Here is a 53202-nt window from a genome sequence, read left to right on the forward strand (position 1 = left end):
CTTCTTGACCAGCGTGGCGGCGTACGCGGCACGCAGCGACTCCCGGTCGGCCAGCTCGATCACCCGCAGCGCGTTGGCCGCGTCGAGCCCTTCGGCGACCGACACCGGCAGCCCGGCCTCGCGCAGCGCGTGCACGAAGCCGACGTGCCGATCGACCAGCGACGTCGGCTCAGGCATCGGGCAGCCCCAGCTCCTTGACCGCCCGTGCGTGGTCGGAGGCGTGCTTGAGCACCACGCCCAGCGTGCCGGCCACGGTGGCCTCGTCCAGCTCGTCGCGGCCGAGCGCGAGCAGCGTGTTGGCCCAGTCGACGGTCTCGGCCACCGACGGCGCCTTCTTCAGCTCCAGCGCCCGCAGTGTGGCGACCGTCCGCGCGAGCTGCTCGGCCAGGCCGGCGCGCAGGCCCGGCACCTGGGCCAGCACGATGTCGCGCTCGCGCTCGGGCGTCGGGTATTCGATGTGCAGGTAGAGGCAGCGCCGCTTGAGCGCCTCCGACAGCTCGCGGGTGGCATTGGAGGTGAGCACGACGTACGGGCGGCGGGTGGCGGCGATGGTGCCCAGCTCGGGGATCGTCACCTGGAAGTCGGACAGCAGCTCCAGCAGCAGCCCCTCGACCTCGACGTCGGCCTTGTCGGTCTCGTCGATGAGCAGCACGGTCGGCTCCTGCGCCCTGACCGCCTTGAGCAGGGGGCGCTCCAGCAGGAACTCCTCGGTGAAGATGTCGTCGTCGTCGCTGGTGGCCTGGATGCGCAGGAGCTGCTTCTTGTAGTTCCACTCGTACAGGGCTCTGGCCTCGTCGAGGCCCTCGTAGCACTGCAGCCTGATGAGGCCGGCGCCGGTGGCCTGGGCGACGGCCTTGGCGAGCTGCGTCTTGCCCACTCCGGCGGGTCCTTCGACCAGCAGCGGCTTGCCCAGCGCGGCGGCCAGGAACACCGAGGTGGAGATGGCGTCGTCGGAGAGGTAGTCCACGGCGGCGAGCCGCTCCGTCACGTCGGCGGGGGAGTCGAACATCAAGGATCCTGTCTGCCGGAGCCGAAGTACCGAACTTTATTCTAGCGTGTCCTGTCCCGCGGATTCCGATTCGACCAGGATCCCGATCACCGGTATATTCCTTCGTGCCGGGCGCCGCTAGCTCAGTTGGTCAGAGCAGCTGACTCTTAATCAGCGGGTCCGGGGTTCGAGTCCCTGGCGGCGCACCAGATCGGGCACTCACCGCAGTCGCGGTGGGTGCCCGAAGTGGTTTTCACGGGCCCCCAACCCTCATCGGGCCGCCCGGGGGCCGATCCCGTCCAGGCTGAAGGTGCGGTTCCACTCGCGCACCCACGCGGGTCCGAAGCCCTCCGCCCGGTTCAGCGGCGTCGCCCGCGCGTCGAAGCGGCCCGTCGCCGCGTCGAAGCCCGCCTCCGCCGGGGTGGCCAGCTTGGCGTTGAAGGAGTCGAAGCCCGGGTTGAACGTCTTCACGCTCAGCCCGCCGGCGTCGTCGGTGTAGGCGAAGTCGCCGGTCGCGATGCTGACCGACCGCGTCAGCACGTTGTGCGCGGGCACGTACAGCGAGTCCGGGTCGCTCCACACCTGCTCGTCGGTGCACTCCGTGTCGCCGACCGCGGTGCACGGCTCGCCCTGGGCGTCGGACGGCACGTACCAGTCGCGGATGTTCGGGTACTGCTTCGCGTAGTGGCGGTACCACGTCTCGACGTTCTGCCGGGTGTTGGTGAACCCGGTGCCGTCGCCGGCCTTCAGCATGTCGTTGAAGCGCTCGACCACGACCTTGGCGTTGGCCACCGGCAGCCGCTTGCCGCCCTCGTGGTAGAGCTTGTCGTGCCCGATGTACGTCACGTTCGTGAACACGTTGTCGCGCGCCACGTTGCTGTGCCCCGACTGGTAGAACAGCCCGTGCTGGACGTTGTCGAAGACGTTGTGGTGCACGACCATGCCCGACATGCCGTCGTCCATGTAGACGGCCTGGTTGCCGTCCGCGCCGACGTCCTTGAACAGGTTGTACGCCACCACGTTGTTCAGATACGTGTAGTCGCGGCCCGCGTAGATCACGCCCTGGTCGGAGGCGTGCGTGACCAGCCGCTCGAACCTGTTGTGGGTGACCTCCATGTCGTTGCCCATGATCTGGATCGCCATGTGCGGCGCGTCGTGCACGTCGTTGTACCGGAACGTGTTCCCGACCCCGTACATGTAGCCCGCCGGCGTGTACGTCGCCAGCTTCGAGAAGTCGTAGATCTCGTTGTGCTCCACCACGTGGTCGCCGCGCTCCAGGGAGTCGCGGTCGCCGCCCGCGGTGAAGACCCCGCCGCCGCCCAGGTCGTGCAGCCTGCTGTCCACCACCCGGTTGCGGTGGCCGCCCCTGCTCGTGCGGTACTCGGCGATGGCCGTGATCGCGTCGTTGGCCTCGCCGATCTGCACCGCGTCCATGCTGACGTTGAGGATCTCCAGGCCGTCGATCGTGCACGACTCGGCGTCCAGCAGGCGCACGCCCGATCCCGTGGTGCCGTTCAGGCGCAGGTCCTTGAGTGTGACGCCGGTGACGTCCTCCAGCTGGAAGAACGGGGCGTCGAACGAGGTGAGGCTGATCTCCTTGCCCTCGACCGTGCCGCCCGGCGGGTAGTAGTAGAGCGTGTCGTGGTCCTGCCACCGGTCGATGTAGTACTCGCCCTCGGCGTCCAGCTCGCTCAGCACGTTCTGGGCCACGAACGAGGTCCACTTGTCGGTGGCGACGTACATGGTGGGGTAGTGGGTGGTGAGGTCGCCGCCGCCGGCGGTCTCGATGCGGAGCCGGTCGTTGGCGTAGTTGTTGCCGAAATATCCGGACAACCAGCCATCTGTCTCGTACGCGGTCCCGTCCGGAGCGTCGGTCCCCGCCGGCTTCGCCCACTTCTCGTACCTGGCCGCCAGGTCCGCGTCCTTGACCGTGTAGACCGGGCCGGGGAGCTCCAGCATCTCCTCGTACGGCAGCGTCGTGCCGTCGGCCGTCTTGTCGGAGAAGTAGTCGCGCGCCCCCTTCGGAGCCTCCTTGACGGTCAGGTGGTCCCTGGTGAGCTTGGCGTCGCCGTTGGGGTCCTGCGCCAGGGTCTGGGTGGTGTCGTCGGTGATGAGCTCGGGGGCGTAGGGTTGCGGCTTCCAGTTGAAGCCGTTCTTGTGGAGCGTGCCCGTGGGGATGCCCTCGGCGCCGAGGTCGTAGACCCAGACGTTCGGGGCGGTCTCGGCGGGGACGCGGGCCTTCGACGACCACTTCGCGTCGTCCGCGGGCAGGTCGCTCAGCCGGCGGAACCTCTCCGGCGCCAGGGTCGTGACGCCGGCCAGCTCGACCTGCTCGCCCGGGTAGGCGGCATAGGTGACGTACGAGTGCTCGGCACCTTTGACCTCGATCGTCTTCGCGCTCTGGTAGACGCCCTCGCGGATGTGGACGATGCCGGGCTCACGGCGGCTGGTCCTGCCGGCCAGGGCGTCGCGGGCGCGTTCGATGGTGGCGAACGGATCCTTCAGGGTGCCTTTCGCGTCGTCGCTGCCGTTCTTGGCGACGTACACGATGTGCTCGACCGGGGCGGCGGTGGCGGGGGCGGTGGTCGTGGCGGCCGTCAGTAAGGCCGCAAGGAGGGGGATCATCGCTCTGCTGAGCATGGGCAGACCTCAATCGATACAATATTACTAACGGCAAGAAGTCCTTGGAGGTGAACGGTAGCGTCGTGCGGGCCTCAGTTCAATGGTTTGACCACAGCGTGGTCACGAACGCGCCCGCTCAGGAGCTTCAGGAACGGCGGGGGCGGCGCAGGCGCAGGCCGGTGAGCGCGGCCAGCAGGATCACCAGGCCGATGCCCATCAGCGCCCGGCCGTCCGGGCCCGCGAGACCGCCGGCGCCCGTGTCCACGCCGCCCGAGGGGGCCTCTTCCGGCGTCTCCTCGGTTGTGGTCTCCGAGGCGTCCTCTTCGGTCTCCTGATCCGTGGGAGTGGTGCTGTCCGAGTCGTCGGGGGTGGGGGTAGGAGTGGTGTCGTCGTCGTCCTGGCCGGCCGTGCCGACCGTGATGGGGTAATCGGTCCTGCCGCTGGTGTCCTCGATCTCGCACTCGATCAGCGGTTCCGTGGGGCGCAGGCCGAAATTGACGGACGCGGCGTGCACCTGGCCGGTGCCGGTGTTCCTGGGGGTCGTCTTGAGGTCGACCGTCGTCGCGGGCAACGGGATGGGCTCGTCGGGGATGACCGTGCCGATCTCGGCGACGCCGGTGGCCGAGGTGAAGTTCGGGATGCCGCTGATGCCGGCGTAGGCGTACATCTTGATGTCGCCCTCCAACCCGGTGGCGGGGGCGAGCAGCTCGGAGCCGGCGGCGTACGCTCCGGTCCAGCCGATCGTCAGCTCCTCGTTGGGCTGTGCCTGGGCGGGCACGGTGAGCTCCACGTCGATGGAGACGTCCTGCTTGGCGCCGGTGGCGACCACCGTGCACACGTACGGCACCGCTGCGGCGGCCTGGGCGGCCGGTACGGGGAGGCACGAGAACACCACGGCGGCGGATAAGACGACCGGCACGACACGCACGACAGGCTCTCCTTGGGACGGACGAGGCACCCGAGAAAGGACGCGAGCCGGGCATGCTCGGGTGACACGGTCATCCAACCGCAATTGAGATGCGCCGTCATCCCGCCGAATGGTAGGAAAACGCCTATGACAACAGGTGTTCGACTCATCCGCAACGACCAGCTGGCCCAGCAGGTCGAATACGCGTACGCGGCCACCGTGGACGCGCCGCTGCGCGCCATCTGGGTGGCCGGCGCCTGCCCGCTCGACACCGACGGCGCCACGGTGGCCGTCGGCGACTACGCCGGCCAGGCCCACCAGGTGATGCGCAACCTCGTCACCGCGCTCGAAGGCGCCGGCGCCGCGCTGACCGACGTGGTCAAGACGACCGTCTACGTCGCCACCACCTCTCAGAAAGACCTGGTCACGGCCTGGCAGGTCTACAGGGAGCACATGGGCGACCACGAGCCCCCGAGCACGCTGCTCGGCGTCACCGTCCTGGGCTACAGCGACCAGCTCGTGGAGGTCGAGGCGGTGGCGGTGATCGCCGGAGCCGAGTGAGCGGCGCGCCGGGGCGTCGTTAGGGTGCCGGTATGTCGTTCATCGTCACCACCGGCGCCACCGGGCAGCTCGGCGGCAGGATCGCGCGGCTGCTCGCCGCCAGGGGAGCCCGGCAGCGGCTGGTCTCACGGCACGCCGCCGAGCGCGCCCCGGCCTACGAAGGCGCCGTAGCGGTCTCGGCCTCCTACGGCGACCCGGCCGCCATGCGCGGCGCGCTCGACGGGGCCTCGACCGTGCTGTTCGTGTCAGCGGGGGAGAGCGAGGACCGCCCGGCCCAGCACCGCACGTTCGTGGACGCCGCCCGCCACGCCGGCGTGTCCCACCTCGTCTACGTCTCCTTCTACGGCGCCGCCCCCGACGCGACGTTCACGCTGGCCCGCGACCACTGGGCGACCGAGCAGTACATCCGCGACAGCGGCCTGCCCTTCACCTTCCTGCGCGACAGCCTCTACGCCGACTTCCTGCCCGCCCTGGCAGGGGACGACGACGTCATCAGGGGCCCGGCGGGGCAGGGGCGGGTGGCGGCGGTGGCGCAGGACGACATCGCCGAGGCGGCGGTGACCGTGCTGCTGAGCCCGGAGGAGCACGCGGGGGCGACGTACGACCTCACGGGACCCGAGGCGCTCACCCTCGACGAGGTGGCCGCCACGCTGACCAGGGCGACCGGCCGCACGATCACCTACCGCCCGGAGACGGCCGAGGAGGCGTACGCGTCCCGCGCGGTCTACGACGCGCCCGCCTGGCAGGTGGAGGCGTGGGTGTCCACCTACCTCGCGATCGCGACCGGCGAGCTCGAAGGGGTCAGCGGCGACGTACCGGCCCTGACCGGGCATCCGGCCACGAGCCTGGAGGAGCTGCTGGCCCGCCGCTCAATGGGCGCGGGGGAGTGAGACGACCACGATCAGCCCGCCGCCGTCGCGGGGCCGCGCCCGTACGTCCCCGCCGTGCGCCACCGCCACCGACCGGACGATCGACAGCCCCAGCCCGGCGCTCGTCCCCGTCACCGCCCGCTCGTCCCCGAGCCGGTGGAACGGCTTGAACAGCAGCGGCACGTCGTACGGCGGCACGGCGGGCCCCGTGTTGGCGACCTCCACCTCGACCGTCTCCCGGGAGACCGTCCTGCTCGTCACCCGCACCCAGCCGGCGCCGTCGGTCACGTTGTAGCGGACGCCGTTCTCCACCAGGTTGTGCACGAGGCGTTCGAGCAGCAGCGCGTCGCCGGTGGTGGGGGCGGGGCCGGTGGCCTCGTCCAGCTTCACCCCGGCAGCGGCGGCGGCGTCGGCGTTCTGCTCGATCACGTGCGTGACCACGTCCGCCAGGTCCACGGGCGCCCGGTCGGCCAGCTCCTGCTCCGTGCGCGCCAGCAGGAGCAGCCCGCTGATCAGCCGCTCGTGGCGGGCGTTGATCTCCAGCAGGCTCTCGCCCAGCTCCTTGACGTCGGACGACGCCGTACGGCGGTGCATGGCCAGCTCCACCAGCGCCCGGTTGAGCGTCAGCGGCGTGCGCAGCTCGTGCGAGGCGTTGGCGACGAACCTGCGCTGCCCGTCGAACGAGCGGTCGAGCCGCTCCACCATGGTGTCGAACGTGTCGGCCAGGTCCTTCACCTCGTCGTCCGGCCCGCGCAGCGCGATGCGCTCGGACAGGCCGCGCTCGGCCATGGGGGCGGCGGCGATCCTGCGGGCGGTGTCGGTGACCAGGTTCAGCGGGGCCAGCACGCGGCCCGCGACCACCCAGCCGAGCGCCACGGCGGCGGCTCCGACCACCAGCAGCGCGACCACGCCCTGGGTGATGAGCGAGGTGACGGCGGCGTCGCGCACCCCGGTCTGCTGGTCGCGCAGCCACTCCAGGGCCGCCTCGCCCTGGATCGTGACGCCGTTCCTGGTGAGGATGACCTGCTTGTGCCGGCCCGGCTCGGAGGCGTACTGGCTGTCGAAGATGCCCTTGAGCTGCTGGTCGAACAGCAGGTACGTGACCGCGAGCAGGGTCAGCCCGGCCAGCAGGAACAGGGCGCCGTACACGAGCGTGAGCCGCAGCCGCAGTGTGGGCCGCAGTGTGGGCCGCAGCGTGGGCCGCAGTGTGGGCCGCGCTCTGCGCAGCAGGCGGGCGGGCATCAGGAGGCTCAAGGGATGCGGTATCCGACGCCGGGCACGGTCTCCACGACCGGCGGGTCGCCCAGCTTGCGGCGCAGCTTGAGTATCGTCAGGCGGACCGCGCCGGTGAACGGGTCGGCGTTCTCGTCCCACGCCTTCTCCAGGAGCTGCTCGGCCGAGACGACGCAGCCGTCCGCCCGCATCAGCTCGGTCAGCACCGCGAACTCCTTCTTCGACAGCGGCACGAACCGCCCGTTCCTGAACACCTCCCTGCGCGCCGGATCGAGCGTGATCCCGGCCCGCCGCAGCACCGGCGGCACGGCGGGGCGCGAGCGCCGGCCCAGCGCCAGCACCCGGGCGGCCAGCTCCTGGAACGCGAACGGCTTGGTCAGGTAGTCGTCGGCGCCCATCGACAGCCCGCTCACCCGGTCGTCGAGCTGCGCGGCGGCGGTGAGCATCAGCACCCGCGCGGCGCACGCGGCGGCCACCATCTCCCTGCACACCTCGTCCCCGTGCACGCGGGGCAGATCCCGGTCCAGCACGACCACGTCGTAGTCGTTCACCGCGATCCGCTCGAGCGCGGCCGCGCCGTCGTGCGCGAGGTCGACCGCGTGCGTCTCCTCACGCAGCCACTCGGCGATCGCGTCGGCGAGCAGCGGCTCGTCCTCCACCACCAGCACCCGCATGACGTTACTCAGGCCCCTTTCGTTCGCTGACAAAGCCGAGTGTGGCTGATGCGGCGTTCGCTCCAGGTAAGCCGCCGGTGGAAACGCGGAGGAAACAGCCCGGACTGTTGCATCTGGCCTCGTACGACGTTCGTGCCACGAAGGAGAGCTTCATGCGAGGAAGAAGACGCACCGCGCCCGCCGTCGGGGCCGCGCTGCTCATGGCGGCACTGCTGGCGGCGTGCGGTTCGGGCGGTGACGCCGGGTCGGACGTGGCCTCGGTGTCCGGCACCGGCACCAAGGCCACCGCGAGCGCACAGCCGAGCGAGGACAGGAAGGACAAGGCGCTCAAGTTCGCCCAGTGCATGCGCGAGAACGGCATCGACGTGCCCGACCCCGAGGACGGCCGGTTCACGATGCGGTTCGACAAGAACACCCCGCGGGAGAAGGTGGAGGCCGCCCAGGAGGCGTGCAAGCAGTACGCGCCGAGCGGCGAGGCGGGGCGCGGCGGCAACGGCAAGGCCGCCGAGAGCCTGCGCAAGCTCGCCCAGTGCATGCGGGACAACGGCGTCGAGAGCTACCCCGACCCCGAGGGCGGCATGATGCGGATCACCCCGGAGGTCGGCGGCGACCCCGACTTCGAGTCCGCCAGGAAGAAGTGCCAGAAGGAGGCCGGCGAGGCCGGCATGGGAGACTCCTGATGGAGCCGCCCAGGAAGCGGCGGCGGCGCGGCGGGCTGGTGGCCGCGCTGCTGACCGTGGTGGCGGTCGCGGGCGGCGCGCTGGTCGCCGTCAACGGCGCGGGCCTGCTGGAGGGCGGCGCGAGCCCGACCGGCTCGGCGAGCGCCCTGCCACCGGCCACCGCGACCGTCACCAGGCAGACGCTCAACGACACCACGGACGCCGACGGCGAGCTCGGCTACGGCCCGGTCACCACGGCCGTGGCCCGCAGGCCCGGCACGATCACCTGGCTGCCCGGGAGCGGCGCGACGATCACCCGCGGCAAGTCGCTCTACCGCGTGGACGACGAGCCGGTCACCCTCATGTACGGCGGCACCCCCGCCTACCGCGACCTGAAGGCCGGGATGACCGGCAAGGACGTCGAGAGCCTGGAACGCAACCTCGACAAGCTCGGCTACGACGGCTTCACCGTGGACGACGAGTTCACCTGGGACACCGCCCAGGCCGTCATGGAGTGGCAGGACGACCGCGGCCTGCCGGAGACCGGCGTGGTGGAGCTGGGCCGGGTGGTGTTCGCCCCCGGCAAGGTGCGCGTGGAGAGCCTGCAGGCCGAGGAGGGCGGGCCGGCGCAGCCGGGGCAGCAGGTGCTCGCGTACACGGGCACCTCGAAGGTGATCACCGTGCAGCTCGGCTCCGACGACCAGCGGCTGGCGAAGAAGGGCGCGAAGGTCCAGGTCACGCTGCCGGACGGCGAGAGCGTGAAGGGCAAGGTGACCGAGGTGGCCACCGTCATCGTGCCGGCCGAGAGCCAGAACCAGGACCCGGAGACGCGGGTCGAGGCGCTGGTGTCGATCGGCAACGCCAAGGCGGCGCGCGGGCTGGACAAGGCGGCGGTCGACGTCACGTTCACCGCGTCCAAGCGCGAGAACGTGCTCGCCGTGCCGGTCGCGGCGCTCGTCGCGCTCCAGGAGGGCGGGTACGGCCTGGAGGTCGTCGAGGGCGGCAGGTCCCGGTACGTCGCGGTCGAGACCGGCCTGTTCGCCGGGGGCAAGGTCGAGGTGTCCGGCGACGGGCTGGCGGAGGGCATGACCGTGGGGATGCCGAAGTGACGTACGAGATGATCGCTCTCACCGGCGTGTCCAGGACGTATCCCGGAGGGGTGGCGGCGCTGCGGGAGGTGTCGCTGCGGATCGGCCACGGCGAGCTGGTCGCCATCGCCGGCCCGTCGGGGTCGGGCAAGTCGACGATGCTCAACGTCATCGGCACCCTCGACCGGCCCACGACGGGCAGTGTGCACATCGACGGTCACGACGTCTCGGCGCTGACGGACAACCAGCTCTCCGCGCTGCGCGCCACCACGATCGGCTTCGTCTTCCAGTCCTTCCACCTCGCGCCGCGGGTCCCCGCCCTGGACAACGTGGCCGACGGCCTCGTCTACACCGGCATGAGCCGCTCCGAGCGGCGCCGCCGCGCGGCAGAGGCGCTGGAACGGGTCGGGCTCGGACACCGCATGGACCACGAGCCGCACGAGCTGTCCGGCGGCGAGCGGCAGCGGGTGGCGATCGCCAGGGCCGTGGCGGGCGACCCGCCGCTGCTGCTGGCCGACGAGCCGACCGGGGCGCTCGACTCGGTCTCCGGCGCGGGCGTCATGGAGCTGCTGCGCGAGCTGAACGCGGCCGGCACCACCATCGTGATCATCACTCATGACAGGGAGATCGCGGACAGGCTGCCCCGTCAGGTCCGCATGCGCGACGGGGAGATCGTCTCCGACTCGGCGCAGGAACCCGTGCGGCTGTGGAAGGGCGGGGCCTGATGACGCTCATGGAGGTGCGGCCCCGGCCCGTCCCGGCCCGGATGCGGGCCCGCGACGTGCTGCGGGTCGGCGCGATCGGCCTGCGGACCAGGCCGCTGCGGGCGTTCCTGTCCGCGCTCGGCATCGCCATCGGCATCGCCGCCATGGTCGGCGTGGTCGGGCTCTCGTCCTCGTCGGGCGCCGAGCTGGACCGCCAGCTCTCCGCGCTGGGCACGAACCTGCTCACCGTCACTTCGGGCACCACGCTCATGGGGGAGGCCGCGCAGCTGCCGATGGACGCCGAGGCGATGATCGACCGCATCGGCCCCGTACGGGCGGTGTCGTCGGTCGGGAAGGTCTCCGAGGCCAAGGTCTACCGCTCGGAGCGCATCCCGGAGGCGCAGACCGGCGGCCTCAGCACGTACGCCGCCCGCCTCGACCTGCCCGCCACCATCGGCGCCACGCTGAGCGGCGGCACCTGGCTGAACGCGGCCACCGAGCGCTACCCGGCCGCCGTCGTCGGCGCGGATGCCGCGCGGCGGCTCGGCATCGGCGCGCCCGGCCAGGACACCCAGATCGTGGTGGGCGGCGTCAGGTTCACCGTGGTCGGAGTGCTGGAGCCGGTGGCACTGGCCCCCGACCTCGACAGCGGCGTGCTGGTCGGGTGGCCGGTGGCCGAGGGGCGGCTGGGCTTCGACGGGCATCCGACCACCCTCTACACCCGCTCCGACGAGGCGCGGCTGGAGGCCGTACGCGAGGTGCTCGGCGCCACCGCCAACCCGCAGGCGCCCAACGAGGTGGACGTCTCCCGCCCGTCCGACGCGCTCGCCGCCAAGCAGGCGACCAGCCAGGCGTTCGCCGGGCTGCTGCTGGGCGTCGGGGCGGTGGCGCTGCTCGTGGGCGGGGTCGGCGTGGCCAACACGATGGTCATCTCCGTGCTGGAGCGCCGGGCCGAGATCGGGCTGCGCCGCTCGCTCGGCGCGACCAGGGGGCAGGTCCGCACCCAGTTCCTGGCCGAGTCGCTGCTGCTGTCGGCGCTGGGCGGGATCGGCGGCGTGCTGCTCGGGACGGGGGTGACGACGGCGTACGCGCTCTACAGCGGCTGGCCGTCGGTCGTGCCCGCCTGGGCGACGGCGGGCGGGCTGGCCGCGACTCTCGCCATCGGCGCCGCCGCCGGCCTCTACCCGGCCGTACGCGCCTCCCGCCTGTCCCCGACGGAGGCACTGGCGACCCCGTGACGTGCGCCGGGTGCCGGCGGGAGACGTCGGCGAGCCCGTGATGCTCGTCCGGGGCCGGACGGAGGCTTCGGCGCGCGCCTGGCGTCAGCCGGTCGCGTAGCAGACGGTCCTGCCGATCACGCGGACGCCGTCGCCGTCCTCGGGGCGCAGGGTCAGCTCGAACGTCACCTGGGTGCGCGGGTTGCGGAAGACCGCGACGTCCTCGGCGTCGTCACGCAGATCGGCGTCGTCGGCGACGCGGTCGTAGCCCAGCGCGTCCAGGCGGGCGAGCAGCCCGTCGGAGGGGCCGGCGAGGTCGCCCTCGGCGCGGACCGCGTGCCGCACTTGCCCGGGCACACACGTCTCGTCGTCGAGCAGGCGCACCGCCGGCCCGCTGAGGCCGGCGCCGAGGAGGGTGTCGGCGTCGTGGTCGAGCTGCCGCGACGCCTCTTCGAAAGAGGGCAGATCAGAGGCCGCCGTGCAGCCCACGGTGCAGGCCGTCATCGCCGCGGCGCAGATGAGCACCGCGGAAAGGGCGTGACGGCCGGAGCGCACCCTTCGACCATATCGAGGACCTTCGCGGCGATCGAGGGGGTTTCAGCGGTCGAGGAGCTGGGCCGCCAGCGTGTCGTGCACCCACTCCTCGAACCGCTCGTGCGGCCAGCCCCGCGCCCCCGCGAGCAGCAGGTAGAGCTCGGGGCTGAGCAGCCCGTACAGCACGTCGGCGGCCTGCTCGGGCGGCACGTCGGCGCGGGCGCCCGGCTTGGCCATCAGGCTCCGCGCGGCGGCGGTGTGCACGACGTGACGGGGGTCGGTGTCCTGCGTCCACTCCGCCGCGACCTCGGGGTCCATGGTGACGGCGGTGTCGAGCACCTTCATGATCGGCGCGACCCTGGCGAGCACGGCGGACGACCCGTGGACGAGCGCCCGCAGGTGCCCGGCGGCCGTCGGGGCGGCCAGTGCCTCCTTGAACCAGGGCCTGTCCATGGTCGCCACCGGCTCGTCGTCGCCCGCGATCGTGACGTCGACCAGCTCTTTGAGCAGCGTGCGCTTGTTGCCGAAGACGAAGTAGATGGTCTGGACGGCCACCCCCGCCCTGGTGGCGACGTCCTGCAGGTTGGTGGCGCCGTAGCCGTCCTGGACGAACAGCTCGCCGGCGGCCCGCAAGATGCGCGCCCTGGTCTCTCTGGCCTTCTGGGCGCGTTTGCCCGCCCTCTTGACATCGCTCATTCGCTGAAGTTTAACTCTAGTTTAGTCACTAGAAGTCAACTCTAGCGAAGGACTCCAACCATGTCCGTGCTCCGCATCGTCCGCTTCACCGCCGACCCCGCCGACGCCGACCAGATCCTCGCCAGGCGCGCCGACCTCATCAGCGCCGTACGCGCCCGCTTCCCCGGCCTGTCCGAGACTCGGCTCATGCGGCCCGACGAGCGCACCTGGGTCGACTCCTGGGTCTGGGAGTCCCAGGCCGCCCTGGAGGCGGTGGTCGCGGTCGCCCACGACCTGCCCGAGGCCGGACCGGCGTTCGCCCTGGTCAAGGACCCGACGAGTGAGGAGGGAGAGATCATCGACGAGCGCTAAGGACGCCAGCGGCGCAGGTCCGTCTCCTTCTCGTACGCCTGCGGGTCCGGATACGTGACCAGCTCCACCGTCGCACCCCAGGGCGTCCGGCAGTAGACGAACCGGTTGTGCGGGCCCGCCTCGGGACCCGGCAACGGCACCGGCTCCGACAGCGCCGTCCCGCCCGCCTCGGTGACCAGCCGCAGCGCCTCGTCCAGGTCGTCCACGTACACCGCGACGTGCTGCCACCCCAGGTCACACGGCACCACGGGCCCGCCCTGCCGGGGCCCGCTGAACTCGAACAGCTCGATGCCGGGCCCGTCCGGCAGGCGCAGCATGCGGACCGCCACCTCGGCCGTGCCCTGCGGCACGCCGAGGCGCCGCTCGGTCGCCCAGCCGCCCTTGGGTCCCCGCTCGCGCGGAAGGGTGTCGAAGAGCACCTCGGCGCCGAATGCCCGGACGAAGAACGCGGTGGCCGCTTCCAGGTCGGGCACGGTGACCCCGACGTGATCGATGCCGCGGACGGTCATGGCCTACCTCCTGTCGGAACGGGGGGTCGCTCACCTGCGGCTGCGGAACCTCCCGATCAGCCCCAGCTCGTCCACGCAGCGGCCCAGCCCGAGCGCCACGGCCTCCAGCGGGCGGTCCGCGCGGCGTACCGGCATGCACAGGGCCCCGCGCAGGCACCGGCCGAGGCCGCGCAGCAGCGCGCCGCCGCCCACCACGACCGCGCCGCGCACGCCGAGGTCGGCGGCCAGCTCGGCCGGACAGCGCTCGACGGTCTCCACCGCCGTGCGCGCGATCGACTCGAACGACGGCTCGGTGGCCTCGAAGATCTTCTGTACGGGCAGCACGAGGTCGTGCTCGCGCCCGGTCTCCGGGTCCCTGGCCCGCACGGTGACCTCGGGGTTCGTGCCCGAGGACCGGCGCTTGGCCGACTCCGCCTCGTCGTCGTCGAGCAGCAGGCCGTGCTCCCGCTCGACGAACCTGGCGATCGCCCGGTTGACCGCCAGCCCTCCGTACGGGACCGAGCCCGACGCCACCACCGACTCGCCCGACAGCACGGCGATGCGTGCGCTGTCGCGGCCGATGTCGATCACCATGTGCCCCGTGCAGTCCGACAGCTCCAGGCCCGCGCCGAGCGCCGCCGCCACCGCGTGCGGCACCAGCCGGGCGATCCTGGCCTCCGCCTCGTACGCGATGTCGCGCAGCGCCGCCCGGTCGATCGGCGTCGAGTCGCCGGGCAGCGCCATGACGACGCGCGGGCGGGAGTAGGGGTGCCAGTGCACCTTGCGCAGGAAGTGCCGGATCATGCGCCGGGCCAGCTCGGTGTCGGCGGGCAGCCCGCCGCGTACCGGCCAGCACGTACGGCCGCCGCCCCCGAGGGCGGCGGCTTCCGCGCCGTAGCCGATGACCTTCCCGGTGCGGCCGTCGCACATCACCGCCGAGGGCTCATCGAGCACGATGCCCTTGCGCTTGGCGTAGATGCGCGTGCTTGCGGCTCCGAGGTCCATCGCCAAATCACGACCGAAAACACTCATCGCAGGACATATTTCCTGAGCCGCTCCAACGCAACACCAGGAAGAGAACCGGGCATTTTTACCGAATCGGCGTTAGCGCCGCGATACTTGACGCGTGCTCGACTACGACCGGGAGGCCGCCCGCTACGACGAGACGCGCGGCGGCCTGCCCCGCGCGCGGGCGGCCGCGCGGGCGGTGCGCGAGTTGTTGCCCGGCTCGTTGCCCGGCTCGTTGCCCGGCGGCGGCACCCTGCTCGACGTCGCCTGCGGCACCGGGCTGGTGACGCGTGAGCTGGCCGGGGCCGGGCTGCGGGTACTCGGGGTGGACGCCTCCACCGGGATGGCCCGCCTCGCCGCCGGCCGGGTGCCGGTGGTGCTGGGCGACGGCCGCCTGCTGCCCGTACGGGATCGGTCGGTGGCGGCGGTCACCACGATCTGGCTGCTGCACCTGCTCGACGACGCCCGCCCGGTGATCGCCGAGGCCGCCCGCGTCCTCCGCCCCGGCGGCGTGTACGTCACCACCGTCGACAAACGCGCCGCCCATGACGCGAGCATGCCCGTCGACCGGCGGCCCGCCGACGGGGCCGCCACGGTGATCGAGGCGGCGGCCCGGCACGGGCTGCGGCCGTGTGGTGAGACCCGCTTCACCGGCCACGGCCAGAGCACGTCCGAAGCCCCCGACCCGATCTTCCGCCTCCTGGCCTTCACCGCCTGACAACGAGTGGCCGAGGCGGATGACGTCCACGACGGGGGAGAGCGGCAGGTCGCGGGGCAGGTGCCCGCCGAGGACGGTGACGCCGAGCGAGCACGGCCCCTCGCACGACGTGGACCAGGGTGGTGACCAGGCCGCGGCCGGCGTCATGGCCGCCGGGCGCGGCTGGATCAGGTGACGGGACGCCTGAGGTCGGCGAGGGTGTCGTCGGCCCACTGGAGGCCGGTGCGGGCCATGGCGAGGCCGAGGGTGTGGGCGTGGTGGCCGAACTCGCCGGGCCGCAACGACTCCAGCTTCTCCAGCCGCGCCACGTAGCGGGCCCTGATGCGCTCGAGCACGGCGACGGCCTGGTCGCGGTCCACCAGGTGCAGCAGGAACGCCTGGAGCGCGACCTCGCTGCGCACGGTCATCGCGGCGTCGTGCTCCTCCATCCACCCGCCCAGCTCGCGGCGGCCATCGGGCGTGATGCGGTAGATCTTGCGGCCCCTCGCGCCCTCCGACTCGACCTCCACGAGCCCGTCGGCGGTCATCTTCACCAGCTCGGGATAGATCTGCGTGTGCCCGGCCTGCCAGACGTGGTTGAGCGATTGGTCGAACGTCTTGGCCAGGTCGTAGCCGCTGGCCGGGCCCACGGCCGAGAGCAGCCCGAGCAGCGCGATCCGTAGGGACATGGTGGCCAGCATATCGAAGACTTGACATGTCAGAAGTTACATATCACTCTTCACCTGTGAGAGCTGACAAAAAGGGTGACGTCGTCGTCCTGCTCGCCGTGCTCGGCGGCATGTCCCTGGCGATGCTCGACCAGACGATCGTGGGCACCGCGCTGCCGCGCATCGTGGCGGAGCTGGGCGGCGGCCCGCTCTACACGTGGGCGGTGACCGCCTACCTGCTGACCTCCACGGTCACCGTGCCGCTCTACGGGCGGCTGTCCGACCAGCACGGCAGGAAGCCGCTGCTGCTGATCGGCATGGCGGTGTTCCTCATCGGCTCGGCGCTGTCCGGGGCGGCGCAGGACATGACGCAGCTCATCGCCTTCCGTGCCCTCCAGGGGCTCGGCGCGGGCGCGCTGCTGCCGCTGTCGATCGCGCTGGTCATGGAGATGTTCCCGCCCCGCTCGGGCGGGGCCCGCGTGCAGGGGGCGCTCGGGGGCGTGATGGGGCTGTCGTTCCTGGCGGGGCCGTTCCTGGGCGGGCTGTTCACCGACCACGCGAGCTGGCGCTGGGCGTTCTACGTGAACGTGCCGATCGGCCTCGTGCTGATCGCGATCATCGTGCTGCGGCTGCCGCGCCGGCCCGGCACCGGCGGCGGCAGGCCCGACTACGCCGGCATCGCGGTCTTCACCGTGGCCGTCACGTCCCTGCTGCTCGGCCTGACCGAGAAGGGGCTCGACGGTCACACCTGGACCGACGTGGCCGTGGCGGGGCCGATCCTGCTGGCGCTGGTGCTGCTGGCCGTCTTCGTGGCGGTCGAGCGGCGCGCGGCCAGCCCGATCATGCCGATGGAGCTGTTCGCCAACCGGTCGTACACGCTGGTCAACCTCACCTCGTTCGTCACGGCCTTCTGCATGTACGCGGGTGTCGTCTTCCTGCCCCGCTACTTCCAGGAGGCGCTGGGCGTGGCCGCCACCGAGTCGGGGCTGCGGATCTACCCGCTGACGCTGGGCATGGTCGCCGGCAGCGTGCTCATGGGCGCGCTGATGTCGCGGACCGGGCGGTACAAGCCGTGGCTGCTCGTCTCGCCGTTCCTGCTGGTCGCGGGCGCGCTGCTCTGCCTCAACCTGGCGGTGGACAGCCCCGGCCTCGCGGTCGCGCTGTGGATGCTGCCGCTGGGGCTCGGCATGGGGCCGATGCTGTCCGGGCTGACGGTGGCCGCGCAGCAGTCGGTGGAGCCGCGCCACCTCGGCGTCGCCTCGGCGAACCTGGCCTTCTTCCGGCAGATCGGCGGCTCGGTGGCGCTGGCCGTCGGCGGCACGCTCTACACGGCGGAGTTCGCCGCGAGCGTACCCGGGGCGGGTGCCGCAGCCGCGCACGCCTCCGCAGCCGCGCTGGTCGTGCCGTCGCTCGGGGTGGCGGGCGCGGTGATCGCCCTGGTCGCGCTGGTGGCGCTGCCCGACAGGCGGCTCGCGGACCCGGCAGAGCCGGCGGACCGGCCGCCGCGGCGGCCTGAAGACACGGTGGAGGCCGGTTTCGCGTCATGAGCGGGGGCGTGCGAAGCTTTGAGTGTCCCCAACACCATGGAGGTCCTCATGGCGGATACACCGGAGCCGGAAGTCAGCGAAACTCCCGAGGACGAGATGAAGCGCAAGTTCCGCGAAGCGCTGGAGCGCAAGCGCAGCCAGCAGGCGGGCTCGGGCGCGGGTGGCAGGGGCGTCGACCCATCGAAGATTCACGGGGCGCACGGTCCGGCTGCCAATAAGAGATCGTTCAGGCGCAAGAGCGGCGGCTGAGGACTGAATCCTCAGGGGGCACGGCATGCCGTGCCCCCTTTTTGTATGCATTCCCGCTGAAGGTAGATCTTTGTCCGATTCGTGGTGAAACGTTTGCGGGTGTCCGATCCCGTCGTTAGAGTGTTCGCCATTACCAGCCGGTGACCTAGTCCTTACCCAAGACGGACGACCGGCTGGCGCCGAATCCCGAACCCTTCGGGAACCGGGGAACCACCCGCATTCGGGGTGAATCCGGCCCGCGCGGCCGGTAGGGCAACTCCACCGCCCGAACCCGTCAGCTAACCCGGTAGGCGTGATGGAGAGGATCACGTATTACATGTTCCAGCGCGTCGTACCCCCAGACCGCTCTTTGACGGCCGCCCGCTGAGCGGCCCCCTTCCCCAGGCTCGTCATTTGCGCTCCGCGTAGCGCCGCGGGGTCCCCCGCCCCGCCGCGCCCCCATCCCCTCGCGCCCGAGCGCAACTCCCCCGTCCCCTCGTGAAGGGTTTGCTGCTTCATGTCTGCTCGTTTCAGCCTGCGTTCCCTCGCCACGCTGACCGCCTGCTGCGTCGGCATGCTGACCTGCGCCAGTACGGCCGCGCACGCCGACACCCCCGACAAAGACAGGAAGATCCTGCTCAAGGGCTCGACCACGGCCTCGTACTTCTGGGACGACGCCTCCGGCCGGGCCGGTGACACCGGGCTGCCGGCCAGCGGCAAGCCCATGCAGAAGGGTCTGGCGGCCAGCCCGAGCTGGCCGCTGATGACCGAGGGTTACGTGGTCTACAAGGGCAAGAAGGCGCCCTTCTTCGTCGGTGACCGCGGGCCGGGCGAGCCCTCCAACCGCGGCATCATGCTCGACCTCGACGCCAAGACGTTCGCCGAGCTGACCGGCGGCAGTTTCAACTCCAGCACGCTCGGTGTGGACGGCGTCGGCGGCCAGGGCCACATCGAGGTCGAGTACGTCATCACCAAGTGGGGCGACGGCGTGGGCAAGAAGAACCACCCGGTCCCGTTCTCGACCGGCGCCTGGTCCAGGCGTGACAGGAACCCGGCGCCCCCGCCCGCCGACCAGGAGCAGGACTCCCAGGCCGGTGGCATCGCCGTACCGGCCGCCCGCTGACGGCTTTACGCCACGCGTACCAGAATGACATTCTGGCCTGCGTGACGACCCGTGTAGCCGCAAACGGCATTGAGATCGCCTATGACAGCTTCGGCGCACCCACAGGGCGGCCGCTCCTCCTGATCATGGGGCTCGGCGCCCAGCTCATCCAGTGGGACGAAGGGTTCTGCCGGCTCCTCGCGGAGCAGGGACACCACGTCGTACGGTTCGACAACCGCGACGCGGGACTGTCCACGCACATCCACGACGCGGGCGTCCCCCAGCCGGGGGCGCCCGCGCCGTATTCGCTGACGGACATGGCCGCCGACACCGCCGCGTTCATGGACGCCATCGGCTGGCCGTCCGCGCACGTCGTGGGCGCCTCGATGGGCGGCATGATCGCCCAGACATTGGCCATCGAGCACCCCGAGCGGGTGCTGACCCTGACCTCCATCATGTCCACGCCGGGACCCGACGTCGCCCCGCCCACCCCCGAGGCGATGACCGCGCTCATGACGCCGCCGCCGGCCGACCGCGCCGGCGTGCTCGACCAGTCGGTGGTGACCTGGTCGACGATCGGCTCACCGGGCTACGAGCTGGACGAGGAGGCCATCAGGGAACGGGCCGGCCTGGCCTACGACCGCTGCTTCGATCCGGCGGGCACGGCCCGGCAGTTCGCGGCGATCAGGGCGTCGGGCGACCGTACGCAGGCGCTGGCCGGCGTCCGCGCCTCCACGCTGGTGATCCACGGCGAGGCCGACCCGCTGATCCCGGCGGCCGGCGGCCGGGCGACGGCGGAGGCGGTGCCGGGGGCGCGGCTGGTGACGTATCCGGGGATGGGGCATGACCTGCCGAAGGCGCTGTGGCCCGACATCGTCGCCGAGATCACCAAGTTGACCGCGTCCTGAACCCTCCGGCTCTGGTCGGCCCGCTGGGGCCGATCAGAGCCGCGCGTGCTTCTCGCGGCAGCGCATGATCTCGTGGACGTTGTCCTCCGCCCACTCGGCCACCACCGAGATCGGCCCGTGCAGCGAGCGCCCGAGGCCGGTCAGCGTGTACTCGACCCGCGGCGGCACCTCCGCGAACGCCTCGCGCGTCAGCAGCCCGTCCTGCTCCATCGCCCGCAACGTCTGGGTCAGCACCTTGGGTGTGACCCCGCCGATCCGCGCCCTGAGCTGGGTGAACCGCATCGGCCCCCCGATGAGGCAGAGCAGCACGAGGGCCGACCACTTGTCGCCGATCCGGTCGAGGACCACCCGGGTCGGGCAGTCGGGATCGAAGACGTCGCCAGTATCCATGAGGTACTTATAGCACGATGAAGTAACCAGTACCCGATGGATACTCTTGGCCGTATGAAGATCCTTGTCTTTGGCGCGACCGGCATGGTCGGGCAGCGCATCGCCGCCGAGCTCCGTGACCGCGGCCACGAGGTGACCGGCGTCAGCCGCAGCGGCGGCCCCGTCAAGGGCGACGTCCGCGACACCGCCACCCTGGCCCCCGGCCACGACGCCGTCGTCTCCGCCGTCGCCCCGCCGCGCGACGGCACCGAGCCCGAGCCGCCGTTCATCGAGGCCAACACGGCGCTCACCGACGGCCTGCGCGCGGCAGGGGTGCGCCGGCTGATCGTGGTCGGCGGCGCCGGCAGCCTCCAGGTGGCCCCCGGCCAGGACCTCGTGGACACGCCCGAGTTCCCCGAGCTCTACAAGAAGGAGGCGCTGGCCGGGCGGGCCCTGCTGCGCTTCTACCGCGAGGTCGACGACCTCGACTGGACGTTCGTCTCCCCGGCGGCGGAGATCGCGCCGGGGGAGCGCACCGGCGTGTTCAGGGTGGGCGGCGACACCCTGCTCAGCGACGAGCAGGGCCGCAGCTTCATCAGCGCAGAGGACTACGCGGTCGCGATCGCCGACGAGCTGGAGAAGAACGCCAACGTGCGCAAGCGCATCTGCGTGGCCTACTGATCGGGCTTACTGATCGGGCTCACTGATCAGCGTCCTTCGGTAGCAGCGCCCGCTCGTCGGGCTTGTGCACGAGGATGTTGTCCACGTACGAATCCACCGCCTTGGCCAGCCCGACATCGGCGCCGGCCTGCTCCGACAGGTACCACCGGTGGTCCAGGATCTCGTGGAAGAGCTGCGCGGGCTCCAGCTTGCCGCGCAGCTCGGCCGGGATCGCCTCGACCGTCGGCTGGAACACCTCGGCCAGCCACCGGTGCGCCACGATGGCCTCGTCCTCGTGGCGCAGGCCCTTGGCCACCCGGAAGCCGTCGAGGTCGTTGAGCAGCCGCCTGGCCTGGTTCTCCTCGACGTCGAGGCCGGTCAGCCTGAGCAGCCGCCGCTGGTGGTGCCCGGCGTCCACGACCTTGGGACGCACGATGAGCCGGCCTGTGCCGACCTTGCGCCGCACCATCATCTCGGCGACGTCGAAGCCCAGCAGGTTGAGCCGCCTGATGCGCTGCTCCACGCGGTGCCAGTCGACCTCCTCGATGATCTCGCTCTCGTTGATCTCGTTCCAGAGGCGGTGGTAGCGGGCCACGATGTCCTCGGCGGTCTCCATGGGGTCGATCGACGGGTGCAGCAGCCCGCCGGCCTCCAGGTCGAGCATCTCGCCGAAGATGTTGGTGTGCGCGGTGTCGATGTCGCCGAGCCGCTGGCCCTCGCTGATCATCGGGTGCATCTCGCCGGTCTCGGCGTCCACCAGGTACGCCGCGAACGCGCCCGCGTCCCGCCTGAACAGCGTGTTCGACAGCGAGCAGTCACCCCAGTAGAAGCCGTTGAGATGCAGCCGCACCAGCAGCACGGCCAGCGCGTCGAGCAGGCGGGTGAGCGTGTCGGGGCGCAGGGTGCCCGACATGACCGCGCGGTAGGGCAGCGAGAACTGCAGGTGGCGGGTGATGAGCGCGGCGTCGAGGCCGTCCTCGCGGCCGGTGACGTACGCGACGGGTTCGACGGCGGGCGCGTCCAGCCTGGCCAGGTCCCACAGCAGCTGGTACTCCCGCTTGGCGTACCGCTCGCTGATCTCCTTGATCGCGTACACCTTGCCGGAGAGCCGGGCGAAGCGGACCACGTGCCGCGAGATGCCGCGCGGCAGATCGACCAGATGGTGCTGCGGCCAGTCCTGCAGCGGGACTTCCCAGGGGAGGCGGATCAGGTCAGGGTCACCTAGCGCGCCAGTGATCTGGAGGGGCATTTGCTCAGGATATGGTGCACCGGTGGACGAGTTTCTCAAGTGGTACTTCTCCGACCATCCGATCGTCGCCGCCACGCTGGGAGCCGACGGCTACGATCACACACTCGGCGACTGGACCGCTGACGCCTGGCACAACCGCGAGCGCGAGCAGGTCCGCTGGCTCGAACGCCTCTCGGCCCGAGAAGCCTCCACCCTGGACGACGCGATCGACAGGGACCTCGTCCTGTCACAGCTCAGAGGCGCCATCGCGGAGGCCGCCTGGCCCGAGTGGCGCCGCGACCCGAGCGTCTACCTCGGCACGATCTTCACCTCCATGTACGCCCCCTTCCAGCACCGGCTCAAGCCCGAGCCCGAGCTGGTGAGCGCCGCGCTGTCCCGGCTGGCCGAGGTGCCCGGCGTGCTCGCCGCCTGCCGCGCCAACCTCGACCCCGACCTGGCCGCCCCGCTGCTGGTCAAGCGGGGGCTCGGGCAGGCGCGTACCGGCCGGAACTTCCTCACCCGCACGATCCCGTCCATGGTCGAGGACCCCGACCTGCGCGCCCGCCTGGCCGAGGCCGCCGAGCCGGCCGCGCGCGCCTTCGACGAGCTGGTCACCTTTCTCGAGACCTTCGAGTGCGGCGGCACCTGGCGCATGGGGGAGCGGCTCTACACCACGCTGCTGCGCGAGCGCGAGATGCTCGGCTACGGCGCCGCCGAACTGCACGAGAAGGGCAGGGCCGCCTGGGCCGAGCTGGACGCCCGCATGCAGGAGGTCGCGGTCCAGGTCAACGGGAGCCGCGACTGGCGGGCCGCCATGGAGTTCCTCATGGACGACCACCCGGCCACGCTCGACGAGATGCGCGCCGAGTACGAGGCCGAGACCAGGCGCGCCCAGGCGTTCGTCCGCGAGCACGACCTGGTCACCTTCGCCGACGGCGAGGAGTGCCTGGTGCTGCCGTCCGCCGAGTACAACCGCCCGGTGCTGTCCGTGGCCCACTACATGGCGCCGCCGCCGCTCAGCTCCTCGCGGCAGGGCGTCTTCTTCGTGCCGTTCACGCCGGACGACTTCAGCCCCGATCAGGTACGCCAGCGGCTGCGGACCAACGCGCACGCCCAGATGCCGTCGATCGCGGTGCACGAGGCGTACCCGGGGCACCACTGGCACCTGTCGTACATCGCGGAGAACCCGCGTACGGTCAGAAAGGTCTTCAGGACGCCGTACTTCACCGAGGGCTGGGCCCTCTACGTCGAGAAGCTGCTGCAGGAGCACGGCTACTTCGACACCCCGGCCACCCTGCTCGCGCACCTCGACTTCCGGATGTTCCGGGCCGCCCGCATCATCGTGGACACCGCGCTGCACTGCGAGGAGATGTCGATCGAGGAGGCGGAGAGCTTCATGTCGACCAAGTCGTCGCTGTCGCCCGGCACCGCGCAGGGCGAGGTCAACCGCTACTGCGCCTGGCCGACGCAGGCCCCCTCCTACCTGACGGGCGCCATCGAGATCGACCGCATCCGGGAGTCGTTCCGCGGCACCCTGAAGGAGTTCCACGACCGCATCGCGGGCTCGGGCGGGCTCCCGCTCGGCCTCGCCGAGCAGGTCGCGCTGGCGTGACGCCGCTCAGGCCCGGGGGAACTCGGGCGGGTTGAGCGCGCGTTCGACCACGGCGGTGAGCTGCTCGTCCGTCAGGACGGCCGGCTTGCCGACGCCGGACGCGCGCACGTACACCTCGCACAGCCACTCCAGCACCCGCGTGGCCTCGAACGCCTCCTCCAGCGTCGCCCCGATGCTCACCCCGCCGTGGTTGGCCATCAGGGCGGCCCGCCTGCCCTCCAAGGCGGCGCGCACGTTCGCGGCCAGCTCGGGAGTGCCGTACGTGGCGTACGGCGCCACCCTGACCACCCCGCCGAGCAGCAGCGTGTTGTAGTGCACCGGGGGCAGCTCGGTCATGGTCGTGGCCACCACCGTGCCGAAGACCGAGTGCGTGTGCACCACGGCCCGCGCGTCGGTGGTCTCGTAGATGGCCAGGTGCATGGGGGTCTCGCTGGACGGCTGCAGGTCGCCCTCGACGAGCCGGCCCGCCGGGTCCACGATCGGGCACATCTCGGGGGTCAGCCGGTCGAGCGCGACGCCCGACGGGGTCACCGCGATCCGGTCGCCCTCGCGCACGCTGAGGTTCCCGGACGTGCCGATGACCAGGCCCAGCTCTACGGCGCGGCGGCCGTACTCGCACAATTGCTCGCGAAAGGTCATATGCCGGGAATGTAGTCCATCACAGGCGCTCGATCGCGCCCAGCATGATCCGCTCAGCCCGCTCCCGGCTCAACCGCCCGGGATAGAGCAGCAGATGCAAACTCAACCCATCGACCAGCGCCAGCAACTCCTCAGCGAGGTCGTCGAGCTCGTCGGATGTGCTGGGGTCCTTGGGGGCGCTGGGGGCGCTGGGGGCGCTAGGGACGCCGTGGCGCAGCTCGCCGGCCTCATGGGCGCGGTCGAGCAGGGCGCGGACGGCGGCTCGTAGGTCGCTCGCCTCTGCGCGCTGGACCTCGGCCAGCTCTTCGGTGGCGAGGCTGCGGCTCCAGAAGCTGACCTCCAGGCGGGTCTCCTGGGCGCGGTCGGCGTCCAGGGGCAGGTTGTCGAGGAGCAGTTCGCGCAGGGCGGCCAGCGGCCCGGAGGCCCCCTCGACCTTGGCGGTCAGGCGGGCGCGGATGCGCTCGTGCGACTGCCGCAGCGCGGAGAGCAGGATCTCGTCCTTGTCGGCGAAGTAGTGGGCGAGCACCCCGTTGGAGTAGCCCGCCTCCTTGGCGATGGCGCGGGTGGTGGCGGCGTCGATGCCGTCCCTGACGATCACCCGGCGCGCCGCTGACATGACCTCGCGCCTGCGCTCGTCGTGATCGACGATCTTCGGCATCGGCCCCTCCGTTGACTTTTTATTCGGACGTCTGTCTATTTAGACTATGACCGTCGTCACCGTCGGCGTCCACATCGTCGACATCCTCGCCAGGCCCGTCGATCACATCCCCGAGGGCCAGGACACCGTGCTGGTCGACCAGATCCGCCTGACCGCTGCGGGCGCGGCCGCGGGCACCGCGGTCGATCTGGTCAAGCTGGGCAACGACGTGGTCACCATGGGAGCGGTCGGCGACGACGAGCTCGCCGACTTCCTGCTCATGGTGCTGGCCAAGCGCGGCGTCGACACCTCCGCGCTGGCCCGCAGGGCAGGGGAGCGCACGGCGGCCTCGATCCTGCCCATCAGGCCGGACGGCGGCCGCCCCAGCTTCCACGTGCCGGGCGCCAACCTCACCGTCGCCTACGCCGACCTCGACGTGGCCGTGCTGCGCCGCGCCAGGGCCGTGCACCTGGGCGGCATGGACGTCACGTTCGGCCTGGGCGACCCCGCCTTCTTCGCCCTGCTCGACGAGCTGCGCGCGGCCGGCACCATCGTCACGATGGACCTGCTGTCGGAGATGCCCGACCTGCTGGGCATGGCCAGGGCGTTCCTGCCGCACGTGGACTACGTCCTGCCCAACGAGTCGCAGGCCCTGCTCATGACCGGCGAACCCGACGTGACGTCCGCCGCGCGGGCATTGCTCGCGGACGGCCCCCGTGGCGTGCTCGTCACGCAGGGGGAGGCGGGCAGTCTCGTCGTCACGGCGGACGGCGAGGAGCGGGTGCCGGCGCTCAAGACGGAGGTGGCCGACACGACCGGGTGCGGTGACGCGTACTGCGCCGGGTTCCTGACCGGGCTGCTCCACGACCGCGACGTCCTGACCGCCGCCCGCTGGGGCACCGCCGCGGCCGCCCGCGTCGCCACCGGCCTCGGCTCCGACGCCGGGCTGACCGATCTCGACTCCACCCTCGCCCTCCTGTAAAGGGCGTCTCCATCCTTGAGGATTCACTCCATGACCGACGCAGAGCTTCGTCAGCGCGCACTCAAGGTCGTCCCGGGCGGCATGTACGGCCACCTCAACGCCGCCCTGTTCGCCCCCGGCTTCCCGCAGTTCTTCGAGCGCGGCCGGGGCTGCCGCCAGTGGGACGCGAACGGCCGCGAGTACATCGACTTCATGTGCAGCTGGGGCCCGGTCGTGCTGGGCCACCACCACCCGCGCGTCGAGGAGGCCGCCGCCCGGCAGGCCGCGCTCGGCGACTGCCTCAACGGGCCTGGCGCGATCATGGTGGAGCTGGCCGAGCTGCTGGTGGACACCATCCCCAGCGCCGACTGGGCGATGTTCTCCAAGAACGGCACCGACGCCACCACCCAGGCCCTCATGGTCGCGCGGGCCGCGACCGGCAGGACGAAGGTGCTGATGGCGCACGGGGCCTACCACGGGGCCGACCCGTGGTGCACGCCGTCGCCCGCCGGCACCACCCCGAACGAGCGGGCCGACCTCGTCGAGTTCGCCTACAACTCGCTGGAGTCGCTGGAGGCCGCGGCCGCCACCGTCGAGGGCGACGTGGCGGCGATCATCGTCACGCCCTTCAAGCACGACTCGTTCGAGGACCAGGAGCTGGTGGAGCCCGCCTTCGCGCGCGGCGCGCGGGCCCTGGCCGACCGCATCGGCGCGGCGCTGGTCATCGACGACGTCCGCGCCGGGTTCCGCATCGACCTGCGCGGGTCGTGGGAGCCGTACGGCGTGCGTCCCGACCTGACCGCCTGGTCGAAGGCGATGGCCAACGGCTACCCCATCGCCGCCGTCACCGGCACCGACGCGCTGCGCGGCGCGGCCCAGCAGCTCTACTCGACCGGCTCGTTCTGGTTCTCGGCGGTGGCGATGGCGGCGGCCAAGGCCACGATCGAGACCCTGCGCGACACCGACGGCATCGCCGCCATGGAGCGGGCCGGCACCCAGCTCAGGGAGGGCCTGTACGCGCAGGCCAAGTCCCACGGGTTCACGATCAACCAGACCGGCCCCGTGACGATCCCGTGGCTCAGCTTCGACGGCGACGCCGACCTGTCGGTGGCCATGCACTGGACGGACGCCTGCCTGCGGCACGGCGTCTACCTGCACCCCTGGCACAACTGGTTCCTGTCGGCCGCCCACACCGAGGAGGACGTGGCGGCCGCGCTGGAGGGCACCGACCAGGCCTTCGCGGAGACCAGGGCGCACTTCGGCTGACACCACGACGGCGCCTCCGGACGCTCACGGGGGCGCCGCCGTACGGTGGTGCCATGGACATCGAGAGCAAGCTCGCCGGAGTGCCGGCCTGGCAGCGCGTGGGCGAGGAGATCAGGTGTACGGTCACCGCGCCCGACTTCCCGACCGCGATCCGCATCGTGGACGAGATCGCGGTACGGGCCGAGGAGCTCGACCACCACCCCGACATCGACATTCGCTGGCGCACGCTGCACCTGGCGCTCACCACCCACTCGGCGGGCCGCCTGACGGACAAGGACGTCACACTGGCGGCACACATCGACGAGATCGTGGCAAAACATGGTGCTGCAGCGGAATGACGATACGTAGCGGCCCGGTCACTCGTTAGAGTGGGTGCCTCTCGGAGCCCGCGTGCCGGAAGGGCTCGGATTCATGGGGGGTCTCATGCGTGTGTCCGCGTTCCTGCTCAGCCTGGCGGCGACCGCCACTGTGGCGGCTTCCATCACGTCGTGCGCGGGGCCGTCCGCGCCGGTCCAGAACGCCAAGACCGCGCCCGAGGAGACGATCAACCTCAGCGCGGCGGGCGAGTTCTCCAAGGACGACACCGCGGCCATCGTCTACGACCGCAAGCTCGCCCCCCAGGGGGCGCAGGCCAGCGTCACCGTGGAGTCGTCCGGCGGGCAGACCCGCACCTCGCTCGTGGTCGAGGGGCTGCGGCCGCGCCGCACGTACGGCGCCCACCTGCACGCCAAGCCGTGCGGCACCGACCCGGAGGCCGCCGGCCCCCACTACCAGCACCACCCCGGCCAGATCGACCCGGTGAGCGAGGTGTGGCTCGACTTCACCACCAACGAGGAGGGCCAGGGCCGCTCGGCCGCGCGCAACGACTGGGCGCTGGAACGTGCCAAGCTGCCGGGCTCCCTGGTCATCCACTCCAAGGCCACCAAGAAGTCCGGCCCCCAGGTCGGCACCGCCGGCGACCGCGTCGCCTGCCTGACCCTGAAGTAGAGCCGCCCGGACCAGGCGCCCACCCAGACCAGGCGCCCACCCAGACCAGGCGCCCGCCCGGAGCCGGGCGCCTGGCCGCTGGAGGCCCGCAGCGACGCTCGCCCGCAGCGACGCTCGCCCGTGGGGGCGCTCGTCCGAGGCGGGGCGCTCGTCCGGGGCGGGGCGCCCGTCCGGGGCGGGGCGCCCGGCCGTTCTGGGTGCGTCAGGAGCCGTTGGCGAGGGTGAAGGCGCCGCGCGCCACGGCCACCTGGTCGAGCGTCGCCGCCTCGCTGATGGGGGCCTTCCCGTCGGCCCCCATCGCCACCACCACGTACGTCTTCCCGCCGGCCGTCCGCGCGAGGAAGCTCAGGTCCGACAGGCCGGGCTCGGACCCGCCCTTGAACCACACGGTCGGCCACGCCTTCTTGTCCAGCCCGAGCCCGGCGTCGTTGATCGACATGACTTGCCCGACGCGCTCGTCGCCGAGTTTCACCAGCTCGGCGTAGGCGCGGCAGATGTCCTTGGGGGAGGCGAACCACTCCACGGTGTCCAGCTCGCGCGGCGCCGTGTACAGCTCGAACGCCGACAGGTCCTGCCCGGCCACCACCTTCTCCAGGTAGGAGCGCTGCTTCGCGTCGCTCATCGCCAGATACTTCCTGGCGTGGCGCGGATACTTCACGCCCTTGAGCACGAACAGGTCCCTGGTGGTCAGCAGCGGCTCGTTGCGCCGGTCGCGCACGCCCCAGGAGCGCAGCGTCCGCTCGACCGCCTTGCGGCCCACCTTGTGGATCAGCAGGTCGGTGGCCGTGTTGTCGCTGATCGAGATCATCAGCTTGGCCGCCTCAAGCACGGTGACCTTGCTGCCGTCGGGCCGCTCCTGCAGCTCGCCGCCCGGCAGGCTCTTCAGCTCCCGCGTGATCGTCAGCTCGGTGTCCCAGCCGAACCGGCCGCTCTTGATCTGCTGGGCGACCGTGCCGAGCACGTACAGCTTGATCATGGACCCGAGCGGCAGGCGCTTGCCCGCGGCGATGGCGTGCACGGGGCGGCATCCGCCGCCGGCGGTCAGCTCGGCCGCCAGGAAGCCGGTGCGCGGCGCGATCGCGCGCAGCCGCCGGTCCGCCTCGCTCCAGCTGCGCACCTCAGGCGCGCCGAACCGCAGCCCGTCGATCAGCCCGCCGCCGTCGACGGTGAGCGCCAGGTCGATCGGGGTGCGGCCGACCAGCACGCGGGCCACGAGCTGCCGGTCCTGCGTGGACGTCAGCCGCTCCAGCTTCATGCCCTTGAACGTCGCCAGCGCCTGGTTGAGCTGGGCCGGCGGGATGCTCGCGAGGAAACCGGCGGTGAAGTGCGCGCGCAGCTCGGCCTCGGGGAGCGGCGCCCGGGACACCGCCTCCAGCACCCAGCCGAGCTGCTTGCCCGCCGGCGTGTCCGGGATCGCCGGCGCCGCGACGGCGCCCGCCGCGGAGGTGCCTGCGGCCTGGGCGGGTACGGCGGCGCTCCCGTGAGCCGCCGTCGTCGTCAGCGTCGTCGTCAGCGTCGTCGTCACCGTTGTCGTCACCGCCATGGTCGCCGCGAGCGTGGCGGCGGCGAGGAACCGGGCGGGCTTCGATCGGGTGGTCATGCACCCTCCTTCGGGGGTCGGCTACGTGACCACCATTCGATCGCCGTCGCCCGGCCGGGGACCACCGTGTGAGCCACCGTCGTGGCAGGTGCGGGTGGCCGTACAAAATATGCGGATAACCTCATAGACGCCCACCCGCACGCTCGCCACGATGGGAGCCTATGAGTTCGAGGCCGCTGGCCGGGCTGACGGCGCTGACCGCGGCCGCGACCGCCACCACGGGCGCGCTCCTGGAGAGCGGGCTGCCCGCCCCGGCGACGCAGTGGGTCTACGTCGTGATCGCGCTACCGCTGCCCGCGCTGGGCTGGCTGCTGACCGTGCGGCGGCCCGAGCTGCGCTACGGCCCGCTGCTGCTGACCGCCGCGCTGCTGTTCGGGCTGGGCGGGCTCGGCGTCGGCCTGGCCGCGCGCGGCGCACCCGACCTGCTCGTCGTCCCGCTCACCGCCCTCTACGCCCCCTTCTACGCGCTGACCTGGGTCTTCGTGCCGCTGCTCTTCCCCGACGGCCGGCTGCCCTCGCGGCGCTGGCGTCCGGTGGCGTGGATCTCCGCCGCCGCGCTCGTCGTGCACACCGCCGGCACCGTGCTGATGGCCGAGAACCCCTACGGCCCGCCGGGCGGCCCCACGACGCCGCTCGATCTCGCCGTCGGGCTCGTTCAGGCCGCCGGGCAGCTCGTCGTGATCATCATGGCGGTGGTCGTGTTCTGCGGGCTCGTGATGCGCTGGCGGCGCAGCGCGCCAGGGGAGCGCGGCCAGTACGCGTGGATCGTCGGCGGCACCGCCGCCACCCTGGCCGGCGTGGTCGCGCTCTTCTTCGGCCTGGGCGGCTCGCTCGGCGCCCACGAGCAGGCCTGGCCCGTCATCATGGTCGGGATGCTGGCGATCGTCGGGGCCCTGCCCGCCGCGATCACCGTGGCGATCTTCCGGCACCGGCTGCTCGACGTCCGCGTCGGCATCAGGGGCTCGCGCCTGCACCTCGTGTTCGACCTGCGGCCGACCGCGGACGAGGTGCTGTCCGACCTCGGCACCGCGCTCGCCGGCACCTCCGAGCCCGTGGAGCAGCTCGGTCGGCTCGCCGCCGCCATCCGCGCCGGGCTCGACCTCAGGTGGGCGGCCGTCACGCTCGCCGACGGCACCCGCGTGGTCGCCGGCGAGGAGGACGGGCCGGCCGCCCTTGAGCTGCCCGTGCCGGGCGACCTCGGCCGCATCGCCTGCGGGCCCAGGGACGGCGGGCCGCTCACGCGTACCGACCGGCGCCTGCTCGAAGCGCTCGCCGTGCCGGCCGGGCTCGCCATCCAGAGCGCCGGGCTCGTCACCCGCCTGGTCAACGCGCAGGAGGCCGAGCGGCGCCGCATCGAGCGCAACATCCACGACGGCGTGCAGCAGCAGCTCGTCGCCCTCATCGCCGGGCTCGAACTCGCCAGGGCCACGGGCGCGGGCCCCGACATGCTGACCCACCTGCGCGAACAGGCCCGCCAGACGCTCGACGACCTGCGCGAGCTGGCCGCCGGCATCCACCCGTCATCGCTCAGCCAGGGCGGGCTGGTCGAGGCCGTGGAGGAGCGCTGCTCGCGGCTGCCCGTCCGTACGACGGTGAGCGCGCCGCCGCCGCCGCTGCGCGCCCGCCGCTTCACCGACGAGGTCGAGGGCGCCATGTACTTCACGGTCAGCGAGGGCGTGGCCAACGCACTCAAACACGCTGAACCCGGCCACATCGACGTGCGCCTGTCACAGGACGACGGACGCCTGCGCGCCATCGTGGCCGACGACGGCGCGGGTTTCGACCCGCGTACGGCGGCTCGCAGAGGGCTCGCCACCCTCGCCGACCGCCTCGACGCGCTCGGCGGCGGGCTGACCGTGGACAGCGAACCGGGGAAGGGGACTCGGATGGACGCATGGGTGCCCGTCGATGGCTGAGCAGATCCGCACGGTGGTGGCCGACGACCACTACCTCGTCCGCGAGGGCACCAGGCGGCTGCTCGAGCTGTCGGGCGAGGTGAGCGTCGTCGGCGCGGTCGGTGACGCCGACGAACTGCTCGACGCCGTACGCCGCCTGCGCCCCCACGTCGTCGTCACCGACATCAGGATGCCCGGCGGGCAGTGGCGGCAGGGCTTCGAGGGCATCGACGCCGCCCACCGCATCCGCGCCGCGCACCCCGAGGTGGGCGTGGTGGTGCTGTCGCAGTTCTCGGACGCCCTGTTCGCGTTCGAGCTGTTCAAGCACGGCACCGAGGGGTACGCGTACCTGCTCAAGGACCGCGTCGGCGACCTGGACGAGCTGCTCGGCGCGATCCAGGCGGTGGCCGCGGGCGGCTCCGTCATCGACCCCAAGGTGGTGGAGGGCCTGCTGGCCAGGCGCGACGTGCGCGGCCAGCAGGAGGAGCTGACCGCGCGGGAGCGGGACGTGCTGCGCGAGATGGCCCACGGCCGGACGAACGCCGCCATCGCCCGCGCCCTGCACCTGTCGATCTCGTCGGTGGAGAAGAACGTCAACGCCATCTTCACCAAGCTCGGCCTGGAGAACAGCGGCGACGTGCATCGGCGGGTGGCCGCGGTGCTGGCCTACCTCGGCCCGGAGCCCTGACGGCTCAGCGGTAGGCCAGGCGCCGCAGCAGCAGCTCGGCCGGGCCCCGGTGACCGGCCCGCCGCATCACGTCGGCCAGCAGCAGCGACAGCGCCCAGGTGGCCGCGCCGACCAGCGTGGCGCCCGTCCTGCCCAGGTCGTCCTGGAGGCCCAGCGCGTACGGGGCGAAGAGCAGGACGAACGCGACCGACTGGAACAGGTACATGCTCATCGACCGCTGGCCGAGCGACTCGACCATGGTGGTGAACCGGCCGCGCCGCTTCGCCGCCCTGATCGCGATGAGGGCGACGATCGCCGCCATGCCGATGCCGCCGGCGTACCCGGTGAGCGGCTGGGCCAGGACCGCCGCCCACAGTGCCGCACCGGACGGATCGGTCCACACGCCGGCGTGCATGAGCGCGGCGGGCAGTGAGCCGGCGATCGACACGACGGTGGTGAGCACGGCCACGCGCACCAGGAACGGGCGGTGCCGCTCCGGCTCGTCGAGGAAGCGGCGGCGGGCCGCCCACATGCCGAGCACCACGCCGGGGATCACGAGGAGCAGCTCGATGATCAGCGCGAGCGGCCACACGGAGACCCGCTCGACGAGCCCGGCCGCGTAGGAGCCGCCCGGCTCGACGGCCACGCTGCTCGCGTCGTACGTGTGCCGGCCCTGCGACATCGGCAGCCACATGGCGGCCCCGGTCAGCAGCGTGGCGGGCACCAGCGTGAGCCCGGCCGTCCACAACAGCGCCCTGTCCGAGCGGCGCAGCAGGGGGACCAGGATGAGGGCGGTCACGCCGTAACCGGCCAGGATGTCGATCGGGACCAGCAGCGCCGTGTGCGCCAGCCCGAACACCACCAGCCACCAGCCGCGGCGGCGCAGCAGCTTGCGCGCCCCCACCCAGCCGGCGCCGCGCGCGAGCCGCCGGTCGAGCAGCTGGACCAGCGAGTAGCCGAACAGGAACGCGAACAGCGGCCGCGCGTGGTTGTTGACGAACAGGAAGTGGAAGACGTCGGTGATGACGCCGGCCAGGGGCGGGCTCTTGCTGGTGCCGTCGATGAACAGCGGCGCGTGCGCGAACGCGATCGCCAGCAACATCGCGCCCCTGGCGAGATCGGGCGCCAGCGCTCGGGAAACAGTGCCAGCCGGCACGGCCGGCGCCTGCGTGGACACGGTCATGAGACTCCCCCTCTGGGATGTCGTCGTGCTCACTGGAGGTACGCGGGGAGGCGATCGCCGCTGTCGTCGTGCGGGGTCCGGGAACTGGGTCAGCCTGCGCTGGATGAACTCTTGATGGCGTCGATGATCTTGCGGAGGGCGGTGGCGATCGGTTCGACGGGCTGGGCGAGTTGTTCGACGCGGTCGCGGCCGTCGTGCGGACCGCCGTCCCCGACGACCGATCTGATGCGGGCCGCCGCCGCCAGCGCGGCGAGCACCCGGAGGTCGGGCTCGACGCGGCTCACCGGCCGGCCGCCACGCACGGCCCTGCTCACCCGTTCGGCGAGCCGGCGCGAGACGTACGGACGGCGCGGCACGACCCGCTCCACCGGGAACAGCAGCACCCGCCGCCGCTCCACCCGGATCAGCCGGTCGGCGGCCAGCTCGTCGCGGACCAGCGTGACCGCCTTCGCGTGGTCCTTGCGGATCCAGCGCCGCCAGGAGCGCGGCGGCGAGGTGGAGATCTCCTCCCAGACGGCCGCGGGCAGCGAGGCGGGGGCGAGGCCGGCGGGCGGCCGCACGGCCTTGGCCTTGCCCCCGTCATCGGCCAGGCTGCCCTGGAGCAGCAGCTCGGCGAGCGCGGCGGCGCGCAGCAGGTGGCCCAGCTCCATGTGCTGGACCAGCCGGTCCTTGCGCAGGTCGAAGGCCAGCAGGAAGGCCGATCGGGTCAGCGGCTCATGATGCCTCACCGGCGTCTGCATCGGGTGGTTCCTCCTCATCGCGGCTCTCGCCGTCGGGTGTCTTGCGCGGGCGCCCGCGCGGGCGTATCCGCCCCACCCCCTCGGGCAGGCGTCCCGCCTCGGCCAGCGCCCTGCGCAGCAGGAACTCGATCTGGGAGTTCGTACTGCGCAGCTCGTCGGCGGCCCACTTGGCGAGCGCGTCGTGCACCACCGGGTCGAGCCGGAGCAGGATCTTCTTGCGTTCCACGGGTTACTGGTAGAGCGTGCCGGCGTTGACGACGGGCTGGGTGTCGCGGTCGCCGACCAGCACCACGAGCAGGTTGCTCACCATGGCCGCCTTGCGCTCCTCGTCCAGCTCGACCACCTCGTGCTCGGCCAGCTTCTCCAGGGCCATCTCGACCATGCCGACCGCGCCGTCGACGATCCGCTGCCTGGCCGCCACGATCGCGCCCGCCTGCTGGCGGCGGAGCATGGCGTGAGCGATCTCCGGCGCGTAGGCCAGGTGGATGATGCGCGACTCGATGACCTTGACGCCGGCCGACGACACCCGCGCCGCGATCTCCGCCGACAACTGCTCGTTGATCTCGTCGGCGTTGTCACGCAGCGACAGCCGCGGGTCGCCGTGCGCGTCGTACGGGTAGCTGCCCGCGATGTGCCGGACCGCCGTCTCGGCCTGGATGGCCACGAACTCCAAGAAGTCGTCCACCTCGAACACCGCCTGTGCGGTGTCCTCCACCTGCCAGACCACCACGGTCGCGATCTGGATCGGGTTGCCGTCGGCGTCGTTGACCTTCGTCACGTCCGTCTCGTGGTTGCGGATCCTCGTGGAGACCCGCCGGCGGGCGGTGATCGGGTTGACCCACTGGAAGCCGGGGGTGCGCAGCGTGCCGACGTACCGGCCGAGCAGCTGCACCACCCTGGCCTCGCCCGGCGCCACGGCCGTCAGCCCGAAGAACATCACGAACCCGATCGCCATCACCAGCGCGCCGGCGATCATCGTGAACAGCCCGCCCTGCCCGGCCCCCGAGGCGAGCAGCGCGATGCCCACCACCAGCAGCGCCACGCCGGCCAGGAACACCAGCGTCGAGACCGCCAGCATCACGAACCCGTTGGCCGCCCTGACCGGGCGCTCGCTCGTGCGCGGTGCCGGCATCTCCACGACGGTGCTCTCGAGAGCGACCCCGCCCGATGTCTCCGCCATCGTCTCGTCCCCTTCTACGTGACTTCACCTTGCTAGCAAAGTGATATCACTTTTTCCAGGAAGAGGAAACCCCTCCCGTGGCGACCCTTCCGCGCTCGGCCGCTGCGGGCGGTTGGGCGGGGGTGGTGGTGTCGGTGGTGTCGGTGGCGGTCGGCATGACGCCGATGATCCGGGCGGGGCCGCCGGACGTCGCGCGTGTGATCGCGTGTGATGAGGTCGGCTTCCAGCACGCTCACGGTGTTGGTGTAGATGAGCCGGCGGTAGCCGAGCGCGGCGTAGTTCGCCCAGACGGCGGCCAGGTTGGCCTCGGTCATCGCGGTCCTGTGCGGGTCGCCGTCCGGCGCGGGGTGCGCCTCGCAGAGGTCGTCGCCCTCGATGAGGCAGTGGGCCACGTCGGCGGCCCGGCCGCCGAAGGCGCGAAACCGGTGTTCAGCCGAAGACGGCGGGCGGCGGCACCGGAGCGAGCACGGCGTCACCGTCGTTGATGGCGGCGGCGCCGGCGATGAAGTTCGTCAGCGCCTCGCCGTGCACGCAGCGCGCCTGCGTCAGCCCGCCGGCCGCGCGCCGGGTGAGCAGGTCGGTGGGCAGTTCGGTACGCGAGGCGGCCACGATGAGGTTCCCGAACCGCCGCCCCCGCATGACGCCGGGCTCGGCCAGCAGCACGACGTGCCGGAACGTGCCGGTCACGGTGGCGAGCAGCCGCTTGGCGAACGCGAGCCCCTTGCCGTCGGCCAGGTTGATCAGCAGCGTGCCCCCGGGCCGCAGCACGCGCGCGATGTCGCCCATGTACTCGGCGGTGGCCAGCTCGACCGGCATCGTCGCCCCGCTGAACGCGTCGAGGACCACCAGGTCGGCGGTGGTGTCCCAGACCTTGCCGGTGCCTTCGCGCCCGCCTGCGACGATGACCTTCAGCTTGGGCACCGAGCGCAGGTCGAGCTGCTCGCGTACGAGGTTGACCAGCAGCCCGTCGGGCTCGATCACGATGTGGCGGGAGTCGGGCCGGGTGGCGGAGACGTAGCGGGGGATCGTGCAGGCGCCGCCGCCGACATGTACGCAGCTCAGCGGCCCTTCCGGCAAAAGGTCGATCACATCCGCCATGAGTCGTACATACTCAAATTCGAGAAATGTCGGGTCTTGTAGATCAACATACGACTGCGGTACGCCATCCTTGGACAGCACCCAGCCGTCCTGCCGGTCGAGGTCTCGGAGCAGCTCGATCTCTCCGAACGTCACCGGATAACGGCCGGGCATAGGTTCCCGCTGTCCACGTGCCACGTCTCATCGCCTCCTGGGAGCACCGTATGCGACGTCGAAGGCTGATTGTGCTCGTTATCGCCGTTGTCGCGATAGTTGGGGCCGGTGCTTTCGCCGTCATCGCATCCAACCGGATCAAAGGCAGCGCTGCTCAGACGGCCGCCGCGTACTTCGCCGCCTGGGGCAAAGGGGACCTGCTGGCCATGGCGCGGCTGGTCCACCAGCCTCCCGGCGACTTCTCCGTACGGCATCGGGAGCTGAGCGAGGACCTGCAGGTCGAGTCGCTCCAGCTCACCCCGGGCGCGCTGCGCGGCACGGGGGAGGAGAGCGCCGAGGTGCCGTTCTCGGGGGTGCGGGTGCTGGCGGAGCTGGGGGAGTGGCCGTTCGACGGGGTCCTGCGCATGGCCGTGCGCGACCGCGCGTGGAAGGTCTTATGGACCCCCGAGACGCTGCACCCGCTGCTCAAGGACGGCGGCACGCTGGAGCTGACCGAGATCGACGCCTCCCCGGCCGAGCTGGTCACCAGCGAGGGCGACAAGATCCCGGTCGACAGCTACGCGGAGGCGTACCTCGAACCGCTCAGACCCGAGTTCGAGCAGGCCAACCACGGCTGGGCGCTGGTCGCCAAGGCGCCTGGACGCCCCGACCAGCGGCTGCTCACCCGCAAACCCGAGGCCGAGGTCGAGCGCACCACCCTGTCCCGCCCGGTGCAGGCGGCGGCCGCGCGGGCGCTGGACGGAGTGGACGACTCCACGATCATCGTCATCCGGCCCAGCACCGGCGAGATCCTGGCGCTGGCCGACCGCCTGGAGGACAACTACAGCGCCGTGCGCGACGTCTTTCCGCCCGGCTCGGTGTTCAAGACGATCACCGCGGCGGCCCTGCTCAAGAGCGGGCTCGACCCACAGGCCCAGGTCGGCTGCCCCGGGACGTACCAGATCCCGTTCCACCGCCTCTACAGCAACGACGGCGAGGTGGACCGCGGCGTCGTCACCTTCACCGACGCGTTCGCGCACTCCTGCAACACGACGTTCGTCGAGCAGACGACGACCAGGCTGACCAGCGCGGACCTGCGGGTGGCGGCCGAGGAGTGGGGGTTCGGCCGGTCCATCGCGACCGGCATCGGCGGCAGCTGCGGCGCGGTGCCGGAGACCGACGACCCCGACATGCTCGCCGCCGACGCCATCGGGCAGGGCGAGGTCGTCACCACCCCGCTGTGCATGGCCGCGCTGGCCGCCGCCGTCGAGAGCGGCACCTGGCGCTCGCCGCGGCTGCTGTCCAAGGAGCAGGTACGCCGCATCGACGGCGTCCCGCACGGCGACGTGGTGATGGACTCCCGGCTGGTTTCCGCGCTGCGCGACATGATGGCCGCCGTGGTCGACCACGGGACGGCCGGTGGCGCGGGACTGCCCGCCGACGTCTCTGGCAAGACGGGCACCGCCGAGGTGCCGGACGGCACGTCGCACGCCTGGTTCATCGGCTTCCGCGACGATCTGGCCTTCTGCGTCTTCGTCCGGCACGGCGGCTCGGGCCGCTCCGCCGCCGTCCCGATCGCCGCCCGCTTCTTCAGCGGCTTGTGAGGCGCTCCCCAGCCGGCGGCTTGTGAGGCGTTCCCCAGCGGTCTCCCGCACCTGGCCCGCCACTTCCGGCGGCCTTCCGCACCTCGCCCGCCGCTCCCAGCGGCTCAAGCGTTTCGCCCTTTTTCTACGGGTCCCGATACCTTTCCGACTAGTAACCTACGGTACCGTAGGTTTCATGACGACCATCACCGCCAAGCCCAGGCTGCGAGGCTGGTTGCACACTGGAGCGCTGCCCGTGACGCTGGTCGCCGGGTTCGTGCTCGTGGCGCTCGGCCCCACCCTGCAGGCCCGGCTGGCCTCCGCCATCTATGCGATCACCTCGGCGTTGTTGTTCGGCATCTCCGCCACCTACCACCGCAGCACGCTCGGTCCCCGCCTCGCGGAGTTCCTGCGCCGGATCGACCACGCGAACATCTACCTGATCATCGCCGGCACCTACACCCCGTTCGCCCTGCTGGCACTCGACGGCACCCCACGGGTGGTGGTGCTGTCGGTGATCTGGGGCGGCGCCCTGGCCGGCGTGCTGTTCCGGGTGTTCTGGATGAACGCCCCCCGCTGGCTCTACACCGTCCTCTACCTGGCACTCGGCTGGACCGCCGTCTTCGTGATGCCCCAGCTCCTGGAGGGCGCGGGCGTGGCCGCCGTCGTGCTGGTGGCGGTCGGCGGCGTCTTCTACTCGGCGGGCGCCGTCGTGTACGGCCTGCGCCGCCCCGACCCCGCACCCCGCTGGTTCGGCTTCCACGAGGTCTTCCACGCGTTCACGGTGGCGGCCTACCTCGTGCAGTACATCGCGGTGTCGATCGTGGTCTACTCCCACGTCTGACGCACCGACCTGCGACTTGTCCGGCCCGTGGTTTAAGAGAAGCTGGCGCGCCCATAGGCATCCATGACGCTTCTCAGGGGGAAGGACCATGTCGTGACTCCTCCGCTCCTTGAAGGGAGCGGCTTCTCGCTAAGCCGCTTCCGCAGCCTGGCGAAGGGCAAGCCCTGCCCTGAGGATGTTGATGGCCGCGTTCACGTCGGCGTGTGCGGCATGCCCGCACGCCGTGCAGGCGAACGCGGCCTGGGTGAGGCGGTTGTCCTTTGCGCGGTGCCCGCATCGGGCGCATGTGCGGGAGGTGTGGGCGGGGTTCACGGCGATCAGCTCTCGACCGGCGCTTTCAGCCTTGTGCGCGAGGATCTGCAGGAACACCCCCCAGCCCGCGTCCAGGATGCTCCGGTTGAGGCCCGTCTTCTGCGCGACGTTGCGGCCCGGAGCGTCGATCGTGCCGGACGCCGAGCGGGTCATGTTCGTGATCCGCAGGTCCTCGTACACGATCACGTCGTTGTCGCGGACCAGTGCGTTCGCGGTCTTGTGCGTGTGGTCGAGGCGCTGGCGGCGGACCTTGCCGTGCAGGGCGGCCACCCGTGCGACGGCCTTGCGGCGGCGCTTGGAGCCGCGTTTCTTGCGGGCCAGGTCGCGCTGCGCGGCGGCGAGACGATCAGCGGTCGCGGCGAGATGGCGCGGGTTGGCCACGTGCGCGCCGTCGCTGGTGGTGACCAGGGAGGCGACGCCCAAGTCGATGCCGGCCGTCGCGCCTGTGGCGGGCAGCGGCTCGGCGGGCACGTCGTCGCACGACAGGATCACCTACCAGCGGGAGCCTTCCCGCTTCACGCTGATCGTCTTGACCCGGCCTCTGACCGGGCGGTGCTGGTGGACGCGGACGTGCCCGATGCCCTGCAGCCGGACGTAGGTCGCGGTGGGGTGCTCGGGCTGGGAGTCCCACCGGCAGCCGTCACCGTCTTTCGGCCATTCCACGCTGTCGAACCGGCCACGCCCCTTGAACCGTGGGAAGCCCGGTGTACGCCCGGCCTTGACGCGGTCGAAGAACGCGCGGAACGCCTTGTCCAGCCGCCGCAGCGTGGCCTGCTGAGAGGAGAACGACCACCGGCCCTGCCCGCCCGCGTCGTCGGCGCGGATGTGCTTCAACTCGGCCGACTGGTCACCGTACCGGACGCTCACCCCCGCCTTGGCGTACGCGGTGCGGCGGTGCTCCAGCGCGGCGTTGTACAGCGTGCGGTGATCCTCCAGGCACGCCGCCAGCGCGGCGGCCTGCTTGCAAGCGCCACGACCTCCCAGCCGTGCTCGCCGGCCTCGGCGCGGATCAACTCCTTGAAGCGGTCCTTCACCCGGCCGCCGAAGGCCGGGCAGCGGTACGTCGGGCACCACACCACGCGGTATCCGAGGTCGTACGCCGCGCCTGCGGAAGCGCGCACCTGACCAGCCACACGATCATTATTACCGTGTTATCCATCTAACGCGCTACGAACGGAGATCCCTGATGCGCGAACCTGACAGGTCACCGCACGCTCGGGCCTTGACGGCCCTCCCGCTCCCGATTCCCCCGTCGCCTAAAGGCGATGGTCCCCTCTGGAGAGTCTGATGGGCAAGAGAGCACGGGTCGTCGTCGTGGGCGCGGGTTTCGCCGGGCTGGCCGCGACCCGCGAGCTGGCCAGGAGCGGCGCGCTGGTGACGCTCGTCGACCGCAACCCGTACGCGACCTTCCAGCCGCTGCTCTACCAGGTCGCGACGGCCGGCATGAGCACCTCCGACGTGTCCTACCCGACCCGCACGTACGCCGCCCGCTGGCCGAACGTGCGGGCCAGGCGGGGCTCGCTGAGCAAGATCCTGGCGGATGACCGGCGGGTGGAGTTCGAGGACGGCACCTCGCTCGACTACGACTACCTGGTGCTGGCCACCGGCGTCACCACCAACTGGCTCAACGTCCCCGGCGCCCATGAGAACGCGCTGCCGATCTACTCGCTCGGCGACGCCGCCGTGCTGCGCCGCCGTCTCCAGCACCACCTGGAGGACACCGCGGCGGGCCGGCGCGAGAGCATGCACGTCGTGGTGGTGGGCGCGGGCGCGACCGGCGTCGAGATGGCCGGCACGCTGGCCGAGCTGCGCCGCAACACGATCCCGCTGACGCATCCCGAGCTGCGCGACGACCAGACCAGCGTGACGCTGGTCGAGCGGTTCGACTACGTGCTGGCGCCGTACAAGCCGCGGCTGCGCGACGCCGCCGCGGAGGCGCTGCGCAGGCGCGGGGTGCGCCTGCGGCTCGGCGCCACCGTGGCCTCGGTCGAGCCCGACGCGGTCGTGCTGGCCGACGGCACCCGCCTGCCCAGCGACGTCACCGTGTGGGCGCTCGGCGTCACCGCGCCGCCCGAGGTGGGTTCGTGGGCGCTGCCGCAGGGCAAGGGCGGGCGGGTCACGCTCACCGACACGCTCAACGTGCCGGACCATCCGGAGATCTTCGTGGCCGGCGACCTGGCCGCGCCGCCCGACGTGCTGCCCCAGCTCGCCCAGCCGGCGATCCAGATGGGCAAGCACGTGGGCAGGCAGATCGCGGCGGCCTGGCGGGGCCGCCCGCTGCAGCCGTTCTCCTACCGCGACCCCGGCATCATGGCGACCGTGGGCAAGGCGGAGGCGGTGCTGCAGCTGGCCAACGGGTTGACCATGCGCGGGCTGCCGGCGTGGCTGGTGTGGATCTTCGTGCACGTGGCGTACCTGCTGGGCGGACGCAACCGCGCGGGCGTGCTGCTCAACTTCTTCTGGCGGTACGCCGGCCCGCACCGCAGCAGGGCCAGCGTCACGCAGTAGGACCGGCTAAAGGGCCGCCGACAGGGCGGCCAGGCCGTGGTCCACGTCGGTCTCGGGGATGTTGAGCGCCGGGCGCAGGCGTACGGACCTGGGCCCGCACGGGAGCACCAGCACGCCGTGTTCCTCCCTGAGCCGGGTGATCAGGGTGTCGCGGGCGCCCACGTCGGGCAGGTCGAAGGCGCACATGAGACCGCGGCCCCGTACGTTCGAGACGGTCTCGGGGTGCTCGGCCTCCAGCTTCGTCAGGCGTTCGAGCAGCGTGGCGCCGAGGGTCCCGGCGCGCTCGATGAGGCCGTCACGCTCGATGATCTCCAGCAGGCCGCGGCTGCGGACCATGTCCACCAGCCCGCCGCCCCACGTCGAGTTGATGCGGCCGCTCCGCTGGAAGACGTTGTCCGGCACCTCGTCCACCCTGCGGCCCGCCATGATGCCGCCGACCTGCACCTTCTTGGCGAAGGCGACGACGTCGGGCTCGAGGCCGAGCTGCTGGTAGGCCCACGGCGTGCCGGTGGTGCCGCCGCCGGTCTGCACCTCGTCCAGGACGAACAGCGCGTCGTGGCGGTGGCACAGTTCCTGCATGGCGCGCAGGAACTCGGGCCGCATGTGGTTGTCGCCGCCCTCGCCCTGGATCGGCTCGGCGATGAAGCAGGCGATGTCGTACGGGTCGCGCTCGAACGCCTCCCGTGCCTGCGCCAGCGCCCGCTCCTCGGCGGCCTCGACGTCGCCGCAGTGGATGGCGGGCACGTCGATGCGCGGCCAGTCGAACTGGGGGAAGCGGTCGGTCTTGCCCGGCTCGGTGTTGGTCAGGCTCAGCGTGTAGCCGCTGCGGCCGTGGAAGGCCTTGGTCAGGTGCATGACCTTGGTGCCGAGGCCGCGCGAGCGTCCCGCGGCCTCGTTGCGCCGGCTCTTCCAGTCGAAGGCGGTCTTGAGCGCGTTCTCCACGGCGAGGGCGCCGCCCTCGACGAAGAACAGGTGGGGCAGGTCGGGGTCGCCGAGCACGCGGCTGAAGGTGTCGACGAAGTCGGCGAGGTGCTCGGTGTAGATGTCGGGGTTGGCCGGTTTGTTCCGCGCGACCTGGCCGAGGAGCTGCGCGAAGTCGGGGTCGAACGGGGGGTTCACGCCCAAGGGGGCCGAGGCGAAAAACGTGTAGAAGTCCAGATATCGACGACCGTCGCGGGCGTCGACCAGCCAGGAGCCCCGGCTGAGCTCCAGGTCGAGCACGAGACGGTAGCCGTCGACGAGCAGGTGGCGGGCAAGGCGGGTGTGTACGTCCATGGCGCCTCCACAGCGATTCTGACATTCCTCTTGAGGAACGCCGTCACGTATACAAAATTTACGGTACGGGAGCGCCAGAAGTGAAGTTCTTCACGCGGAAAGCAAGAGCGATCATCGCGATGCCGTACAGGACGGCGAAGATCCCGATCAGCCACGCCAGGCTGAGCAGCCCCGCGCCGGGCCATGCGAGCAGCAGCACACCGAAGATCACCGACAGCGCGCCGCCGAGGATGAGCAGCCACTCGTTGTCAATCCGCTTGCGCAGCTGGATGCCGGCCACGATCTCGGAGACGCCGGAGACGATCGCCCAGACGGCGACGACGAAGAGCAGCGCGATCGAGGTGATGCCGGGCCAGGCCAGCGCCACGAGGCCGGCCACGATGCCGATGATCCCCGAGAAGATCAGCCAGGCCCGCGACTGCGCCCCGTGGCGGAACCCGGCGAACAGTGCGAAAAGACCGCTGACGAGGGCGTACGCGCCGAAGAAGATGACCAGGGCGAGCAAGGTGAGCCCTGGCCAGATGAGCGCGAGGATGCCGAAGATGACAGCCGCGATACCGCGAACCAGCAGCAACCACCACGAGCGCGTGATATCTCCCATGCCTGGTCTGCTTTCCGCGACGTTCCCGCAAACAGACCAGTGCGGAGTCAAAAGTCGGTGACCCACCGGCCGCGGAGCGCGCGTGGGCGCGGGGCGTGCGGCCCGGCACGCCCCTGACGAGGCGGGAGCGACGCGGCCCGGGGGCGGCCGCGCCGTCTCAGACGCCCGGTGTCACTCCTGGCGTGACAGCCACAGCCCGATGGCCGTCACCCGGGAGTCGACGCCGAGCTTGGCGTAGATGCGGTTGACGTGGTTCTTGACCGTCTTCTCGCTCAGGAACAGCCGCTGGGCGATCTGCCCGTTGGACTGACCCGTCGCGATCAGGTCCATGACTTCGGCCTCGCGTTTGCTCAGGGACGTGAACACGCTTTCGAACGCTGCGTCGTCGACTCTCATCCGGCCTCCGAGGGCGCGCGCGGACGGTGATCGCCGATGGCCCCCGTGCTCCCGGCGTTGGCAGTAGACAGCGAGCATAACCCGCATTGTCATGTTTTGGGGGTGTTGCCCGGGAAAAACGCGGACGATGACCGGAACAACGAAAAGGGCGAGGCCCCAACCCGCGACCGAGACGATCTCTCAGGTCACAAGGTGCGGAACCTCGCCCACATGGGGTGAGTGAAGGGACTTGAACCCTCGACATCCAGGACCACAACCTGGCGCTCTGCCAACTGAGCTACACCCACCATGGCCGCCCGCGAGAAGCGGCACAGGAAAAGTGTAGCGGGGTTCGGGAGTCTTTACGCCACTCCTTTAGCCCGTGACACGCTCGGCGAGTGCTCGGGCGGTCGCGGAATCGGGCCCCGGCTGACCCACGAAGATGGCCGCGCGGTAGTAGCGCAGCTCCCTGATGCTCTCCGTGATGTCCGCCAGAGCACGGTGTCCGCCCTGCTTTTCCGGCGCCGCGAAGTAGACCCGGGGATACCACCGGCGCACCAGCTCCTTGATGGAGGAGACGTCGATCATCCGGTAATGCAAATAACCATCGACCCCGGGCATGTCGCGCGCGATGAACGTGCGGTCGGTGCCGATCGAGTTGCCGCACAGCGGCGCCTTCTTCGGCTCGGGCACATGACGGCGGATGTAGTCGAGCACCAGCGACTCCGCCTCCGACAACGTCACACCGCCCGCCAGCTCGGGCAGCAGCCCTGAGGCCGTGTGCATCTCGCGTACGACCTCGGACATCTGCTCCAGCGACTCCGGCGGCGGCTTGATGACCACGTCGACGCCCTCGTCCAGTTGGTTGAGCTCACTGTCGGTGATGACGCACGCCACCTCGACGAGCGCGTCGCGGCTCAGGTCGAGCCCGGTCATCTCGCAGTCGATCCAGACCAGCAAGTCACTCATTCGATCTCCTCGCCCAGCGGCTCGGAGCAATCCGCCCGCTTGTTACATCCATCAGCCTAGTGCCACCTGTCAGGCGGGCTTGAGCGAGTCGAGAACCTCGCCGACCACGCCGGTGCCGAGGTTGTCGGGGACGGAGACGTACACGATGGCCGGGCTCTGGCCCGCACCCCGGTCCATCAGCACGATCGCGCCGTTCTCCTTCTTCCACTTGTAGCCGTTGTCCTCGGCGACCTTCGTGAAGTCGAGCTGAAACTCCAGCACCCACGCGTCCTTGTCGCCGATCTTCGTCTTCTTGTCGGTGACGACCTTGCTCTCGTGGGCGGGCCCGTAGTACTGGGTCGTGAAGTGCACGAAGACGGCCTTGGCGGTCTCGCTCATGCCGGAGACGCCGTTGTAGGGATAGAGCTCGTTGAGCACGCCCGTGTAGACGTTGCCCACCCAGTCGGACTGGCCCCGGTAGTTCTCCTGCGCGATCTTCTGCACCGCCGCGGAGAACTGCTGCTCCACCGGGCTGCCGTTGTTGACCGCCTCCCACCGCGGCACCGTCCAGCCCTCGGGCACCTCGAACGAGACGCCGGCGCGGGCGTCGGTGACGCGGTCGCCGGACGGCTGCGGGAACTGGGCGCCCTGGCTGGGCAGCGGCTCCTGCGACGGGGGCCCCTGCGACGGGGGCTCCTGCGACGGCGGGCGCTCCGGCTCGAACGTCGGCGTCGGCGCGGCGCTCGGCGTGGTGTCGCGGTTGATGAAGAAGATGCCCGCGACCACGATCAGCGCGAGCACCACCAGGGCCGCCAGCCCGCCGAAGATCCACGGCAGCGGGTTGCTCTGCTTGGGCGGCGGCCCGTAGCCGGGGCCGGGCAGCGGGGTGCCGCCCCAGTGCGCGCCCGACGGCGGTTGCTGCTGCGCCGGCGCGCCGTAGGCGGCCTGCCCGTACGTCGGCTGGCCGAACTGCAACGTGGGGTTGGCCGGTGTCGTCGCCCATCCCGGCCCTGCTTGGGGCGCTGTCTGCGCTTGGGACCGGGGGAGAGGCGACTGGGGACCGGAGGGCTGCTGGGCCGGACCCGGCTCCTGGGCGTGTGTGGCGTCCGTCCATTGGGTGCCGTCCCACCAGCGGAGCTGCGGCTCTCCATAGGGGTCCGGGTACCAGCCCGCGGGGGTCTGCGTGGTCATGGTCGCCAGATTAGTCAGGTTCGCCTGGCCACGCACAGGGCGGTGATCAGCACTTGTACGTGAAGCTCGCCTTGTCGCTGCGCACCGGGCCAGGCGTGAGGATGCGCAGCGTGGCCGTGGCCTTGACGTTGCTCCTGCCCTGCAACGTCCACCGCAGCGGCACCTTGTACGACGTCTTGTCGGACTCGGTACGCAACGTCCCCTTCACCACCTCGTCGTCCAGGTTCTTGCGCCACTCGTACGTGATCTCGCCCGGCGCCCCGTTGGTGACCACGGTCGCCGTGACCAGGACCGCGCTGTCGCAGCCCTGCGTCTTCTTCGGCGCCACCACGTTCAGCGACTTGACGGCGAGGTCGGGCGCGTTGCCCAGCCGCAGCCAGGCCAGCACGGCCCCGGACATGATGACCGCGAAGAGCACCCCGGCCAGGATCGTGCGCCGCCGCCTGGCCCGCGCGGCCCTGCCCTGGCGTTCCGTGCGCTGCAGGGTGGCCGCCTCGTCGCGGCCCTCCCGCCAGATCCGCTCGACCGGCGTCTCCGGCCGTTGCGACTGGGTGCCGGTCTCTGCGCCCACCCCGGGGCCGAAGTGGACAGGCTGCACCGATCCTGCCGGAACGTGCAGGAGGGTGACGATGTCGCCCTCGTCCTGGGGGACGGGCACCGGCGCCCGCGCGTACGACGGGGGCTGCGCGAACGCCGACCGCCCGCGTGCCGCCCGCGCCAAACCGTCCCTGCTGATCCGCCCGCCCGGCAGCCTGCCCCGCTCGTTGACCAGCAGGTCCCTGGCCGCACTTAGCCCCAGGGCGGTCGCGGCGGCCGCGGCCCGCTCGAACAGGTCGGCCGGCGCGCCGGGACCGAGCGAGGCCGCGAGCCCGCGCGCGAGCGACGCCCAGCCGGCCGCGTCCCGCTCGGGCGGCGAGACGCGGGCGCGGATGGCGTCCGACAGCCCGCGCTCGGATAACAGCGACACGCCCTCGGCCGTCACGACCACCGTGCCGGGGTGCACGGAGCCGTGCGTCACCCCGGACGCGTGCAGCGCCTGCAGCGTCTGAGCGGTCTCGACCAGAAGGGACGCTGCCCCGTTCGGGTCCACGGGCCCGGCGGCCAGCAGGTCGGCCAGCGTGGGACTGACCGCCTGCGCGGTGAGCAGCCACACCTGATCGCCGGCCGCCACCACGTCGGCCACCGGGATGAGCCCGCCCATCCCGGACATCACCAGCCGCTGATCCGTCATGACGGCCTGCACCACCCGGTCGCGCACGCCGGGCAGGCCGATGATCTTGGGATCGAACAGCAGCGCGCCCGCCCGTCGGCCGTCGGGCGAGATGGCGTCGATCCAGTTGCCGAGTTCGGTCATCCACGTGTGCTCGGTGAGCCGGAACCCGGCGATACCGTTTCCAGGGTTGTTCATCGCCGTTCGTGCCCCCCGGCGCCCATCAACGCTTGTTTCGGCTTGGTCCCGTCCTGCGGCCCTTCACCGCAAGTGTGACCGGTGGCGCGCCCCTCGTCACGAGGGCGAGCCCGAGCAGCTTCTCTCCGTGCCCGCCTTTCAGCGGGGGACGTCGTCCGTCGGCGTCTGCACGCGCGGCGACTCAGGGGACGTCCCGCCGGACTGCGTCGGCCGGCTGGTGGGCCGATCGGGGTCGCGGGTCGGCGGGTTGATCGTCGGGGCGGGCCTCGACGTCTGCGTGGGCGTGCTGTCCGGCGTGACGCCCCTGGGGTCGTCGATGTCGCCGGTCATCCGCGGCTCGTCGGGCTCTTCCGGCTCGTCGGTCGGCGTGCTCGTCGGCGTGGGCTTCGGAGCGGGCGTCCTGACCGGGCGGCGGGTCGGCCGCGTCCTGGTCGGGGTCGCCTTCGGCGTCCTGGTGGGCCGCACGGCCGGCGGCGCCTGGGACCGCGTCACCGACGGGACGGTCGCCGGCGTCTCCTCCGCGAACGTGGGCGGCGCCTCCTCGGTCTCCTCCGGCTCGCTCGGCTCCTCCTCGGGCTCCGTCTCCACGGGCTCAGGCGTGCCCGGCTCGGCCGTGGTCGGCGTGACCTCCGTGGTCTGCGCCTGCAGCACGGTCTCGTCCGACCTGTTCCCGACCGCGAACACCACGGCGCCCACGATCACGCCCACGCCGACCACGGCGACCGCGATCTTGGCGGGCAGCTTGCTGAGCAGGCCCTTCGGCTCGGGGAAGCGCGTCTCGGCGAGCGAGGTGTCGGCCTGCGCCGGCTCGTCGGCCAGCGCCGTCGGGAAGAGCGCCACCAGCGCGCCGGCCAGGGCGGCCAGGCGGCGGCGGCCCCGCTCCTCCCAGTCGGGCCCGTACGCGGCCGCCGCGATCTCCTCAAGCTCGGCCAGGAACGCCTGCGCCGACGCGGGACGGTCGTCCGCCCGCTTGGCCAGGCCGCGCTCGACCAGCCCGCGCAGCGGCTCGGGCACGTCGCCCACCGGCGGGGCGGCGCTCTGGTGCTGGCGGGCCAGGGCCGCGACGTTCTGGGCGCGGAAGGGCCGGTTGCCGGTCAGGCACTCGAAGAAGACGACGGTGGCGGCGTACACGTCGGTCGCGGGGCTCGCCGGGGCGCCCGCCCACTGCTCGGGCGCCATGTACGGCGGCGTCCCCGCCGCGCTCGCCCCCTCGCCGACCCTGACCGCGATGCCGAAGTCCACGAGCTTGCTGGTGCCGTCGCGCTGCACCATGACGTTCTCGGGCTTGAAGTCGCGGTGCACGATGCCGATCGTGTGCGCCGACGACAGGCCGCGCAGCGAGCCCTTGAGCACGGTCAGCGCCGCCTCGGGCCCCGTCGGCCCCTCGGCCCTGATCAGCTCGCGCAGCGAGGCGCCGTCGATCAGCTCCATGACGATCGCCGCGCCGTATCCGGACTCGACGTAGTCGATCAGCCTGGCGTGGTACGCGCTCTGCACCGTGGCCAGCAGCCGCGCCTCATGCCGGAACCTGGCGACGAACGAGACGTCCGACCTCAGCTCGTCGCTGAGGTACTTGATGGCCACCTCGACGCCGTCGTAATCGCGCCTGGCGAGGACCACCCGGCCGGCGGCGCCCGAGCCCAGCTCGCGCACCTCCGTGTACCCGGGGACCCCCCATGGCCCATCACCGTGCATAACGGTCTCCTCTGGAGTCTGTGGGCCCCCACCCTCATCAAACGGACCGTAGCTTAACCAGAAGCGAGCACTATCCCGCTACCTAAATCCAGACATGCGGAGAAATATCACTTGATCATGCCTTGACCGCCGGATCGCGCGCGGTGGGCGGCGGCGCTCACGCAGCCGCCCGCGACCGGGTTCACCTGGGACGGGCCTCCTCTGACGGGGTCCGCTCGGCCGGCGGCTGCTCCTTGGACGGGCTGTCCTGCGGTACGGGGGAGGACTGCGGCTCGGGCTCCTCCTCCCTGGGGCAGGGCGGTGTGCTGCCGCTACGGGTGGCCGCGCCGCCCGCCGCCGCCGGAGCGGTGACGGCCGTGATCGACCAGCGCGTGCCGCAGGGCAGCTTGGCCGGATGGCTGAAGGACCGGCTGTAGGAGGTCGCGCCCGACAGCGTGACCGTCTGCGCGCCGCCGCCCTCACCGGCCGCGAACCTGACCGTCAGCCGTACCGGCCGGGTGTTCGCGGTGGTCACCCTGACCTGCGCGCGCAGGCCGCCGTCCGCGCCGGCCGCCACGATGGCCACCCTGCGCACCTGCGGGGGACAGGGCACCGCGACGCGGGCGGTGTCGGTCCTGCCGCCCGCGCTCACCTGGACCGACAGCGTGGACCCGCAGGGACGGGAGCGCAGGGCGAGGGCGAACGACTCGGCGTAGGACGTGCGTCCCGACAACCGCGCGGTCCGCGTCCCCATCGACTCCCCGTTCACCGCGAACCTGGCCCGCACCGGGATCACGCCCGTGCCGCTCGCGGTGACCCTGACCCGGGCCGTGGCGGTGCGCGCGGGCGCGGCGGGCAGGTTGAGCGCGACGTTCAGCGCGGTCACCCGGGTCGGGCAGGGCGGCACGGACACCGTCGCCGTCGCGGGGCCTCCGGGTGCGGCGGGCGAGGTGGTGACGGCCAGGGAGACCCTCTTACCGCACGGGCGCTCGCCCATCGACCAGGTCAGCGTGCGGGTGTAGGTGCGCGCGCCGCTGAGCCTGACGCGCTGGGTCCGGCCGTCCTCGCCGGCGGCCGTCCAGGCGGCGGTGGCGGTGACGCGGCCCTCGCCGCTGGTGCGGAGCGAGAGCGTGCTGCGGGCGACGCCGTCCGAGCCGACCGTGATCCGGCCGAGCGACACGGCCTGCACGGAGGTGACGGGCTCGCCGGTCTCCGTCGGGGTCGGGGTCGGAGTCGGGGTCGGAGTCGGGGTGGGCGTAGGAGTGGGGGTGGGTGTGACGGTGGGCTCGGTCGTCTCGGTGCCGGTGGGGGCGGAGGACGACGGGCGCTCGGGCCGCGCGTCGTCCGGTCCTGGGACGCGGGCGCTCCGCGTGGGCCTGGCCCGTTCCGGCTCGCCGGCCTCAGGCGAGCCCTGCGGCACGACCTGCGGCGTCGCCTCGGGCTCCGGGCCGGACGGCTCAGGTGTCGGCCCAGTCGTCGGCCCGGTCGTCGGCCCAGCCGACAGCCCAGGCGTCGGTTCGGTCTCGGCGGGTGTCGCGGGCGGCCCGGTGGCGGGCTGCGTCGCGATCTCACTCGGCGGTACGACCGCCGCCGCCCCCGCCGCCTCTTCGACCGGCGGCTGCCGGTTGATGAGCACGACCACCACGGCCACGGCCGCCGCGGCGGCGATCGCGCCGCCCATCGTCAGCCGCCGCGCGTTCGACCGCATGCCGCGGAAGACGGTCCGCGCCAGCGAGGTCGTCACCTCGGGGGTGGACGCCTGCGGCCTGGGCAGCAGCAGCGCGAGCAGGGCCACGAGCGCGGCCAGCCGCCGTCTGCCGCGCTCCTCCCAGTCCTCCCCGTACGCCGCCCGCGCCGTGGACTCCAGCTCGGCCACGAACTCCAGGGCGCTGCCCGGCCGCCGCGCCGGGTCCTTGGCCAGCCCGCGCCTGACCAGCTCGCGCACCGGCTCGGGCGCGTCGTGGAAGGGCACGGGGGCGTGGAGGTGCTGGTAGCCGAGGACGCTCGGCTCGGTCGAGCGGTAGGGGCGGTGCCCGGTCAGGCACTCGAAGAAGACGGCGGTGGCGGCGTACACGTCGGTGGCGGGCGAGGCGGGCCCGTTCTCCCACAGCTCGGGCGCCATGTACGGCGGCGTCCCCTCCGCCCTGGTCGCGCTGCCCTGGCGGACCGCGATGCCGAAGTCGACGAGCTTGCTGACGCCGTCGTCGCGGACGATCACGTTCTCCGGCTTGTAGTCCCGGTGCACGAGCCCCAGCGCGTGCGCCTTGGCCAGGCCGAGCAGCGAGCCCTTCAGCACGACCAGCGCCGCCTCAGGCTCGGTGGTGCCGTTCTCGCGTAACAGGGCGCGTAAGGAGACGCCGTTGACGAGCTCCATGACGATGGCGGCGCCGCCGGCGTCCTGGATGTACTCCCACATCGTGGCGATGTGGGGATCGCGCAGCGTGGTGAGCAGCCGCGCCTCGGACTGGAACCTGGCCAGCGCCGCGGGATCGCGCAGCAGGTTGTGGGACAGATATTTGATCGCTACTTCGAGCCCGGTGTCGTCGTGCACGGCCAGCGCGACGCGCCCGCTGGCACCCGCCCCGAGCTGCTTGACCTCTGTATAACCGGGAGCGCTCCACTCCATATGCCTCTCCCATCAGGAGCCGGCCCACCTGATGAGACGTGTGATCAAGGGGTCTGGTTTGCCAGGTGGTTCCGGAATTATGGAACTACTCCCGGTGGAGGATGTGAACAGGCGTGGCGATACCTTCTGGGAGCACCGAATCCGGCTCGGGTTCGCCCCACGAGGTGACCAGCGGCAGAACGCCGGCCCACACCGGCAGCGCGTAGTCCTCCTCCTCGTCCTTCGGCCCGCCGCTGCGCATCTTCACCGACGCCTCCTCCAGCGACAGCGCGAGGACGGCGGTCGCGGCCAGCTCCTTGCGCGAGGGGCGGCGGACGTAGTCCCACTGGCCGGGCGCGAGCCGCTCCGACAGGGCGCGCAGGCCCTCCATGCGCTCGTCGGGGTCCGTCACCGGCCTGGCCCGGCCGTAGATGATCGCCGAGCGGTAGTTGACCGAGTGGTGGAAGATCGAGCGGGCCAGCACGATGCCGTCGAGGTGGGTGACCGTGACGCAGACCTCTCCGCCCTCGCCGGCCCGCAGCGAGGCCGCGCCGGTGGAGCCGTGCAGGTAGAGGGTGTCGCCGATGCGGCCGTAGCCGGTGGGGACCACCATCGGGTGGCCGTTCACGATCACGCCGAGGTGGCAGATCAGGCCGGTGTCGAGCACCTCGTACAGGTCGTTCCTGTCGGTGCTGCCGCGCTCCTTGGAGCGTCCGAGCGTGGTCCGCGGAGTGGTGGAGAGCATGATTCGACCGTAGCCACGAAGTGGACCTACGCTGTAGGGCCACTATCGCCGCCTTTGTAGAGACCACTTCCATGCGTACGCCCGTTGACCTGCCGCTCTCCCTCTCCCGCACGTCGGCCGAGCCGCTGACCGCCCAGCTCGCCGGGCGGCTGCGCCGGGCCATGCTGGACGGCGCGCTCGCGCCCGGTGAGCGGCTGCCGTCCACCCGGGCGCTGGCCGTGCAGCTCGGGGTGAGCAGGACGGTGGTGACGGAGGCGTACCAGCAGCTCTACGCGGAGGGCTGGCTGGACGGCCGGCACGGCTCCGGCACCTTCGTGGCCGACCTCACCCCTGGAGTCCCGCAGGAGGCGGGACCGGTCGAGCGTCCCCGCGCGCCGGCCGCGCCGCCGGCCCCGGACGGCGCGATCGACCTCACGCCCGGCAGCCCCTGGGTGCGCGACTACGACCGGGCCGCGTGGAAGCGCGCCTGGCGCAAGGCCGCCGACCTGCCGCCGAGCGCCTCGCCCGACCCGTACGGCCTGCCGCGCCTG

The 53202-nt window shown here is 71.7% G+C and carries 59 protein-coding genes, 2 tRNA genes and 1 riboswitch (2 of these 62 running past the window's edge); of the genes, 26 read left to right on the forward strand and 35 right to left on the reverse strand.

Features of this window, described 5'->3' with window-relative positions; translation table 11 throughout:
- Both ACFFR3_RS28815 and ACFFR3_RS28820 read right to left on the reverse strand, forming a co-directional pair.
- Positions 1-177, reverse strand: partial view of a vWA domain-containing protein gene (locus tag ACFFR3_RS28815; protein WP_345388931.1) — the start only. Its footprint begins 1188 nt before the window's first position; only the first 177 of its 1365 coding nucleotides appear in the window; its start codon is at positions 175-177; its stop codon lies off the left edge, out of view.
- On the reverse strand, positions 170-1009 hold the full coding sequence (locus ACFFR3_RS28820) for an AAA family ATPase (RefSeq protein ID WP_345388929.1): 840 nt from the start codon (positions 1007-1009) through the stop codon (positions 170-172). Before ACFFR3_RS28820 ends, ACFFR3_RS28815 begins: the two co-directional genes overlap by 8 nt.
- Before the next feature lie 111 nt (positions 1010-1120).
- Here ACFFR3_RS28820 and ACFFR3_RS28825 point away from each other — a divergent pair.
- A tRNA-Lys gene (locus ACFFR3_RS28825) sits at positions 1121-1197 on the forward strand.
- A 61-nt stretch (positions 1198-1258) separates the two neighbouring features.
- On the opposite strand, the gene ACFFR3_RS28830 is transcribed toward ACFFR3_RS28825, so the two are convergent.
- Both ACFFR3_RS28830 and ACFFR3_RS28835 read right to left on the reverse strand, forming a co-directional pair.
- The gene (locus ACFFR3_RS28830) at positions 1259-3613 is read right to left on the reverse strand and encodes a right-handed parallel beta-helix repeat-containing protein (RefSeq protein ID WP_379484156.1); all 2355 of its coding nucleotides are present in this window, start codon (positions 3611-3613) and stop codon (positions 1259-1261) included.
- A 142-nt stretch (positions 3614-3755) separates the two neighbouring features.
- Positions 3756-4538 carry a hypothetical protein gene (locus tag ACFFR3_RS28835; protein WP_379484157.1) on the reverse strand — a complete coding sequence of 261 codons (783 nt, stop codon included), beginning with the start codon at positions 4536-4538 and terminating at the stop codon, positions 3756-3758.
- Between the two features lie 126 nt (positions 4539-4664).
- On the opposite strand from ACFFR3_RS28835, the gene ACFFR3_RS28840 reads away from it, so the two are divergent.
- A complete protein-coding gene (locus ACFFR3_RS28840; RefSeq protein ID WP_345388922.1) occupies positions 4665-5078 on the forward strand; it encodes a RidA family protein in 414 nt (137 codons plus the stop codon).
- A gap of 32 nt (positions 5079-5110) precedes the next feature.
- A complete protein-coding gene (locus ACFFR3_RS28845) occupies positions 5111-5968 on the forward strand; it encodes an SDR family oxidoreductase (protein ID WP_379484158.1) in 858 nt (285 codons plus the stop codon).
- Here ACFFR3_RS28845 and ACFFR3_RS28850 read toward each other — a convergent pair.
- Positions 5948-7201, reverse strand: a complete 1254-nt coding sequence (locus ACFFR3_RS28850; RefSeq protein WP_379484159.1) for a sensor histidine kinase — start codon at positions 7199-7201, stop codon at positions 5948-5950. The genes ACFFR3_RS28845 and ACFFR3_RS28850 overlap by 21 nt on opposite strands.
- Positions 7198-7854: a response regulator transcription factor gene (locus ACFFR3_RS28855; protein WP_345388918.1), complete on the reverse strand. Its 657-nt coding sequence runs from the start codon at positions 7852-7854 to the stop codon at positions 7198-7200. The genes ACFFR3_RS28850 and ACFFR3_RS28855 overlap by 4 nt, the downstream gene beginning before the upstream one ends.
- A gap of 152 nt (positions 7855-8006) precedes the next feature.
- Here ACFFR3_RS28855 and ACFFR3_RS28860 point away from each other — a divergent pair, with 152 nt between their 5' ends.
- The 4 genes from ACFFR3_RS28860 to ACFFR3_RS28875 are packed head-to-tail and all read left to right on the forward strand — an operon-like array spanning position 8007 to position 11543.
- Positions 8007-8534: a hypothetical protein gene (locus ACFFR3_RS28860; RefSeq protein ID WP_345388916.1), complete on the forward strand. Its 528-nt coding sequence runs from the start codon at positions 8007-8009 to the stop codon at positions 8532-8534.
- A complete protein-coding gene (locus tag ACFFR3_RS28865) occupies positions 8534-9622 on the forward strand; it encodes an efflux RND transporter periplasmic adaptor subunit (protein WP_379484160.1) in 1089 nt (362 codons plus the stop codon). The genes ACFFR3_RS28860 and ACFFR3_RS28865 overlap by 1 nt, the downstream gene beginning before the upstream one ends.
- Positions 9623-9630: 8 nt before the next feature.
- Positions 9631-10326 (forward strand): ABC transporter ATP-binding protein, encoded by a 696-nt coding sequence (locus ACFFR3_RS28870; RefSeq protein WP_345409363.1) that lies wholly within the window; start codon positions 9631-9633, stop codon positions 10324-10326.
- Positions 10326-11543: an ABC transporter permease gene (locus ACFFR3_RS28875; protein ID WP_379484161.1), complete on the forward strand. Its 1218-nt coding sequence runs from the start codon at positions 10326-10328 to the stop codon at positions 11541-11543. The genes ACFFR3_RS28870 and ACFFR3_RS28875 overlap by 1 nt, the downstream gene beginning before the upstream one ends.
- A gap of 84 nt (positions 11544-11627) precedes the next feature.
- Here ACFFR3_RS28875 and ACFFR3_RS28880 read toward each other — a convergent pair whose 3' ends face one another.
- Together ACFFR3_RS28880 and ACFFR3_RS28885 are read right to left on the reverse strand one after the other, a co-directional pair.
- Positions 11628-12077 (reverse strand): hypothetical protein, encoded by a 450-nt coding sequence (locus tag ACFFR3_RS28880; protein ID WP_364370043.1) that lies wholly within the window; start codon positions 12075-12077, stop codon positions 11628-11630.
- Positions 12078-12119: 42 nt separating this feature from the next.
- The gene (locus tag ACFFR3_RS28885; RefSeq protein ID WP_364370046.1) at positions 12120-12752 is read right to left on the reverse strand and encodes a TetR/AcrR family transcriptional regulator; all 633 of its coding nucleotides are present in this window, start codon (positions 12750-12752) and stop codon (positions 12120-12122) included.
- A 60-nt stretch (positions 12753-12812) separates the two neighbouring features.
- On the opposite strand from ACFFR3_RS28885, the gene ACFFR3_RS28890 reads away from it, so the two are divergent.
- Positions 12813-13103, forward strand: coding sequence for an antibiotic biosynthesis monooxygenase (locus ACFFR3_RS28890; RefSeq protein ID WP_345388904.1), 291 nt, complete (start codon positions 12813-12815; stop codon positions 13101-13103).
- On the opposite strand, the gene ACFFR3_RS28895 is transcribed toward ACFFR3_RS28890, so the two are convergent.
- Both ACFFR3_RS28895 and ACFFR3_RS28900 read right to left on the reverse strand, forming a co-directional pair.
- Positions 13100-13612: a VOC family protein gene (locus tag ACFFR3_RS28895; RefSeq protein ID WP_345388902.1), complete on the reverse strand. Its 513-nt coding sequence runs from the start codon at positions 13610-13612 to the stop codon at positions 13100-13102. The genes ACFFR3_RS28890 and ACFFR3_RS28895 overlap by 4 nt on opposite strands.
- Positions 13613-13642: 30 nt before the next feature.
- Complete coding sequence (locus ACFFR3_RS28900; protein WP_345388900.1) at positions 13643-14596, reverse strand: rod shape-determining protein; 954 nt, start codon at positions 14594-14596, stop codon at positions 13643-13645.
- 121 nt (positions 14597-14717) lie between these two features.
- Between ACFFR3_RS28900 and ACFFR3_RS28905 the strand changes: the two genes are divergently transcribed.
- Together ACFFR3_RS28905 and ACFFR3_RS28910 are read left to right on the forward strand one after the other, a co-directional pair.
- On the forward strand, positions 14718-15317 hold the full coding sequence (locus ACFFR3_RS28905; RefSeq protein WP_364370054.1) for a class I SAM-dependent methyltransferase: 600 nt from the start codon (positions 14718-14720) through the stop codon (positions 15315-15317).
- A gap of 19 nt (positions 15318-15336) precedes the next feature.
- Positions 15337-15492, forward strand: a complete 156-nt coding sequence (locus ACFFR3_RS28910; RefSeq protein WP_364370057.1) for a hypothetical protein — start codon at positions 15337-15339, stop codon at positions 15490-15492.
- Here the strand turns inward: ACFFR3_RS28910 and ACFFR3_RS28915 are convergent.
- Positions 15485-15985, reverse strand: a complete 501-nt coding sequence (locus ACFFR3_RS28915) for a PadR family transcriptional regulator (RefSeq protein WP_345388896.1) — start codon at positions 15983-15985, stop codon at positions 15485-15487. The genes ACFFR3_RS28910 and ACFFR3_RS28915 overlap by 8 nt on opposite strands.
- Positions 15986-16041: 56 nt before the next feature.
- On the opposite strand from ACFFR3_RS28915, the gene ACFFR3_RS28920 reads away from it, so the two are divergent.
- The 4 genes from ACFFR3_RS28920 (at position 16042) to ACFFR3_RS28935 (ending at position 19749) form a co-directional block, all read left to right on the forward strand.
- Positions 16042-17511, forward strand: coding sequence for an MDR family MFS transporter (locus ACFFR3_RS28920; RefSeq protein WP_379484162.1), 1470 nt, complete (start codon positions 16042-16044; stop codon positions 17509-17511).
- A gap of 48 nt (positions 17512-17559) precedes the next feature.
- The gene (locus tag ACFFR3_RS28925) at positions 17560-17760 is read left to right on the forward strand and encodes a DUF5302 domain-containing protein (protein WP_364370063.1); all 201 of its coding nucleotides are present in this window, start codon (positions 17560-17562) and stop codon (positions 17758-17760) included.
- Positions 17761-17927: 167 nt separating this feature from the next.
- Positions 17928-18068: riboswitch (cyclic di-AMP (ydaO/yuaA leader) on the forward strand.
- Between the two features lie 188 nt (positions 18069-18256).
- Positions 18257-18862, forward strand: coding sequence for a hypothetical protein (locus ACFFR3_RS28930; RefSeq protein WP_379484163.1), 606 nt, complete (start codon positions 18257-18259; stop codon positions 18860-18862).
- Positions 18863-18903: 41 nt separating this feature from the next.
- Positions 18904-19749, forward strand: coding sequence for an alpha/beta fold hydrolase (locus tag ACFFR3_RS28935; RefSeq protein ID WP_364370066.1), 846 nt, complete (start codon positions 18904-18906; stop codon positions 19747-19749).
- A 33-nt stretch (positions 19750-19782) separates the two neighbouring features.
- On the opposite strand, the gene ACFFR3_RS28940 is transcribed toward ACFFR3_RS28935, so the two are convergent.
- Positions 19783-20139 (reverse strand): winged helix-turn-helix transcriptional regulator, encoded by a 357-nt coding sequence (locus tag ACFFR3_RS28940; RefSeq protein WP_379484164.1) that lies wholly within the window; start codon positions 20137-20139, stop codon positions 19783-19785.
- A 54-nt stretch (positions 20140-20193) separates the two neighbouring features.
- On the opposite strand from ACFFR3_RS28940, the gene ACFFR3_RS28945 reads away from it, so the two are divergent.
- Positions 20194-20799 carry an NAD(P)-dependent oxidoreductase gene (locus tag ACFFR3_RS28945; protein WP_379484165.1) on the forward strand — a complete coding sequence of 202 codons (606 nt, stop codon included), beginning with the start codon at positions 20194-20196 and terminating at the stop codon, positions 20797-20799.
- Between the two features lie 19 nt (positions 20800-20818).
- Here the strand turns inward: ACFFR3_RS28945 and ACFFR3_RS28950 are convergent, their stop codons facing one another.
- Entirely contained in the window at positions 20819-22027 is a 1209-nt protein-coding gene (locus ACFFR3_RS28950) for a DUF4032 domain-containing protein (protein WP_345388885.1), read from the reverse strand.
- A 22-nt stretch (positions 22028-22049) separates the two neighbouring features.
- Between ACFFR3_RS28950 and ACFFR3_RS28955 the strand changes: the two genes are divergently transcribed.
- Positions 22050-23618 carry a DUF885 domain-containing protein gene (locus ACFFR3_RS28955; RefSeq protein ID WP_379484166.1) on the forward strand — a complete coding sequence of 523 codons (1569 nt, stop codon included), beginning with the start codon at positions 22050-22052 and terminating at the stop codon, positions 23616-23618.
- A gap of 6 nt (positions 23619-23624) precedes the next feature.
- Here the strand turns inward: ACFFR3_RS28955 and ACFFR3_RS28960 are convergent, their stop codons facing one another.
- Complete coding sequence (locus ACFFR3_RS28960) at positions 23625-24257, reverse strand: class II aldolase/adducin family protein (RefSeq protein WP_364370078.1); 633 nt, start codon at positions 24255-24257, stop codon at positions 23625-23627.
- 19 nt (positions 24258-24276) lie between these two features.
- Entirely contained in the window at positions 24277-24915 is a 639-nt protein-coding gene (locus ACFFR3_RS28965; protein WP_379484167.1) for a TetR/AcrR family transcriptional regulator, read from the reverse strand.
- Between the two features lie 46 nt (positions 24916-24961).
- On the opposite strand from ACFFR3_RS28965, the gene ACFFR3_RS28970 reads away from it, so the two are divergent.
- From ACFFR3_RS28970 to ACFFR3_RS28985, 4 genes are all read left to right on the forward strand, one after another.
- Complete coding sequence (locus tag ACFFR3_RS28970; RefSeq protein WP_364370084.1) at positions 24962-25876, forward strand: carbohydrate kinase family protein; 915 nt, start codon at positions 24962-24964, stop codon at positions 25874-25876.
- Between the two features lie 30 nt (positions 25877-25906).
- On the forward strand, positions 25907-27121 hold the full coding sequence (locus ACFFR3_RS28975) for an aminotransferase class III-fold pyridoxal phosphate-dependent enzyme (protein ID WP_379484168.1): 1215 nt from the start codon (positions 25907-25909) through the stop codon (positions 27119-27121).
- 53 nt (positions 27122-27174) lie between these two features.
- Positions 27175-27459: a 4a-hydroxytetrahydrobiopterin dehydratase gene (locus tag ACFFR3_RS28980; RefSeq protein WP_345388873.1), complete on the forward strand. Its 285-nt coding sequence runs from the start codon at positions 27175-27177 to the stop codon at positions 27457-27459.
- Positions 27460-27544: 85 nt separating this feature from the next.
- A complete protein-coding gene (locus tag ACFFR3_RS28985) occupies positions 27545-28108 on the forward strand; it encodes a superoxide dismutase family protein (RefSeq protein WP_379484169.1) in 564 nt (187 codons plus the stop codon).
- 202 nt (positions 28109-28310) lie between these two features.
- Here ACFFR3_RS28985 and ACFFR3_RS28990 read toward each other — a convergent pair whose 3' ends face one another.
- Complete coding sequence (locus tag ACFFR3_RS28990; RefSeq protein ID WP_379484170.1) at positions 28311-29708, reverse strand: serine hydrolase; 1398 nt, start codon at positions 29706-29708, stop codon at positions 28311-28313.
- Positions 29709-29869: 161 nt separating this feature from the next.
- Between ACFFR3_RS28990 and ACFFR3_RS28995 the strand changes: the two genes are divergently transcribed.
- Positions 29870-31624: a sensor histidine kinase gene (locus tag ACFFR3_RS28995; RefSeq protein WP_345388869.1), complete on the forward strand. Its 1755-nt coding sequence runs from the start codon at positions 29870-29872 to the stop codon at positions 31622-31624.
- The gene (locus ACFFR3_RS29000; RefSeq protein WP_364370099.1) at positions 31617-32291 is read left to right on the forward strand and encodes a response regulator transcription factor; all 675 of its coding nucleotides are present in this window, start codon (positions 31617-31619) and stop codon (positions 32289-32291) included. The genes ACFFR3_RS28995 and ACFFR3_RS29000 overlap by 8 nt, the downstream gene beginning before the upstream one ends.
- Before the next feature lie 4 nt (positions 32292-32295).
- Here the strand turns inward: ACFFR3_RS29000 and ACFFR3_RS29005 are convergent, their stop codons facing one another.
- From ACFFR3_RS29005 to ACFFR3_RS29030, 6 genes are all read right to left on the reverse strand, one after another.
- Complete coding sequence (locus ACFFR3_RS29005) at positions 32296-33453, reverse strand: DUF418 domain-containing protein (RefSeq protein WP_364370101.1); 1158 nt, start codon at positions 33451-33453, stop codon at positions 32296-32298.
- Between the two features lie 89 nt (positions 33454-33542).
- Positions 33543-34181, reverse strand: a complete 639-nt coding sequence (locus ACFFR3_RS29010) for a GPP34 family phosphoprotein (RefSeq protein ID WP_379484171.1) — start codon at positions 34179-34181, stop codon at positions 33543-33545.
- On the reverse strand, positions 34168-34419 hold the full coding sequence (locus ACFFR3_RS29015; protein ID WP_345388859.1) for a type II toxin-antitoxin system antitoxin: 252 nt from the start codon (positions 34417-34419) through the stop codon (positions 34168-34170). Before ACFFR3_RS29015 ends, ACFFR3_RS29010 begins: the two co-directional genes overlap by 14 nt.
- Positions 34420-34422: 3 nt before the next feature.
- Positions 34423-35373, reverse strand: a complete 951-nt coding sequence (locus ACFFR3_RS29020; protein WP_364370108.1) for an SPFH domain-containing protein — start codon at positions 35371-35373, stop codon at positions 34423-34425.
- 32 nt (positions 35374-35405) lie between these two features.
- Positions 35406-35687 carry a hypothetical protein gene (locus tag ACFFR3_RS29025; protein WP_379484172.1) on the reverse strand — a complete coding sequence of 94 codons (282 nt, stop codon included), beginning with the start codon at positions 35685-35687 and terminating at the stop codon, positions 35406-35408.
- Positions 35688-35802: 115 nt separating this feature from the next.
- Entirely contained in the window at positions 35803-36624 is an 822-nt protein-coding gene (locus ACFFR3_RS29030) for a spermidine synthase (protein ID WP_379484198.1), read from the reverse strand.
- A 50-nt stretch (positions 36625-36674) separates the two neighbouring features.
- Between ACFFR3_RS29030 and ACFFR3_RS29035 the strand changes: the two genes are divergently transcribed.
- Both ACFFR3_RS29035 and trhA read left to right on the forward strand, forming a co-directional pair.
- Positions 36675-38207, forward strand: coding sequence for a penicillin-binding transpeptidase domain-containing protein (locus ACFFR3_RS29035; protein WP_364370111.1), 1533 nt, complete (start codon positions 36675-36677; stop codon positions 38205-38207).
- A gap of 175 nt (positions 38208-38382) precedes the next feature.
- Entirely contained in the window at positions 38383-39030 is a 648-nt protein-coding gene (trhA, locus tag ACFFR3_RS29040; RefSeq protein WP_345388849.1) for a PAQR family membrane homeostasis protein TrhA, read from the forward strand.
- Between the two features lie 129 nt (positions 39031-39159).
- Here trhA and ACFFR3_RS29045 read toward each other — a convergent pair whose 3' ends face one another.
- Genes ACFFR3_RS29045 through ACFFR3_RS29055 form a run of 3 tightly spaced genes read right to left on the reverse strand, consistent with a single transcriptional unit; the run spans position 39160 to position 40475 of the window.
- Positions 39160-39834, reverse strand: coding sequence for an RNA-guided endonuclease InsQ/TnpB family protein (locus ACFFR3_RS29045; RefSeq protein WP_345388847.1), 675 nt, complete (start codon positions 39832-39834; stop codon positions 39160-39162).
- Positions 39835-40209, reverse strand: coding sequence for a hypothetical protein (locus ACFFR3_RS29050; protein WP_345388845.1), 375 nt, complete (start codon positions 40207-40209; stop codon positions 39835-39837).
- Positions 40206-40475, reverse strand: coding sequence for a transposase (locus ACFFR3_RS29055; protein WP_379484173.1), 270 nt, complete (start codon positions 40473-40475; stop codon positions 40206-40208). Before ACFFR3_RS29055 ends, ACFFR3_RS29050 begins: the two co-directional genes overlap by 4 nt.
- A gap of 154 nt (positions 40476-40629) precedes the next feature.
- On the opposite strand from ACFFR3_RS29055, the gene ACFFR3_RS29060 reads away from it, so the two are divergent.
- On the forward strand, positions 40630-41850 hold the full coding sequence (locus ACFFR3_RS29060; protein ID WP_345388843.1) for an NAD(P)/FAD-dependent oxidoreductase: 1221 nt from the start codon (positions 40630-40632) through the stop codon (positions 41848-41850).
- 6 nt (positions 41851-41856) lie between these two features.
- Here the strand turns inward: ACFFR3_RS29060 and lat are convergent, their stop codons facing one another.
- From lat to ACFFR3_RS29110, 10 genes are all read right to left on the reverse strand, one after another.
- Positions 41857-43125, reverse strand: coding sequence for an L-lysine 6-transaminase (gene lat / locus ACFFR3_RS29065; RefSeq protein WP_379484174.1), 1269 nt, complete (start codon positions 43123-43125; stop codon positions 41857-41859).
- A gap of 58 nt (positions 43126-43183) precedes the next feature.
- The gene (locus ACFFR3_RS29070; RefSeq protein WP_364370120.1) at positions 43184-43726 is read right to left on the reverse strand and encodes an HdeD family acid-resistance protein; all 543 of its coding nucleotides are present in this window, start codon (positions 43724-43726) and stop codon (positions 43184-43186) included.
- Positions 43727-43897: 171 nt separating this feature from the next.
- The gene (locus ACFFR3_RS29075) at positions 43898-44122 is read right to left on the reverse strand and encodes a helix-turn-helix domain-containing protein (protein WP_347699805.1); all 225 of its coding nucleotides are present in this window, start codon (positions 44120-44122) and stop codon (positions 43898-43900) included.
- A gap of 211 nt (positions 44123-44333) precedes the next feature.
- Positions 44334-44409: transfer RNA gene (locus tag ACFFR3_RS29080), tRNA-His, on the reverse strand.
- Between the two features lie 67 nt (positions 44410-44476).
- Positions 44477-45070 carry an oligoribonuclease gene (orn, locus tag ACFFR3_RS29085; RefSeq protein ID WP_345388831.1) on the reverse strand — a complete coding sequence of 198 codons (594 nt, stop codon included), beginning with the start codon at positions 45068-45070 and terminating at the stop codon, positions 44477-44479.
- A gap of 69 nt (positions 45071-45139) precedes the next feature.
- On the reverse strand, positions 45140-46240 hold the full coding sequence (locus ACFFR3_RS29090) for a DUF2510 domain-containing protein (RefSeq protein WP_379484175.1): 1101 nt from the start codon (positions 46238-46240) through the stop codon (positions 45140-45142).
- A 46-nt stretch (positions 46241-46286) separates the two neighbouring features.
- Positions 46287-47648: a protein kinase family protein gene (locus tag ACFFR3_RS29095; protein ID WP_364370127.1), complete on the reverse strand. Its 1362-nt coding sequence runs from the start codon at positions 47646-47648 to the stop codon at positions 46287-46289.
- A 138-nt stretch (positions 47649-47786) separates the two neighbouring features.
- On the reverse strand, positions 47787-49343 hold the full coding sequence (locus ACFFR3_RS29100) for a serine/threonine-protein kinase (protein WP_364370130.1): 1557 nt from the start codon (positions 49341-49343) through the stop codon (positions 47787-47789).
- 181 nt (positions 49344-49524) lie between these two features.
- The gene (locus ACFFR3_RS29105) at positions 49525-51948 is read right to left on the reverse strand and encodes a serine/threonine-protein kinase (protein ID WP_379484176.1); all 2424 of its coding nucleotides are present in this window, start codon (positions 51946-51948) and stop codon (positions 49525-49527) included.
- An 85-nt stretch (positions 51949-52033) separates the two neighbouring features.
- On the reverse strand, positions 52034-52672 hold the full coding sequence (locus tag ACFFR3_RS29110) for a pyridoxamine 5'-phosphate oxidase family protein (protein WP_345388819.1): 639 nt from the start codon (positions 52670-52672) through the stop codon (positions 52034-52036).
- Between the two features lie 71 nt (positions 52673-52743).
- Between ACFFR3_RS29110 and pdxR the strand changes: the two genes are divergently transcribed.
- Positions 52744-53202, forward strand: partial view of a MocR-like pyridoxine biosynthesis transcription factor PdxR gene (gene pdxR / locus ACFFR3_RS29115; RefSeq protein WP_345388817.1) — the 5' end (the start) only. Its footprint extends 927 nt past the window's final position; 459 of the gene's 1386 nt are visible here — the first part of the coding sequence; it begins with the start codon at positions 52744-52746; the stop codon falls past the right edge of the window.

The sequence above is a fragment of the Nonomuraea salmonea genome (genome assembly GCF_042428605.1).
Lineage (GTDB): Bacteria > Actinomycetota > Actinomycetes > Streptosporangiales > Streptosporangiaceae > Nonomuraea > Nonomuraea salmonea.

Coding starts and splice junctions, on each gene's coding strand:
- ACFFR3_RS28860 (WP_345388916.1), top strand. CDS start 8,007: ATGCGAGGAAGAAGACGCACCGCGCCCGCCGTCGGGGCCGCGCTGCTC.
- ACFFR3_RS28875 (WP_379484161.1), top strand. CDS start 10,326: ATGACGCTCATGGAGGTGCGGCCCCGGCCCGTCCCGGCCCGGATGCGG.
- ACFFR3_RS28940 (WP_379484164.1), bottom strand. CDS start 20,139: ATGGATACTGGCGACGTCTTCGATCCCGACTGCCCGACCCGGGTGGTC.
- ACFFR3_RS29030 (WP_379484198.1), bottom strand. CDS start 36,624: ATGCCCGGCCGTTATCCGGTGACGTTCGGAGAGATCGAGCTGCTCCGA.
- ACFFR3_RS28910 (WP_364370057.1), top strand. CDS start 15,337: ATGACGTCCACGACGGGGGAGAGCGGCAGGTCGCGGGGCAGGTGCCCG.
- ACFFR3_RS29020 (WP_364370108.1), bottom strand. CDS start 35,373: ATGGCGGAGACATCGGGCGGGGTCGCTCTCGAGAGCACCGTCGTGGAG.
- ACFFR3_RS28885 (WP_364370046.1), bottom strand. CDS start 12,752: ATGAGCGATGTCAAGAGGGCGGGCAAACGCGCCCAGAAGGCCAGAGAG.
- ACFFR3_RS28870 (WP_345409363.1), top strand. CDS start 9,631: ATGATCGCTCTCACCGGCGTGTCCAGGACGTATCCCGGAGGGGTGGCG.
- ACFFR3_RS28985 (WP_379484169.1), top strand. CDS start 27,545: ATGCGTGTGTCCGCGTTCCTGCTCAGCCTGGCGGCGACCGCCACTGTG.
- ACFFR3_RS28930 (WP_379484163.1), top strand. CDS start 18,257: ATGTCTGCTCGTTTCAGCCTGCGTTCCCTCGCCACGCTGACCGCCTGC.
- ACFFR3_RS28950 (WP_345388885.1), bottom strand. CDS start 22,027: ATGCCCCTCCAGATCACTGGCGCGCTAGGTGACCCTGACCTGATCCGC.
- ACFFR3_RS28995 (WP_345388869.1), top strand. CDS start 29,870: ATGAGTTCGAGGCCGCTGGCCGGGCTGACGGCGCTGACCGCGGCCGCG.
- ACFFR3_RS28865 (WP_379484160.1), top strand. CDS start 8,534: ATGGAGCCGCCCAGGAAGCGGCGGCGGCGCGGCGGGCTGGTGGCCGCG.
- ACFFR3_RS28840 (WP_345388922.1), top strand. CDS start 4,665: ATGACAACAGGTGTTCGACTCATCCGCAACGACCAGCTGGCCCAGCAG.
- ACFFR3_RS28980 (WP_345388873.1), top strand. CDS start 27,175: ATGGACATCGAGAGCAAGCTCGCCGGAGTGCCGGCCTGGCAGCGCGTG.
- ACFFR3_RS28965 (WP_379484167.1), bottom strand. CDS start 24,915: ATGCCGAAGATCGTCGATCACGACGAGCGCAGGCGCGAGGTCATGTCA.
- ACFFR3_RS29100 (WP_364370130.1), bottom strand. CDS start 49,343: ATGCACGGTGATGGGCCATGGGGGGTCCCCGGGTACACGGAGGTGCGC.
- ACFFR3_RS28900 (WP_345388900.1), bottom strand. CDS start 14,596: ATGGACCTCGGAGCCGCAAGCACGCGCATCTACGCCAAGCGCAAGGGC.
- ACFFR3_RS28945 (WP_379484165.1), top strand. CDS start 20,194: ATGAAGATCCTTGTCTTTGGCGCGACCGGCATGGTCGGGCAGCGCATC.
- ACFFR3_RS28890 (WP_345388904.1), top strand. CDS start 12,813: ATGTCCGTGCTCCGCATCGTCCGCTTCACCGCCGACCCCGCCGACGCC.
- ACFFR3_RS28895 (WP_345388902.1), bottom strand. CDS start 13,612: ATGACCGTCCGCGGCATCGATCACGTCGGGGTCACCGTGCCCGACCTG.
- ACFFR3_RS29110 (WP_345388819.1), bottom strand. CDS start 52,672: ATGCTCTCCACCACTCCGCGGACCACGCTCGGACGCTCCAAGGAGCGC.
- ACFFR3_RS29075 (WP_347699805.1), bottom strand. CDS start 44,122: ATGAGAGTCGACGACGCAGCGTTCGAAAGCGTGTTCACGTCCCTGAGC.
- ACFFR3_RS29095 (WP_364370127.1), bottom strand. CDS start 47,648: ATGAACAACCCTGGAAACGGTATCGCCGGGTTCCGGCTCACCGAGCAC.
- ACFFR3_RS28855 (WP_345388918.1), bottom strand. CDS start 7,854: ATGCGGGTGCTGGTGGTGGAGGACGAGCCGCTGCTCGCCGACGCGATC.
- ACFFR3_RS28970 (WP_364370084.1), top strand. CDS start 24,962: ATGACCGTCGTCACCGTCGGCGTCCACATCGTCGACATCCTCGCCAGG.
- ACFFR3_RS28915 (WP_345388896.1), bottom strand. CDS start 15,985: ATGTCCCTACGGATCGCGCTGCTCGGGCTGCTCTCGGCCGTGGGCCCG.
- ACFFR3_RS29090 (WP_379484175.1), bottom strand. CDS start 46,240: ATGACCACGCAGACCCCCGCGGGCTGGTACCCGGACCCCTATGGAGAG.
- ACFFR3_RS29025 (WP_379484172.1), bottom strand. CDS start 35,687: ATGACCGAGGCCAACCTGGCCGCCGTCTGGGCGAACTACGCCGCGCTC.
- ACFFR3_RS28925 (WP_364370063.1), top strand. CDS start 17,560: ATGGCGGATACACCGGAGCCGGAAGTCAGCGAAACTCCCGAGGACGAG.
- ACFFR3_RS29060 (WP_345388843.1), top strand. CDS start 40,630: ATGGGCAAGAGAGCACGGGTCGTCGTCGTGGGCGCGGGTTTCGCCGGG.
- ACFFR3_RS28820 (WP_345388929.1), bottom strand. CDS start 1,009: ATGTTCGACTCCCCCGCCGACGTGACGGAGCGGCTCGCCGCCGTGGAC.
- ACFFR3_RS29035 (WP_364370111.1), top strand. CDS start 36,675: ATGCGACGTCGAAGGCTGATTGTGCTCGTTATCGCCGTTGTCGCGATA.
- ACFFR3_RS29000 (WP_364370099.1), top strand. CDS start 31,617: ATGGCTGAGCAGATCCGCACGGTGGTGGCCGACGACCACTACCTCGTC.
- ACFFR3_RS28845 (WP_379484158.1), top strand. CDS start 5,111: ATGTCGTTCATCGTCACCACCGGCGCCACCGGGCAGCTCGGCGGCAGG.
- ACFFR3_RS29005 (WP_364370101.1), bottom strand. CDS start 33,453: ATGACCGTGTCCACGCAGGCGCCGGCCGTGCCGGCTGGCACTGTTTCC.
- ACFFR3_RS29105 (WP_379484176.1), bottom strand. CDS start 51,948: ATGGAGTGGAGCGCTCCCGGTTATACAGAGGTCAAGCAGCTCGGGGCG.
- ACFFR3_RS28975 (WP_379484168.1), top strand. CDS start 25,907: ATGACCGACGCAGAGCTTCGTCAGCGCGCACTCAAGGTCGTCCCGGGC.
- ACFFR3_RS28960 (WP_364370078.1), bottom strand. CDS start 24,257: ATGACCTTTCGCGAGCAATTGTGCGAGTACGGCCGCCGCGCCGTAGAG.
- ACFFR3_RS28990 (WP_379484170.1), bottom strand. CDS start 29,708: ATGACCACCCGATCGAAGCCCGCCCGGTTCCTCGCCGCCGCCACGCTC.
- trhA (WP_345388849.1), top strand. CDS start 38,383: ATGACGACCATCACCGCCAAGCCCAGGCTGCGAGGCTGGTTGCACACT.
- lat (WP_379484174.1), bottom strand. CDS start 43,125: ATGGACGTACACACCCGCCTTGCCCGCCACCTGCTCGTCGACGGCTAC.
- ACFFR3_RS29070 (WP_364370120.1), bottom strand. CDS start 43,726: ATGGGAGATATCACGCGCTCGTGGTGGTTGCTGCTGGTTCGCGGTATC.
- ACFFR3_RS28830 (WP_379484156.1), bottom strand. CDS start 3,613: ATGATCCCCCTCCTTGCGGCCTTACTGACGGCCGCCACGACCACCGCC.
- orn (WP_345388831.1), bottom strand. CDS start 45,070: ATGAGTGACTTGCTGGTCTGGATCGACTGCGAGATGACCGGGCTCGAC.